The sequence below is a fragment of the Roseivivax sp. CAU 1753 genome (genome assembly GCF_054482575.1).
The window spans coordinates 1-54,618 of sequence record NZ_JBTLRF010000006.1 but is presented as its reverse complement, the minus strand read 5'-3'; the positions used below and the strand labels follow the sequence as shown (position 1 = coordinate 54,618).

Genomic DNA, 54,618 nt, shown 5'->3' with positions numbered 1-54,618 from the left:
CTGGGCCACTTCCTCGTGGATGCAGGATTTCATCAGCAGGCTCGGATGCTCGGCCCGGATGACGGCGATCGCCTGGCCGTAGGCATAGCCGCCCTGATCGTCCGCGAAGGCGATGACCAGACAGTGAATGGCGCGCGGCAGCTGTTTGAAGACCGTCAGCGACGCGGCATCGATCTCGGGCACGATCGCCTTGATCCGCGGGGCAAGGTCCGCGCTGTCATCTTCGGACATGAAAAGCACGTGGAAGTTGGGATTGTTGTTGCTCATCGAGATCGGATGCCCGGTGATCCGGGCAAGGCGGGTCACGTAGCGGCGCAACTCGGCGCGTTCGCGATTGCGTTGGTCTTCGCTGACAGACGCGCCGAATTCGGCCTGCACACGCACCGGCTGGGTCCACTTCTTGACCGGCCCGAGATCGCCGGCCGACGCCTGCAGCCCGGCCCCCCGGCGGTATTCCTCGGTCAGCGCGATGCGCTCGAAGTTGCGGGCAAGCTGGGTGTCGGTGAGCGGCGTGTCGGCGCCGCCACCATCCGTGCGCAACAGCCCCTGTCCGACGAGGTCGCGTTCGACGCGGGCATAGTAGGCGGCCAGTTCCAGGCTGCGCGCGGACGGGCCGACGGGTTCAGGGGGCGGCGGCGGCGGCTCGGGCCGGTCCGGGCGTGCCTGTGGCGGCACACCCGGCGGGCCGGGATCGGGCTGCGTGACCGTGCAGCTCGCCAGGACCAGCGCCAGAAGCGCTGCGCCCAGCCGGGATGTCCACCCCGATGGCACTCAGGCCGCCGGAACCGCAGTACCGGCATTGTCGCCGGTCCCGTCGCGACGGGCCTTGGCCGAGGCCAGCGTATCGCGCAGTTCCGCCTCCATCTTCTTCATCTCTTCCTCGGCGGCCTTGCGGCGGGCCTTGCCCTCGTCGGCGATCTGCAGGCTTTCCTGGATCGTGCCGATCAGGTCCGCATTGGCCTTCTTGACCGCTTCGATGTCGAACACGCCGCGCTCCATTTCCTCGCGCACGATCGTGTTCGAGGCGCGCAGGTTCTCGGCGTTGGATGTGAGCAATTCGTTGGTCAGGTCATTGGCTTCGCGCACCGCCGCGGCAGCTTCGGTCGAGCGCTGGATCGTCACCGCCTGCGCCAGCTGCGTCTCCCAGAGCGGCACGGTGTTCACCAGGGTCGAGTTGATCTTGGTCACCAGCGACTTGTCGTTCTCCTGCACCAGCCGGATCGAGGGCAGCGACTGCATCGTCACCTGGCGGGTCAGCTTCAGGTCGTGTACCCGGCGTTCCAGGTCGTCGCGGGCGGCGCGCAGGTCGCGCAATTCCTGCGCCTTCATCACCTGATCGGCCTCGGGCGCGGCGCTGACCTCGGCTTCCTTGGCCGGGATGTGCTTGCCATCGAGTTCCGCCAGCTTGGCCTCGCCCGCCGCGATGTAAAGCGCCAGTTCGTCGTAAAACTGCAGCGTCTTGTCATACAGCATGTCGAGCGACTTGATGTCCTTCATCAGCACATGCTCGTGCTTGAGAAGCTCGTCGGTGATGCGGTCGATCTGGCCCTGCACCTCCTCGAAGCGGGCGGTGAATTTGGCGAAGGGCGCCGCCCGGCCCAAGAGCTTTTCCCACCACGCCCGTTCGCGGCGCACATCAAGCTCGGAGACGGAAAACCCGCGGATGGTGGTGACGATCCCGCGCAGGGAATCGCCCGCCGGTCCGACGTCCTTGTTCCGCACGCCCTGCAGCATCGCCTGGCTGATTTCCTGCAATTCCGCCTGCGCGCCCGAGCCGAACGTGACGATGGAGTTGGTGTCCTCCATGTCGATCTCGTCCATCCGGGTGCGAATCTCCTCGGCCACCGGGGCATCCGCCGCCTCAAGCGCGACCAGGTCCTCGGCGGGTTTTGGCATCGGCAGCGTGTTCTCGTTGAGTTCCTGCACGTTCGCGGTGTCTTCTGCGGCCTTGGTGCGCACCTGTTCCGACATTGAATTTTTTCCTTGTTTCAAACTAGTCCGATGACCGGCTGAGGGTTACGCCCTCGCGTTTCAGCCGGTCGCGCAATACGTCGATCTCGATCTTGAGATCGCTGTTGGTGTCGAGCATGAGTGTTTCGGTCTTCTGTCCGAACGAGGTCTCCAGATCGTCCAGAAGTGCCACGAAATCGGCCTTGGCCCGGGCGTCGCGATTGCGTCCGTAGATGTCCGCGAAGATGCGCGCGGCGTCGCGTGCGCCCATCAGGTAGACGCCAAGGTACTTGCGCGCGGCGGTCAGGTCGCGGGGGTCTTCCTCGACCGTCCGGATCAGATTGCGCGCGGTGATCTGGAACCGCTCGACCCGGGCTTCGACGCCCCGGTCGCCGGCGCGGCGGGCCGCCTCGCCCATGTCGGACAGATAGTCCTCGGCCTCGTCGACGACGCGGGCGACGCGGTCCTGCTGGAAGGCGTCCACATGCTCGAGCCCCTTGGCGTTGAGCGGATCGATCCCGAAGGCCGCCACGTGCAGCCCGCCACCCGCAACCGCGAACAGCGCGGCCTCGAACACGCCGCCGCCATGGGTCACGGTCGCCAGCCCGGTGCCGACGCCCGCAAGAAGGGCCGCCGCGATCTTGCGCGGAAGGGCAGGGCGGCGCGCGATCTTGCGTTCATTGTAAGCCGCCTCGGCCTTCAGGCCCTCGCGCAGCATGACCGCGCCCAGCACCCAGGCACCGGCACCGACCAGTCCGGTCAACAGACCGGTTGCACCGGCTCCGAGCGCGAACACCGCCAGCACCAGCGGCGGCAGGAACATCACGTTGGCGCGTGCGCCTACCGGATTGACCCGCGCGCCGTGATACGCGGGCGGCGCATCGCGCGTGTCGACACCGGGTTCTGTTGGATCTTCGCTGCCATTCGGGCTGAAGCGCCCGCCGAATCGCTGTGCCATCGGCCTACAGCCCCCCGAGCACGCCAGCGGCGACGCCGAGTTGCAGGACGATAAGCAGCGTGAAGGCAATCTTTTGCAGACCGGTTCCGGCCATGTGCGCCCCTTTTCCCAAGAACAGACGTAAAACTTAGGAAAAAGTGGGGTCAGTTACCAGATGCAAAGCAAGAAAGTCGCCCGATCGCCGGTCAGCTTGCCCTGTTCTCGCGCATCCGGTCGAGCAGCAGGTCGGCCTCGAGTGCGAAGGCGTCACAATCGGTCTTGGTGCGCCGTTTGCGGGCGCGTGTTTCGAATCCGTCGGACAGCGCCGCGATCCGGCGGGCGAACCGCCGCGCCGCGTGATGGCTGTCCGTTTGCCACTGGGTCTCAAGCTCTGCGACTTCCCGCTCGGCCAGCGAAATGAAGGTCGCGAGGGGGCGTTCGAAGGCAGCGAAATCGGGCGGATGCGACACATGTGCGCGCACCAGCCGCAGGATCGCCGAGCGGACGGCCTCGGCGCGCAATGTCAGATCCGGCTCTTGCAATTCGGCGACGCGGCAGACCAGTCGGTCCATTGCGGCCTCGGTTTTCGTCAATGTGCGCTGCGCCGCATGCTCCGCAAGGACCTGCGGATCGTCAAAGCCCTTGTCCCGCATGGGATCGGTGCCGAAGGCCGCAACCGCAAGCCCGAAGGCCAGCGCACCGCACAGAAGCGGCATGTTCCAGGTGGTAAAATGGTTGGCCGCCAGAAGCAGTGCCGAAAGGCCCAGAACCCCGGCTCCCAGCAACTTGCGCGGCAGCTTGGGGCGGCGTGCGGCGCGGGCGGCGTGATAGCGGATCTCGACCCCGCGCCCGGCGCCAATCAGCGCCAGCCCGAGCGCGATCAGCGCAAAGTGCAGCAGCGCCGCGATGGCCGCGCTGACCGACCCCAGAAAGAGCCAGAACATCAACGGGAAGGCCGCCAGCAACAACAGCGGCAGACCGTCCCGCGCGGTCGCCCGAGCAAGCTTGGAGGACGGGGAATCCGGTGCATAGGTCATGACTGCCTCACGCGAAACACAAGCCGAAGAACAAAAGCCACAAAAGCCCGAACGCCGCGTTCGACAGCGCCCGCCCGTTGGCGAAGACCTGCCCGAGGCTGGTGCGCAACGACGTCATCGTATCCGCCGCGATCATGCGGAAATTCTTGGTGATCACGACGACCGACACGCCGATCACGGCGATTGTGAGCAAGGAAAACAACATGCGCCCAAACTCACCGCGAATCCGGGCGAAATCGGGGCACAAGGCAGGAATAAGTTGGAACTTTTCCCGCTTGGTTAACGCGGATTAGCGCCTCGGGGCGGATCGCCGTGCACGCCGGACCAGCGGCTTTTTCGGTTGCGGGTCCTTGGGTTTGTCCGCGTCCAGGCCCAACTGGTCGCGCAACACGCGCGGGCGGATCTCTTCGACCGCGCCGGGCTTGAGCTGCCCCAGCTGGAAGGGCCCGTAGGAGATTCGGATCAACCGGTTCACCTTGAGCCCGATATCCTCCATCGCGCGGCGCACCTCGCGATTCTTGCCCTCGCGCAGTCCGATGGTCACCCAGGCATTGGCACCCTGCTGCCGATCGAGCGTCACGATCATCGGCTGAAAGCGCTGACCGTCGATGGTCAAGCCCTTGCGCAGGGGGTCGAATGTGGCGTCCGTCGGCCTGCCGTTGACGCGCACACGGTAGCGCCGCAGCCAGCCGGTCGAGGGCAGTTCAAGCTTGCGCTTGACCCCGCCATCGTTGGTCAGCAGCAGCAACCCTTCGGAGTTCAGGTCAAGTCGCCCCACCGACATCACCCGGGGCAGATCCTCGGGCAGGTCGTCGAAGATCGTCGCGCGCCCCTGTTCGTCCCTGGCGGTGGTCACCAGTCCGGTCGGCTTGTGATAAAGCCAGAGTCGCGCGGGCTCGGGCGCATCCAGTGGCTTGCCGTCGACGGTGATCCTGTCCTTGTCGGTGACGTTCAGCGCCGCGCGGTCGATCACCACTCCGTTCACCGCGATGCGACCTTCGATGATCATGCGCTCGGCCACGCGCCTTGAGGCGACGCCTGCACGCGCAAGCACCTTGGCGATGCGGTCTCCGGGGGGTGTGCTGTCGGTCATGGGATCGCTCTAACCCGGCCCGCGCGCCCTGTCCATCGCCGCCGCATCGCGCTAGAAACGCGGCATGCCATTCCGCAGCCACATGGAAACCGCGCTCGAGGAAGCCCGCGCCGCCGCGGCCCGTGGCGAAGTGCCCGTGGGCGCGGTCGTGGTGGACGCGGGCGGCACAGTGCTGGCACGGGCAGGCAACCGCACACGCGAGCTTCGCGATGCCACGGCACACGCGGAGATGCTGGCCCTGCGCGCGGCCTCTGCCGCGCTGGGGCAAGAGCGGCTGACGGGCTGCGATCTCTACGTCACGCTGGAGCCCTGCGCGATGTGCGCCGGAGCCATCGGACACGCCCGGATCGCGCGGCTGTACTACGCTGCCGCCGATCCGAAATCCGGTGGCACGGCACACGGCGCCCGGGTTTTCGCGCATCCGCAATGCCATCACGTGCCCGAGATTTATGACGGAATCGGCGGTGCCGAGGCAGAAGGGCTTCTCCGCGCTTTCTTCGCCGCGAAGCGCTCGGCTCGATGACCCCGCATCCCCGCGCACCCCGTCGCCCGCGCCCCGCGCGTCGTCGCCTGATCCTGTTCAACAAGCCCTTCGGGTGCCTGTCGCAATTCACCGACAAGGGCACCCGGGGATCGGACCGCGCGACCTTGTCGGACTTCATCGAGGTGCAGGACGTCTATCCCGCGGGTCGCCTCGATCGCGACAGCGAGGGACTGTTGGTTCTGACAAACGACGGCAAGTTGCAGGCGCAGATCGCGCACCCGGATTTCAAGCGGCCGAAAACCTATCTGGCGCAGGTCGAAGGGACCCCCTTGCCAGAGCAGATCTCGGCGCTGTGCCACGGTGTCGTCTTGAAGGATGGCCCCACACGGCCCGCCAAAGCCCGTATCATCGCGCCGCCCGATCTGTGGGCGCGCGACCCGCCGGTGCGGTTCCGCAAGTCCGTGCCCGATGCCTGGCTCGAGATCACCCTGACCGAGGGACGCAATCGGCAGGTGCGGCGCATGTGCGCGGCGGTGAATCTGCCCTGTCTGCGGCTGGTGCGGTGGCAGGTCGGGGACTGGTCGCTTGCGGGTCTCGCGCCCGGTGCCTGGCGAGAGATCTGAGTGGCCATCGCCGCGTTGCGTATTTCGAAAATGGAAAGCCAGCGAACGGCGCGCAGTCCTGATGCCTTTCCATTTTGACAAATACGCACTCCGGACCGTGCCAACTGGCGAAGGTCCGATCCGTCAAACCCACTTCGCCATGGGCGGCAGCGACATCAGCACGGCATTGGCATCATGTCCGGTCTCGAGGCCGAACTTCGTGCCGCGGTCATAGACAAGGTTGTATTCCGCATAGAGCCCGCGATGGACAAGCTGTGCGTCTTTCTCGGCCGCGTCGAAAGGCTGTGTCCGGCGGGCTTCGACCAGCGGCACATAGGCGGGCACGAAGGCGCGGCCGATGTCCTGCGTCAGGCGGAAATCGTCGGACCAGTTTCCGGTGCAGTGATCGTCCATGAAAATGCCGCCGACGCCGCGGCCGCGTTTGCGGTGGGGGATATAGAAGTACGTGTCCGCCCATTTCTTCAGGCGCGGATATAGGTCATCGCCATGTGGATCGAGATGGGCTTTCTGCTGGGCATGGAAATGCGCGGTGTCCTCTGGGTACTCGATGCACGGGTTGAGGTCAGAGCCGCCGCCGAACCACCAGGCGTGGGGCGTCCAGAACATCCGCGTGTTCATGTGGACCGCAGGCACATGGGGGTTTTGCATATGCGCCACCAGGCTGATCCCGGATGCCCAGAAGCGCGGGTCGTCCTGCATGCCCGGGATGCCCTTGCGCGCGGCCATCGCGGCCTGGGCGCGGTCGCCCAGGGTGCCGAACACCTCGGAGATGTTCACACCGACCTTCTCGAAGACCCGACCGCCGCGCATCACGCTCATCAGCCCGCCGCCCGCGTCCGAGCCGTCATCCGAGGCGCGCCTGGTTTCGGTGACCTCAAAGCTGCCCGGTGCGGCATCCGCGAAAGGCCCGTCGGAATGCGACCGTTCCAGCGCCTCGAAGGCCGCCACGATCTGATCGCGCAATTGGCGGAACCAGGCCGCCGCGCGGGCGCGTTCTTCCGTCAGCTCGTCGGTCATGGCAGCTCTCCTTCCGGGGTCTCTATTGCCAAGCGGCGGAACGCGCCGCAAGCCCCGCGGTCCGCGTCAATGCGCCGGTGCGGTCACCGGGTCGAGCAGGGTGCGCCCACCGTCGATGGTCATGATCTGACCGGTCAGGAACTTTGCGGAGTCCGAACACAGGAACTGCACCGCCTCTGACAATTCCTCGGGGGCGGCGATCCGGCCCAGCGGCGTGTGGTCCTCGATGTTGCCGCGATATTCGCTGTGTTCCTTGAGCGAGTCCTTCAGGCTTGAGGACATCACCGATCCGAAGGCCACCGCGTTCACCCGGATGCGATCGGGGGCGAGGGCCACCGCCATCGAGCGGGTCATCTGGTCCAGTGCCGCGCAGGACACCGAATAGCCCATCAGTTGCGGGTGGGTGCGCCGCGCGGCGATGGAGGACAGATTGACGATCGCGCCGATCTGCCCGGTTTCCTGTTTCTTGCCCTGCTTGATCATGCGGCGGGCCACCAGTTGCGACAGCCGCATCGCCGTCATCAGGTTCTGGTTCAGCAGGATCTCAACCGATTCGTCGTCCATGGACAGGGGATCGGTTTCGATCATCTGGCGCGAACCGTTGATCAGGATGTCCACCCGGTCGAAGGCGTCAAGCGTCGCCGACAGCAGGTTCGCCAGCGTCAGCTTCTCGCGCAGGTCGCCTGCGAAGTAGCGCATGGTGTCGCTTTGTTCGGTGTCGCCCACTTCCTTGCTCAGCCGCGTCTCGTCGATATCGGCGAACATCACGTTGGCTCCGCGCGCCGCGAAATGCCGGGCGATGGCCAGCCCGACGCCGTTTGCCGCGCCGGTGACGATGGCGGTCTTGCCCTCGATGGAAAAACTCATGCCCGTGCCTCCTCGGGTGTCGGTTCGGCGACCCTAGACCAGCTTAGCGGCGGGTTCGAGACGGACGTTGCGCCAAGAGCACCTTGAAGCGCCCGTCACCGGCAAATTCCGAGACCTTGCCGAAATGGGTGGTCAGCGTCTCTTCATAGGGCAATTGCCGGTTGGCGACGACGAAAAGCCGCCCCGACGGCGCCAGAATGCGCGCGGCATTCGCCAGAAAGGCGCGGCCGAGCCCGGGGTCGGCGGTGCGCCCGGTGTGAAAGGGCGGGTTGGTCACGATGAAATCGAGCGCCGTGTCCGGTTTCCAGTCGCGCGCATCGTCCCAGTGGAAGGCCGCGCGCGGATCGGTGACATTGGCGCGCGCGCACCTCAGCGCGTCGTGATCCGCCTCGACCAGATGCAGCGCGGTGATGTCGTCCCGAGACAGAAGGCGGGCCGCGAGGTACCCCCACCCGGCCCCGAGATCGGCACCCCGTCCCGACAGGTCCGCAGGCAGCGCATCCGCCAGAAGCCGCGAGGCCGGGTCGATGCCATCGGCGGAAAACACACCGGGCAGGGTCAGATATCCGTCGGAATTGCGGGTGGGTCCGGTCACGCGCCAGTCGGCAAAGGCACCCTCGGCCATGAAGGCCAGGCATTTGCCATGCGCTTTTGCGACATTGGCGGTCAGCGTGACCCGTCGGCGCAGCGACTTCAGCATCGTCTCGATGCCGTCTGTCTTGGCGCCGTCGACGATCACCGTCCCGGTGCCGACCACCGCCTCGGCTTCGGCCACCAGCCCTTCGGCCTCGGCCCGGGCGCGGGGCAAGAAGACGACGGCGGCGGCGTAATCGCCCTCGGCGGCGGTGCTGGCGGCGATGCCGCGCGCGACCAGTGCTTCATGGTCCGGATAGTGCCGCTGGATGGCGTGGCAACGCGAAAGCGGCAGGGCCGAGAGGTCGACATCGGCGGAGGGGTTGAACAGCGCGATGCGTCCGGTCCCGGGCAGGGTGACGTCGCCATTGGAGATGGCGTGGGTCAGGCGTGCGGTGCTCATGTGGGGGTCCCGGAAAGGCGGGGCGCGCTGCGCCTCACTCTTTCTCCATCGTGCATTGCAGGGGGTGCTGATGGCGGCGGGCAAAGTCCATGACCTGACCGACCTTGGTCTCGGCGATCTCGTGGCTGAAGACGCCCACGACGGCGAGGCCCTTCTTGTGCACCGTCAGCATGATCTCGAAGGCCTGCGCGTGGTTCAGGCCGAAGAACCGTTCCAGAACATGCACCACGAATTCCATCGGCGTGTAGTCGTCGTTCAGCAGCATGACCTTGTAAAGCGGCGGACGTTTCGTGCGGGTCTTGGTCTCGACCACCACGCCGGTGTCGTCGTCGCCCTGTCCGGGCGGGCGAACGGCCTGGGCCATCGGCTGCGCGCTGTTCGATAATGTCATCATAAGGGGCGGGTTGCCGTGTTCGATTGCTCGGTTGCGTCGGTGAAGTATATAACCCGAGCTTCGGTTAAAAAAAGGCCCCTCTGGGCGGGGAATGTAAGAGACATGCGGAATCTCCGGACAATTGCCTTCGATGCGGACGATACGCTTTGGCACAACGAGCGGTTCTTCAAGCTCACCCAGGCGCATTTCGCAACGCTTCTGCGGGACTATGCCGATCCGCACGACCTTGACCGACGTCTGCTGGCAGCGGAACGGCGCAACCTTGGCCATTATGGATTCGGCGTCAAGGGCTTCACCCTGTCGATGATCGAAACCGCCCTCGAGGTGACCGACCACAAGGCACCGGGCCACGTCATCCGCGAGATCATGGAAGCCGGTCGCGAGATGCTGGCCCATCCGGTCGAACTGCTGCCGCATGTGGAGGCGACCTTGTCCGCGCTGGCGCAGTCGCATTTCGTCATGATCGTGACCAAGGGCGACCTGCTGCACCAGGAACGCAAGGTGGCGCAGTCGGGGCTGGGCGAGATGTTCGACGCGGTCGAGGTCGTCTCGGACAAGACGCCCGAGGTCTACGCGCGGCTGTTCGCGCAGGTGCCCGGCGGGGCGGCCGGCACGATGATGGTCGGCAATTCGATGAAATCCGATGTGCGTCCCGCCATCGAGGCGGGCAGCTGGGGGGTCTACGTGCCGCACGACCACGCCTGGGACCTCGAGGCGGCGGAGGCCCCCGATCATCCCCGCTTCGCCGAAGTGGCGGACCTGTCGTTCCTGCCGGGACTCATCGCCGGAATCGGCTGAAAGCGCTGCCTTTCGGGCGCCTTATCCCCGCCACATTCCCGCCACAATCCCAGCCAGTTGTGGGTGCGGTGTCCCGGGCATCTAGATATTGCGTCACGCCGCGTGCAAAAAGCAAATAACAGAGCGTTATGAAGCCTTTGCGACACGGCATTCATGTGCTAGCCTGATTTCATAACAAGGCGTTAAGCCAAAAAATGGCTCACCCGAAAAATCGGGGGGCAACGAGGCAGAGAAGGCATAAAACCGTGAAGGTACCGCACAGGCAGGCGGGCCATTCAGGCCTGTATTTTTTCACCGCGTTCTGGTTTCTGGTGCTTCTTCCATTAAGCGCCGTCGCCGCGCCCTATGCGGGCATGGTGATGGATGCGCGCACCGGAAAGGTCTACTATTCCGAGAACGCAGACACCCGATTGCATCCCGCGTCGCTGACCAAGATGATGACGCTCTATATCGCTTTCGAGGCGGTCGAGAACGGCGAATTGTCGATGGATACGCTGGTGAGCATCTCGCGCAATTCCGCAGCCGAGCCGCCGTCGAAACTGGGGCTCCGGGCGGGCCAGAAGATCGCGTTGCGCTACCTGGTGCGGGCCGCGGCGGTCAAATCCGCAAACGATGCGGCCACCGCCATCGGCGAAGCGATCGAAGGCTCCGAGGCGGCATTCGCGCGGCGCATGAACCGCACCGCCAAGGCGCTGGGCATGACGCGCACCAACTTCAAGAACGCGCACGGGTTGACCGAAAGCGGGCATCTTTCCACCGCGCGCGACATGACGATCCTCGGGCGGCACGTGCTGTATGATTACCCCGAATACTACAACCTGTTCAGCCGTATTTCGGCCGATGCAGGCGTGCGCACCGTGTCCCACACCAATCGCCGCCTGCTGAATAGCTATGCCGGTGCCGACGGGATCAAGACCGGATACACCCGCGCGGCAGGCTTCAACCTGGTGGCATCGGCCGAACGCGGCGGCGAACGTGTGATCGCCACGGTGTTTGGCGGGCGGTCGACCGCGACACGCAACGCGCAGGTCGAGAAGCTGCTCGATCTCGGGTTCGGCAAGGCCCCGACACGGGTCGCCTTCAATCCGCCCGGCAGGCCGCCTTACATGGGCAAGGTCGGCGGCGGTGTCATGGTGGCCGAGACCGCCGATCCAAGCCCCGGCCATCGCGGCAAGTCCATTCGCGTGGCCGCGGCATCGGTGACACGCAGCCTGCGGCCCCAGACCCGGCCCGTGGAAGAGCCCGCGCCGCTGCTCGTGGCCGAGGTCGGCGACGACATCCAGAGCCTCGTGGACGAGGCCGTCGCGCTGGCGATGGTCGCACAGGAAGACCCGGCGCCCGCGCCTGCGCCTGTTGCGCCTGTCGCAGCTGTCGCGACCGAGGTCGAGGTCGCCGCGATGACCGAGATCCCGGAGCTTGAGCCGGATGCGGTTGCCGCCGCCGTGCTGGCCGCGAGCGCCGTGGCCCCCACGGTGTCGCTGGCACCGAAGCCGCGCCCGGCAGCGGTGGTGCTGGCTTCGCTGGATACCTCGGATGCCGCGACGCCGTCCCCGACCCCCGCCGTCGTTGCCGCGCCACGTGAAGTGGTCAGCCGCATCTCGACATCGGGCGGGCGGCACTGGGGCATCAATGTCGGCACCTATCCAAGCCGCTATTCGGCGGAACGGGTGCTTCTCAAGACCGCATTGCAGGAGATGGCCACGCTGGATGGCAGCCTGCGCAAGGTCATCAACCGCGGCAACGGCTTTGACGCCAATTTCATGGGGCTGACCCAGGAAACCGCCGCGCTTGCCTGTCAGCGCCTGGCCGCGCGACAGGTCGACTGCACCCCGATCGGACCCAGCTGAGCCCGCGCAACAAACCTCGTGCGACCTCTGCAGACGCGCCGAAGGATCATTCCTTCGGCGCGTTCGATTTCGCCTCTCGATGAATCCAGCGCAGGAAGGCCTTGAGCGGCGGGCGATGCGTGCCCGGCAGGGTCACGACGTGATAGCCCGCGTTCGGTCTTTCCTCGTAGATCAGGCGCAGGCGGCCGGCGCGCAGGTCCTCCTCGACGGCGATGCGGGTCGATACCGCGATGCCCTGACCGTTGCGCGCCCCGTCCAGCATCAGGTTGCCGGGGGCGACGATGCCCTTGATCCGCGCACCCTCGACGCCGCGGTGGACCAGCGCCGCCGTGGCCTCGGTGTTGCCCAGTTCCTGTATCCAGGGAAACCGCGTGAGTTCGGACAGCGCGGGCAGATCACCGGTCCCGACAAGCTTCGGTGCGGCAACCACGGTGATCGGCGACCGGATGAGTTCGCGCGATTCCAGGCCGGGCCATGGCCCCTCGCCATAGCGGATCGCCACATCGACACCACCCGGCTGCAGCGGCATCAGCGCGGGCGTCGGCGCGATCATCACATCGACATCCGGGTGCGCTTCGCTGAAGTTGGCCAGTCGCGGCATCAGCCAGTTCGCGGCAAAGGTCGGCGAGGTGGTGACGTGCAGCGGACGGTCCGCGTCGGCCCCGGTCAGCGCATCGACGGTCCGCGCGATGGTGCCGAAGCCTTCGGCCAATGCCTGCGCCAGTTCATGCCCTTCATAGGTCAGCGACAGGGATCGCCCGACCCGGTCGAGCAGGCGCAGACCCAGATGCGCCTCGAGCGACCTGAGCTGCTGGCTGATCGCGGCATGGCTTACGTTCAGCATGCGCCCGGCTGCGGTCACCGAACCGGTCTCGGCATAAGCAGAAAAGGCCCGCAAGGCAGTCAAAGGCGGCAGATTGGACCAGTCCATATGTAACCCAAACTTACATCAGCTCATTTTTACTGGCTCGCATATGGCCACCATAAAGGCAATATGGATGGCAGGCACAGAATTGAAGGAGGATCGGCCATGTTGACCATACTTGCACAGAGCTTCGGCGTCGCGACCCGGCGCTCCGGATCGGAAATTTCGAAAGAAAACTCCGGTAAGCCCGGCACACCCGAGAAGATCAGGTTCCGGGCCCCGAAAGACTGAGATCGGTTGGCAATCCGGGCCGCGCGATCATCGCGACGGCACTTCCCCGGTGTCGGCAGGACCGGATGCGCTGACCAGGACGCCCCGAACCTGACCTGTCAGGCCCGCAGCATCTCAACGCCGGATCGCGCCGCTCGGTCCGGCGTTTTGCCGTCCGATGGGCTGCCAGGACTGACCGGGGCAGGCTGATCGCCCGTCCGCGACCCTAGCCCAATGGCGCAAAGGCCGCCGCCATCAGGGTGCGGGTGTACTCCGTTTCGGGCGCGTCGAAGATCGCATCGGTGCTGCCGTATTCGATCACGTCGCCCTGTTTCATCACGATGACCTTGTGGCTCATTGCGCGGATCACCTTGAGATCGTGCGAAATGAACAGGTAGGCCAGATCGTACTTGCGTTGCAGATCGCGCAGCAGGTTCACGATCTGCACCTGTACCGTCATGTCGAGCGCCGAAGTCGGCTCGTCCAGCACCAGAAGCCGGGGTCGCAGCACCATGGCGCGCGCGATCGCGATACGCTGGCGCTGGCCGCCGGAAAACTCGTGCGGATAGCGGTGCATCGTCGCCGGATCGAGCCCGACCTCCTGCATCACCTCGGTGACCAGTTCGCGGTGGCTGCGCCCGTCCGGTGCGCCATGCACGCCCAGTCCCTCGGCGATGATCTGTTCGCAGGTCATGCGCGGGCTGAGTGAGCCGTAGGGGTCCTGAAACACGATCTGCATCTCCGAGCGCAGGCGGCGCAATTCCTTGGTGGACCAGCGGCGCACGTCCTCGCCGCGATAGGTGATGCCGCCTTCGGACTGGATCAGCCGCATGATCGCCAGCGCCAGCGTGGTCTTGCCCGACCCCGATTCGCCGACGATGCCGACGGTTTCGCCCGCCCGCACCGAAATCGAGGCGGCGTTCACGGCCTTCACGTAGCCCGTCGTGCGTTTCATCAGGCCCTTGTGGATCGGAAACCAGATCCTGAGGTTGTCGGTCCGCGCGATTTCCTCGGCGTCGGCGCGCACCGGATCCGGCGTGCCCGTGGATTCCGCCGACAGCAGCATCTGCGTATAGGGGTGCTGCGGGTTGGCGAAAATCTCGGCCGTAGGGCCGGTTTCGACGATTTCGCCGTGCTGCATCACGCAAACCCGGTCGGCGATGCGGCGCACGATGCCGAGGTCATGGGTGATAAACAGCATGCTCAGGCCTTCGGCGCGCTTGAGCACGGCCAGCAATTCGAGGATCTGCGCCTGGATCGTCACGTCGAGCGCGGTCGTCGGTTCGTCCGCGATCAGCAGTTCGGGGCCGTTGGCCAGCGCCATGGCGATCATCACACGCTGCCGCTGCCCGCCGGAAAGCTGGTGCGGATAGGCCCCGAGCCGACTTTCAGGATCGCGAATGCCGACGCGGTTCAGCAAATCGAGGATGCGCGCGCGGGCGGCTTCGCCCACCAGACCCTGATGCAGCGCGATGCTTTCCGACAGCTGTTTCTCAAGCGTGTGCAGCGGGTTGAGCGACGTCATCGGTTCCTGGAAAATGAACGAGATGTCATTGCCGCGCACCTTGCGCAACAGTGTTTCGCAGGCACCAATCATCTCCTGGTTGTCATAGCGGACCGAGCCGCTGACAATCGCCGCCGACCCCAGCAGTTGCACGGTCGACAGCGCGGTCACCGACTTGCCCGACCCGGATTCGCCCACCAGCGCCACGGTTTCCCCGCGCGCGATGTCGAAGGACACGCCTCGCACCGCCTGCGTCTCGGCCCCGTCCTGGCGAAAGGACACGGACAGGTTGCGGACTTCAAGGATGTTGCTCATGAAAAGGTCTTTCGCGGGTCGAACGCGTCGCGCACGCCCTCGAATATGAACACCAGCAGCGACAGCATCACGGCAAAGACGGTGAAGGCCGAAAATCCCAGCCATGGCGCTTGCAAGTTCTGCTTGGCCTGAAGCGTCAGCTCGCCCAGGGACGGTGCCGATGACGGCAGGCCAAAGCCCAGAAAGTCGAGGCTGGCAAGTGTCGAGATGGTGCCGGTGACGATGAAGGGCAGCATGGTCACGGTCGCGACCATGGCGTTGGGCAACATGTGGCGGAACATGATCTTGCCGTTGGATACGCCGAGCGCCTTGGCCGCGCGCACGTATTCAAGGTTGCGCGCGCGCAGGAATTCGGCGCGCACCACGCCCACCAGCGCCACCCAGCCGAACAGCACCGTGAGGCCCACCAGCAGCCAGAAACTGCGCCCCAGGATCGCGAAGAGGATGATGATGATGTAAAGTGACGGCGTCGCTGCCCAGATCTCGATGATGCGCTGGAACACCAGATCGACCCAGCCGCCGAAATAGCCCTGCACCGCCCCCGCGATGATGCCGATGATCGACGAGACCACCGTCACGATCAGGGTGAACAGGATCGACAGGCGGAAGCCGTAGATCACCCGCGCCGCGACATCGCGCTTGGTGTCGTCAGTGCCCAGCCAGTTTTCGCCATTGGGGGGCAGGGGGGCGGCGCCGGGACGGTCCACGGGGGTGTCGTAGCTATAGGGAATGGGCGGCCAGATCATCCAGCCCTTGTGAAACTCCGGGTCCTCGATGGTGCCTGCGCGGGCCGCCGCGATCAGGTCGTCCGGGTCGTCGAAGCAATCGATCAACCCGCCGGTTTCGACCAGGCAGCGCACTTCGGGGTCGCGATAGGCCGCCTCGGTGCGGAAATCGCCGCCGAAGTCGGTTTCGGCATAGAAGGTGAAGATCGGCATGCGCAATTCGCCGCGATAGCTGATCAGGATCGGTTTGTCGTTGGCCAGAAACTCGGCGAACAGCGACAGGCCGAACAGCACCGCGAAGATCCACAGCGACCACAGCGCGCGGCGGTTCTTCTTGAAGTTGCGCCAGCGCCGCTGGTTCAGGGGCGACAGGCCAAAGCGGCCGCGCGGCGGCTCCGGTGCGACGGGCATGCCGGGCATGGGTTCGGAGACGACGGTGTTGGGGGGCAGGTCCTTGGTCATCTCAGCCCTCGCGCTTTTCGAAGTCGATGCGCGGATCGACGAGCACATACATCAGGTCCGACAGGATGCCGACGACAAGGCCGATCAGCCCGAAGATGAACAGCGTGCCGAAGATCACCGGGTAATCGCGCGCCACCGCCGCCTCGAAGCCGAGCCGCCCCAGCCCGTCGAGCGAGAAGATCGTCTCGATGATCAGGCTGCCCGAAAAGAAGACCCCGATGAAGACCGCCGGGAAACCCGCGATCACGATCAGCATCGCATTGCGGAAGACATGGCCATACAGAACCTGACGTTCGCCCAGACCCTTGGCGCGCGCGGTGATGACGTATTGTTTCTTGATCTCGTCGAGAAAGGAATTCTTGGTCAGCAAGGTCAGCGTCGCGAAGGCCGCGATGGTCGAGGCCAGCACCGGCAGGGCGATATGCCAGAAGTAGTCCGCCACCTTGCCCAGCAGCGACAGGTCGTCGAAATTGTCCGAGGTCAGGCCGCGCAGCGGAAAGATCTGGTAATAGGACCCGCCCGCGAACAGCACCAGCAGCAGGATCGCGAACAAAAAGCCCGGGATCGCATAGGCCACGATGATCGCGGCAGAGGTCCATGTATCGAAACTGGTGCCGTCCTGCACCGCCTTGCGGATGCCCAGCGGGATCGACACCACATAGGCGATCACCGTCGACCACAGCCCGAGAGAGATCGACACCGGCATCTTTTCGAGGATCAGGTCAAGCACCGAGATCGAGCGGAAGTAGCTCTCTCCGAAGTCGAAGCGCATGTAGTCCCAAAGCATCCCGAGAAAGCGTTGCAGCGGTGGCTTGTCGAAGCCGAATTCGCGCTCAAGCTCGGCGATGAATTCGGGGGGCAGGCCGCGCGCTCCGGCGTATTCCTCGGATCCAGCGCCCGCGCCGCCGGTCTCGTTGCCGCCGCCGGCAAAGCCCTGGAACACGTCGCCTTCGCCCTGTGCCCGCGCGATGATCTGTTCGATCGGACCGCCCGGCACGAACTGGACCAGCGCGAAGTTGATGATCATGATGCCCAGAAGCGTGGGTATGATCAGCAACAGCCGCCGAAGGATATAAGCGCCCATGAATGCCCCGTTTATTGTTGTTATCGCCTAGAGCCTGCCTGCCTGGCGCAGCTTTTCGGCCTTTTCTTCGGAGTACCACCACAGGCCCAGTTCGCCAATGCCATAGCGCGGCGGGGTATCGCCGTAGGGGCGTTCGAACACGTCGAAATAGGCCAGGTTGTGCGACGGGTTGTACCATTGCGGCACCCAGACATGCAGCGCCCGAAGCACCCGGTCGAGGGCACGCACCGCGATTTCAAGCTCGGCGCGGCTTTCGGCCTTGGCGATGATGTCGATCAGGGCGTCCACCGCTTCGTTCTGAAGGCCCGGCACGTTGTTCGAGCCTTCGACATTCGCCGTCTCGGAGCCGAAGATCCCCCGCAACTCGTCGCCCGGTGTCGACGACATCGCAAAGCGCTGGGTCACCATGTCGTAGTCGAAGGTCTTCTCGCGCTCTTGCGCTTCGGCGCTGTCGACGCGGGTGGCGGTGGCCGCGATGCCCAGCCGTTTGAGGTTGTCGATCATCGGGTTGATGATCCGGTCGAAGCTGGGGCTGTCATTGAGCACAGACAGGGTGAATTTCTGGCCATTGCGATAGCGCATGCCGTCGTCGCCCACCTCCCATCCCGCCTCGCTGAGCAGGTTGCCCGCGCGCCTGAGCGCCCGGCGGTCCGCGAGGTCAGACGCCGACGAGACCGCGGGCGTGAAGGCCGGTTCGGTAAAGACCGCTTCGGGCAGCACGTCGCGGAACGGCTCGAGCAACTCCAGTTCGGAACCGTCGAGCATGCCGTCGGCCTGAAGGGTCGCCGAGTTTTCCCAGAAGCTGTCGGTGCGCTTGTAGAGCCCGTAGAACAGCGACTCGTTGGACCATTCGAAGTTGAACGCCATGCCGATTGCTTCGCGCACACGCGGATCCCGGAACTTGTCGCGGCGCAGGTTGAAGAAGAACCCCTGCGTACCCGAGGGTCGGCCATCGGGCAGTTGCTCGACCACGACGGTGCCGTTCTGCACGTTCGGAAAGTCATAGGACGTCGCCCAGAGCTTGGACTGGTATTCCTCGCGGAACAGGTAGGCGCCGCCCTTGAAGGCCTCGAACGCGGTGGTGTAATCGGCGAAATACTCGATCTGGATCTCGTCGAAATTGTTCTGGCCCACATTGACCGGCAGATCGGCGCCCCAGTAATCCGGCCGGCGCACATAAGTGACCGAGCGGCCCGCATCGACGTTCTTCAGGGTGTATTGCCCCGACCCCATCGGCGGCTCCAGGCTGGAATCCCCGAAGTCACGGTCCTTGTAATAGGCCGCCGACAGGATCGGCAGACCGGCGGCGGACATCAGCAATTCGCGCGTGGGGCCGTCGGGATTGAAGGTGAACTTGACCCGGTGCGTATCCAGCGCCTCGACGGTTTCGAAGTCCTTCAAGGCGATGCGGTAGGACGGGCGGCCCTCGGTCACCAGGATATTGTACGAAAACACCACGTCCTCTGCGGTCACCGGTGTGCCATCGCGAAAGGTCGCCTCGGGTCGCATGGTGAAGATCGCCCATTCGCGGCTTTGCGGATACTCGACGCTTTCCGCGACAAGCCCGTACATCGCGTCCGGCTCATCGAGATTGCCGGTCATCAGCGAGTCGTAGAAAATCGACGACAGCGATGCCGCATTGCCCTTGAGCGTGTAGGGCGTGAGGCTGTCGAAGGTGCCGAAGGCCCAGGTCGAGAAGGTGCCACCCTTGGGCGCGTCGGGGTTGACGTAGTCCCAGTGCGCGAAATCGGGCCCGTATTTCAGTTCTCCGAAGGACGAAATGCCATGCGCCTTGATGATCGTCTCGTGGCTTTCGGCCCGCGCGAAGGTCGCGTTCACCGCAAAGGTCAGGGCAATCAGGCACGCAAGGGCCCGCGCGGTCCCGGTCCGGTCGCGGCGCGCGGCGGTTTCTCGGGCATCGCGGTGCGGAGTTCGCGGGCGAAAGGGCAATGTCATCGGCTTCTCCAAAGTCATATCGACCTGATGTCAGGCTAAGAGGCGCGGGGTGCCACATTCAAGTTGCTATTGCGTGATCCGGCTGTAATCGCGTTGCAAGATAGCGCGAATTGACCGGATGTACCGGGGCGCGTGGCGGGGCTTTCGCGCCCGTTCCCGCGCACCCGAACGGAAAAAGGGCGCGGGTTGCCCCACGCCCTTGTCTGTCATCCGTCCCGAAGGTCCCCGGGTGCCTGCGATCAACCGTCGGTCTGGTCGAGGAAGGCGATCAGGTTGACGCGATCCTCGGGCTTGGGAAGGCCGCCGAAGGACATCGTCGTACCCGGTGCCCAGGCGGCAGGCTTTTCAAGAAAGTTGTAGAGGTTCTCGGGCGTCCAGACCTCGGCCTGCTGCGACAGGGCGCCGGAATAGGCCCCGAACCCGTCCGCGGCCCCGATATCGCGGCCCACGACGCCGTAAAGGTAGGGGCCGACCGCGTTGGCGCCGTCCTCGAGCTTGTGGCAGGCGCGGCACTTGGACCAGACGCGCTCACCGGCACCGGCATCGGCGCTGTCCATCAGCGTGGCGAAGTCGACGACCTCTTCTTCTTCCGCTTCGCCGCCGTCTTCCACTTCAATGACGAAGCCGGTCGCCATTTCCTCGCCGTCACCGTGTCCACCACCACCGACGTGATACAGGCCTTCCGCAGCCCAACCGCCGAGCAGGAAGACGAGCAGGGCGCCACAGAATGCGCCCACAATCTTGGTCAATGTCATCGTGTCGAACATGGGTTGCCCATCCATCGCCTTTTCAGAGTTGAGCCGGTTTCTATTGGTTCCCAATCCGAGAGGCAAGGTATACTGACCGCGACGAAACAACCAATCTTGCACCAGTCGGATCGGACCCGCGCATGGCCCATCAAAAAACGATCGCTTTTCAGGGTGAGCCCGGTGCCTATTCGCATCAGGCCTGTATCGAGGCGCGCCCGGATCATGCGGTGATGGCCTGTCGCACCTTCGAGGATGCCATCGAGGCGGTGCGCGGCGGTGCTGCCGATCTGGCCATGCTGCCGGTCGAGAACTCGACCTACGGGCGCGTCGCCGACATCCATTCGCTGCTGCCGCAATCGGACCTGCATATCATCGACGAGGCCTTCGTGCGGGTCCATATCAACCTGCTGGCACTGCCCGGTACAAAACTGGACGCCATCCGCGAGGCGCAAAGCCACACTGTCCTGCTGGGCCAGTGCCGGAAGTTCCTGCAGGCGCACGGGATCCATCGCGTGACCGGGGCCGATACCGCCGGGTCGGCGCGGGCCGTGGCCGAATCGGGCAATCCGGCGCGCGGCGCGCTGGCGGCGGAACTCGCCGGCGAGATCTACGGGCTCGAGGTGCTGGCACGGCATATCGAGGACGAGGGCAACAACACCACGCGCTTTCTGGTCATGGCGCGCGATGCGGACATGACACGCAGGGGCACGCACGGGATGCTGACCACCATCGTGTTTCAGGTCCGCAACATCCCCGCCGCGCTGTACAAGGCGATGGGCGGGTTCGCGACCAACGGTGTGAATATCACCAAGCTCGAAAGCTACATGGTCGGCGGATCGTTCGAGGCGTCGCAGTTCTATCTCGACTTCGAAGGCCATCCCGACGACCCGGAGGTGGCCCGGGCGCTGGAGGAGCTGGACTATTTCACCGAGCACCTAGTCATCCTCGGGACCTATCCGCGCGACAAGCGTCGCGGCTGACACGCCCCGGCGACCGGTCCGCAAAAATGGATGGTGCTTGGCCCGGGCAAGGGCCTTGTCCGTCTGAAAATTTGCCTTAACTCAAACGCGATTGCATGTATCATTGCATGTCATTGACACCTTCGAGGGAGGAAGGTTCATGCGACTGAAGGGCGTGCGGCGCAGCCGCAATGTCGAAGACCGCCGTGGCCGGTCCGGGCGCGCCGTGGGCGGCATCGGCAGCGTCGGCGTGCTTTTCGTGCTTGCCATCGGCTATTTCGCGGGCATCGACGTGACGCCGCTTCTCGAGGGTATGTCGCAGGCGCAACCGCAGTCCACGACCCGGTCGCGGCCATTCACACCCGAAGAGGAACAGGCCGGCGATTTTGCCGCACGGGTGCTTGGATCGACCGAGGTCGTCTGGGACACGGTGCTGCCGACGCAGTCGGGCATGGAATATGTTCCGCCGACCTTGGTGCTGTTTTCGGAAGTGACAAGCTCGCCCTGCGGCGGCGCGTCCGGTGCCACCGGCCCGTTCTACTGCCCGGCGGATGAGAAGGCCTATCTCGACACCTCGTTCTTTGCGACCATGGCGCGGCAACTCGGTGCCAGGGGGGATTTCGCGCAGGCCTACGTGATCGCGCATGAGGTGGCCCATCACGTCCAGAACGAGATCGGCATCCTGGGTGCTGTCAACGCGGAACGCCAGCGTTCGTCAGAGCGGCAGGCCAACGCCCTGACCGTGCGGCTGGAATTGATGGCGGACTGTTTTTCGGGGATCTGGGCCAGCAATGTCGACGGGTTGCTGGAACCCGGTGATCTGGAAGAGGCGCTGAACGCCGCCCGCGCCATCGGCGACGACACGCTGCAACGGCGCGCCGGACGGGTGCCGCAACCGCACACCTTCACGCACGGCACCTCGGCCCAGCGGCAAAGCTGGTTCACCCGCGGATACGAGACCGGACAGATGTCCGAATGCGACACCTTCGCGGCAGATCGGCTGTGATCTCCGAGGCGCAGATGCAGACGATCCATGCGCTGCCGGTCGGCGGCGGGATCCTTGCGATTGCGCCGATGCCCGGTGCCAGCGGTCGGTACGCCGCCGACATCGAACATATCCGCAACTGGGCCCCCGCGCTGGTGCTGTCGCTGGTGACCCATGCCGAGCTGGTGCTTGCCGGTGCGGCGGGCTTCGGCGGTGACATGCAGGATCGCGGCACCCGCTGGGATCATCTGGAGATTGCCGATCTCGCGGCCCCGGGCCCCGGGCTCGATGCGCGCTGGGTCGCGGTTTCGGGGTTCGCACGGCGCGCGCTGCTGGGCGGCGGACGCGTGCTGTTGCACAGCCAGTCGGGCTATGGTCGCTCGGGCATGGCGGCGCTGCGGCTGATGATCGAGACCGGCGACGCCCCGGACGAGGCGCTGGCGCGGCTGCGCGCGGTGCAGCCCCGTGCGGTCAGGAATGCGGCGCAGATGCGCTGGGCGATGGCGGCAGAACGCGCGCCTGCCCTGTTTGTGCGCCACAGCTGACCCGGACCGTCCGGCGCGGACCGCATGTGCCGACCATGTGGCGGGTGTCATGCCGCGTATTTGGAAAATGGAAAGGCAGGGCCGAGGCGTCCGGGGCACGCAGGTGCCGCGTGCGGTCCGCGAGCGTGTCGGGTGATGTCCGGTAAAGCGCCCGCCGCGGGTCGGCTGCCATGGGTGCCGGGTCGGACCGGGCCGGATCGGGCGCATGGGTGAGAGGCTGAACACGACCCAAGCGGGGCTCGTTGCGGCTGCTTCCTTCCGGACCTGACCGGGTTGGCGAGGCGCCTGCCCGCGCCAACCTCTCACTGCCCGAGATAGGTCGCCTCGGATGGATTCGCAACCCCGGGCGCGTTTTGCGCCTTACAGCGTCAGCAACAGCCGCATCAGGCCGTCCGGTGTCGTCTCTGCCGCCTCGAGGCGGGTGTCGGCAAGGTAGGGCCGCGCGCAGGCGGATGTCGCGAAGGAGACGCGCGTGCCGGGGGGGCCGGCGAAGCGCCAGTCGGCACCGGCGCAGGGCGCGATCGGGCTGTGCCGGGCAACATGGGAGGCCACCACGTCCCGCGTCAGGGTGCGCGAGCGGAAGATCACATCGCAGACCGGGTAGCCGCCGCTGCCGGAGGCGCGGTAGTTGTTGGTTGCAAGGATCAGCGGCGCATCGGGTGCCAGCGGGCGGTCATCGGGCCAGCGCAGATCGCGGATGCGGTCCCCTGCCGGGCACGCGAGATCGATGGTGAAGCGGACACCGTGCACGAGGTCGAAATCGTAGCCGACCGCGCCCGGCGCAAAGAGCGGCGAGACCGCCTTGGCGCGGTGCAGGCCCGCAAAGAGCCGGGCCGCCTGTTCGAGCCACGACTTGATTCCGGCCCCGTCTGTCCGGATGGCGGCAACGGTGTTGGGGAAGGGGTAGAGATCGAAGACATTGTGGCGCAGGACCGGTCCGGCCTTGATGTGGGTGTAGTTGTTGGCGCCGTCCGGCCCGCCGGTTTTGAAGGCGGCGGCTGCGGAGAGAAGCGGCAGCGCGGCATGCGGGCTGTCGGCGATGGCCATGCGCACCGCTTCGGCCTGGGCCCGGGCGACCAGGGCGGTGGCCGCCGAGGGCAGCGCGCCCGCGAAGAAGCTGTGCAGCGGCGTGTCGGTCCGACCGATTGCCTCGGTCATCACCGCGCGTGTCCGGGCGTGGCTGGGGGCTGCGATCCGCTTGATTTCGGCGGCGTCGGGGCCGGGCTTCGTGGTCGCAGGTACGAGCGCCGCGTGGCTTGCCGTCACATGCCAGGGGGCGTCATAGCCGGATCGGCGCAGCACCAGGTCGATCTGACCCAGGTGCGACCCGTTGAACCCGGCCGAGACGATCGGGGCGGCCCCGTCGGTCGCCGCCTCGACGGCGATTTCGTGGCGGTGCCCGGCCAGCACCACATCGACCTGGGGCAGTCGCGCCACAAGCCGGGCGGCATCCTCGAGGCCAGACGCCGGGGTCAGTTGGCCGAGCCCGCCATGGCACAGGGCGACGACGATGTCGGCTCCGGCGCGCTTGAGGTCAGGCACCCAGTGCGCCGCGGCATCCAGCACGTCGCGCACTTCGGTCCGTCCCGACAGGTGGTCGTGATCCCAGAGCAGGGTCTGCGGCGGCACCAGCCCGATGACGCCGATCCGGACGTTGTGCCGCACGCCATCGTCGTCCGCGATGCTGCGCTCGAGCATCAGGGTGGTGGGCAGCAAGGGGCGGTCCTGATGCGGCTGCGCGCCCCGTCGCTCGACCAGATTGGTCAGCACGAAGGGAAAGCGCGCCTGCTGGACCCGGGCCAGAAGCGGTTCGATGCCGAAGTTGAAATCATGGTTTCCCGGCACGGCGGCATCGACGCCCAGCGCCCCCAGCGCTTCGGTGATCGGATTGTTTCCGGTGACCGCAGCGCCGATGCCCCGGCCTTGTTCATGCGCCAGCAGATCGGCGAGGGCGGTGCCCTGGTAGGTGTCGCCATTGTCGAACAGCAAGGCATTGGGTTCTTCTGCGCGGGCGGCGGCAATGCGATCCGCGAGGCAGACAAGGCCGGTCCCGGGGGCCGGGAGGTCGCGGTCGTAGTCGTAGTCGAGAAGCCGGGCGTGCAGGTCCGTGATCGCAAGAATGCGAAGCCGGGCCTGGCGCGCACGCGCGGCATCACGATTGGGCCTTGCAGAACCCACGCCCAAATCCTTTTGTTATCCCCGGGGAAAACCTAGGTTGGCGCGGCACATGGCGCAACCATAAGTTGCGACGGCGGTCAAGTTTCGCGTATATTGCGGTATTCGGCCCACAGATTACGAAGAGGGCCCGGCCATGCGCCATGCCGAAGAGGTGACGTTCGGCGGCTCGGCGCTGGATCGGGCGGCGGAGCTGCGCGCTGATCCAACCGCGGTGGCGGCCCGGCTTGCGCAACCGGACACCCGCTTCGTGGTGCTGTGGCGCGGCAAGCCGCTGATCGCGCAGACCAACCCGACGCATCTTTTGCGCCTGCCGCGGGATCATCCCGTTCTGGCGGACGTCGATTTCGCCGAGGTCCTGTTGCTGGGGCGCGAAGGAAAGGCCGCGGTCTTTGCCGCCGACATCTCGGGCTGGCAACCCGAAGGGATCGACGCGGCGGCGCTGGCGGGGTTCGCCGATGCGACCGAACAGGTTCACCCCGCCTGCCGCGAGGGCCGCTTTGCGGAATTGCGCCGGGTGATGACCTGGCTGTCGCCCCGCGACGCGGAACTGGCGGCCTGCGCCCGCGCGGTGCTGAACTGGCACGCGAGCCACGCCTTCTGTTCCACATGCGGCGCACCGTCCGAAATGGCGCAGGCCGGGTGGCAACGGATCTGTCCTGTCTGCCGGGCGGCGCATTTTCCGCGCATCGATCCGGTGGTCATCATGCTGATCACGCACGGTCCCCACACCTTGCTGGGCCGCTCGCCGGGGTGGCCCGAGGGGATGTATTCCTGCCTTGCGGGCTTTGTGGAGCCGGGCGAGACCATGGAGGCGGCGGTGCGCCGCGAGGTCATGGAAGAGACCGGCGTGCGGGTCGGGGCCGTGCGCTATCTTGCCAGTCAGCCCTGGGCCTTTCCGAACTCGCTGATGATCGGCTGTCACGGCACCGCGCTGAGCACCGAGCTTGTCATCGATCCCAACGAAATCGAAGACGCGCAATGGGTCACGCGCGAGCGGCTGGTGGCCACCATGGCCGGGCATGAAACCGGGTTGCTGCCCGCACGGAAGGGGGCGATCGCGCATTTCATGCTGCGCAACTGGCTTGCAGATCGGCTCGATTGAGGGGAAAGTCCGCCCAACAATCACGTTCCGGTCCAGCCGGGCAGAGACAAGGGCGGGTCATGGAATTTTCCCACAAAGAAGACATCGAAGCGCCGCTCGAGCAGGTGTTCGCGGAACTCAGCGATTTCGACCAGATCGAGCGCTCGATCCTGCGCCGGGGCATGCAGGTGGCGCGGACGGACCAGCTGTCAGAGGTGGGCGCGGGCATGGCCTGGGCCGCAACCTTCACCTTTCGCGGCAAGCCGCGCGATGCCGACATCACCCTGACGCGGTATGAGCCGCCGACGCTGATGGTGTTCGAAAGCACGTCCGGCGGGCTCGAGACCCGCAGCATCGTCGAATGCGTGGCGCTGTCACGCTCGCGCACGCGGGTCAGCTTTGACGCGACGCTGACCCCGAAGACGCTGTCGGCGCGGCTTGTCGTGCAGTCGATGAAGCTGGCCAAGGGCCGGATCGACCGCAAGTTCAAGGCGCGACTGGCCGAGGCGGCGACCGAACTTGAGCGACGCCTGAAGGCGGTCTGAGCCGGGGGCGGGGGGTCGCGGGCATCCGCCGGAGCGGCGCAGGTCCGCGCCCTGGCGGTTGCGCCACGTGACGCGGGCGTGATCTGCGGGCGATTGCAGTTGTGGCCGGGGGGGCTAGGTTAGTTCCGAACCGTCAGACCCCCGGTCGGTCAGCACCTCTGGTGGGCCGGGCGTTAACTCAGACACACACACTCTTTCAGACAGACACCCAGTCGGAGCTTGCCATGACGTCCAAAGTTTTTCGCGCCATCCTCGCCACGCTGCTTGCGAGCGGGATGAGCGCCCCTGCGCTGGCGCACGAGTTCTGGATTCAGCCGACGCAGTACCAGGTCGCCGCCGGGGGCGATGTGGTTGCAGACATCCGTGTCGGTCAGGATTTCAAGGGCGTCGCATATTCCTACATCCCGCCGAATTTCGCGCGTTTCGATCTGGTCATGGGCGACACGGTCCTGCCGGTCGAGGGGCGCGCGGGTGACCGTCCCGCCCTGCAGATGGCAGCGCCCGGCGATGGGCTGGTCATCGTCGTGCATCAGACCAAGGTCTACAAGTTGGTCTATACCGACTTCGACAAGTTCAGCGATTTCGTCACCCACAAGGATGCGGCCTGGGCGCTTGACCGGTTCGAGGAACGCGGTCTCGATCCCGGGAACGTGCGCGAGAACTATACCCGCTTCGGCAAAAGCCTGATCGCCGTGGGCGCGGGCGACGGGGTCGATCGCGAGGTCGGGTTGCTGACCGAGATCGTGGCCGAGGCCAACCCCTATACCGACGATCTGTCGGGCGGTCTTCCGGTGCGCGTGCTGTTTGAGGGCACACCGAGGGCCGCCGCGCAGGTCGAGCTTTTCGCCCGTCTGCCCGACGGCACGGTCGAGGTCACCACCCATGAGACCGATGCCGATGGCCGCGCCGTCCTGCCCGCGTCGCCCGGCGTCGAATACCTCGCCGATGCGGTGGTGATAAGGGAACTGGACGCCGAGCTGGCGACCGACCCGACCTGGGAATCGCTCTGGGCGTCGCTGACCTACAAAATTCCCGCGGAGTGACAGAAGCGGTTTCGCCTCGGGCCTTGCCCGAGGCGACCGGCGCGCATGGCGCGGCCCAGAGGGCCGCACCATGCGCGTTGGAGGCGCTGCCTCCAAACCTCCGGGCGACATCTTGAAAGATGAAGGGCACCACGCCCATCCGGTGACGGGATCGGGCAGGTCGGTCGGCATGGCGGTGGGCATGGCGGTGGGTGGCCAGGGTGCCGGTCAGGCGGGCGCGATCCAGTCAAAGAAATCCGGCCCGGCCCGCTCCAGAAGGTCGCGCGCCAGATCGCGGCCCATGGCGGGGCCGTCCTCGATCGGGCCGGTGCGCGTATCGGCATGGGCTTCCGAGCCGTCCGGGCGCAGCACCTCGCCCCGGAGGTGCAGTGTTCCGTTCCCGAGCGTGGCCAGCCCCGCAATCGGGGTTTCGCAGGACCCGTCGAGCGCCGCGAGGAAAGCGCGTTCGGCGGCGATGCGCTGACCGGTTTCGGTGTCGTGGATCGCCGACAGCATCTCGGCGGTGCGGGTGTCGTCGCGCCGCCGCTCGATGCCGATGGCACCCTGCGCCACGGCGGGCAGCATGTCGGTCACCTCGATGGGGTGTTGTGGCACGTCGTCCATGCGCAACCGGTTCAGTCCGGCCCGGGCCAGGAAGGTGGCGCGCGCCACGCCGTCCTCCAACTTTTTCAGCCGGGTCTGCAAATTGCCGCGAAACTCGACAACGTCAAGATCGGGCCTGCGCACCAGAAGCTGGGCGCGCCGACGCAGGCTCGAGGTGCCCACCGTCGCCCCCTCGGGCAGGTCCGCCAGCGCCGAGAACTCGGGCGAGATGAACGCATCGCGTGGATCCTCGCGCGGCAGGTAGGTATCGAGCAGCAGCCCTTCGGGTTGCAGGACCGGCATGTCCTTCATCGAATGCACCGCGATGTCGATGGCCCCTGACAGCATGTCGGCCTCGATCTCGCGGGTAAACAGCCCCTTGCCGCCGATCTCTTTCAGCGGGCGGTCGATGATCTTGTCGCCGGTGGTCTTGATCACAACGATGGTGAAGGCCTCGAATGGCAGATCGAAGGCGCGCGCCAGCCGCTCGCGGGTCTCGTTGGCCTGGGCCAGCGCGAGGAGCGAACCGCGCGTTCCTATGCGCAGCGGCGAGGCGGGAGAGGGCAGGTCGATATTCATGCGGCATGCTTATGCGGGCGGGATCGGGGTGACAAGCAGGCTTGACACCGCCTGGCCGACATCGGACCACGAGGCCGGAAACGACGGAAGGCAGCCAAGCCCATGACCAAGACAATTCTGCGCGCGCTTCGCGGCGAAACGCTGCCGACGCCGCCGATCTGGATGATGCGCCAGGCGGGGCGCTACCTGCCGGAATACAAGGCCACGCGCGCCGAGGCGGGGGATTTCCTGTCGCTCTGCTACAACCCCGAACTGGCGACAGAGGTGACGTTGCAGCCGATCCGGCGCTACGGCTTCGACGCGGCCATCCTGTTTGCCGACATCCTGCTGCTGCCGCAGGCGCTGGGCGCGGATCTGTGGTTCGTCACCGGCGAAGGCCCGCGGCTGTCGACGATCACCAGCCAGGCCGATTTCGACAAGCTCAAGCCGGTTGCGGATATCGACGACACGCTGTCGCCGATCTACGAGACGGTGCGCCGCCTGTCCAAGGCGCTGCCCGAAGAGACCACGCTGATCGGCTTTGCCGGCGCGCCCTGGACCGTGGCCACCTACATGATCGCGGGCAAGGGCACGCCCGACCAGGGTCCGGCACATGCGCTCAAGGCGGAAAACCGGGCGTTGTTCGAGGCGCTTCTCGAGCGGCTGACGGAAGGCACGATCGAGTATCTGTCGCGGCAGGTCGAGGCCGGGGCCGAAGTGGTCAAGATCTTCGACAGCTGGGCCGGATCGCTGAAGGGGGACGATTTCGTCAACTATGCGCAGGAACCGGCGCGCATCATCATATCAGAGCTGAAGGCGCGGTTCCCGGACCTGCCGGTCATCGCTTTCCCGCGTCAGGGCGGCGATTTCTACAAGGGGTTCCACGCCGCGACCGGGGCCGATTGCGTGGCGATCGACGACAGCGTGCCCCCGGAATGGATCGCCGAGCATGTCCAGCCCCATGGGTGCGTGCAGGGCAACCTCGCATCCCGGCACATGGTTACCGGCGGCGACGATCTGGTGCGCGAGACCCGGCATGTGGTCGAGGCGCTGAAACACGGACCGCACATCTTCAATCTCGGCCACGGGATCACGCCCGACGCGGACCCGGAAAACGTGCAGCTGATGATCGACACGGTGCGCGGCACAAGCCGCTGACGCCAGGGTCGGTGCCGGAAAGCGGCGCGGATCAACGGCGGAAGGGTCGTGTCCATCGCCCCGGCGAGGGCCGCGCCGTGGACTTCTCGCGGAAGAACACCACCAGGCCCGCAACGACGATCAGCCCGGACCCCGCCCAGGTCATCGCCGCGGGCCATTCGCCGAACACCAGCCAGCCCCAGAGGATCGCCAGCGGCAGTCCGAGATATTCGAAGGGCGCAATGACCGAGGCATTGGCCAGACGGTAGGCCGCCGACATGCAGTAGCCGACAAAACCGGACGTGACCCCAAGCCCCAGAAAGACCGGCCAATCGGCTGCGTACGGCCAGGTCCAGGCGCGCAGCAGGAAGACCAGGCTGCCGTTGGATTGCCCTTGCGCGAAGCGACCGTCACCCGCGACCAGGTAGAACAGCACCGACACGGTTACGAACATGCTCTGGATATAGACCGCCAGCGCCGAGGCCGGGGCCCGGGCCCCGAGCTTGCGGGTCAGAACCTGCATACTGGCATAGAGAAACGCCGCCAGTACCGGCAGGAAAAACACCAGCGGCGGCACGTTACCCGCACTTTCGGCACCCGGGGCCTGCATCAACAGCACGCCCGCGAACCCGCCAATAACCGCGATCAGCCGCACCGGGCCGACGGTTTCGCCCAGAAACGGGATCGACAGCAGCGTGATGAACAGCGGCGCCACGAAGAACAGCGCCGTGGCCTGCGCCAGCGGCAGCACCGCGACGGCCGCGTAGAAGGTCATGTTGGCGGCCACCACGAACAGCCCGCGCAGCACATGCAGGCCGGGCGTCGCGGTCCGGAGCCGGGCGAACCCGCCCTCGAACTGCAGCAGTGTCAGGGTCAGACACAGGGCTATCGACGATCGGACGAAGACGATCTGGTGCAACGGATAGTCGCCCGACAAACGCTTGATCAGCAGGTCGTTCACCGAAATCGCCGCCACGCCGAGGCAGACGAGCACAATACCGAGGGCAGGGCGATCCGGGGATGTCATGCGACTGGCCTAGCCTGACTGGACGCGGCAAGAAACAGGATTCATGCGCGACCCGAGAGGGCCCGCGCGCCGGACCTCTGCGTTTGCGCACGTTGCCGCGGGGACAAATTCGGCTACCGTTGCGATCCACACTGATCCGGAGGCGCGCGACATGACCGCAATGGTCGAAATCGACAGGGTCGAGAAGACCTACGAGGGCGGATTTCAGGCGCTGAAGGACATCAGCCTCGAGATTGCACAAGGCGAGATCCTGGCGCTGCTTGGCCCCAACGGCGCGGGCAAGACCACGCTGATCTCGGCGATCTGCGGCATCACCACCCCGACGGGCGGGACGATCCGCGTCGGCGGGCATGACGTGGTGCAGGATTTCCGCGCCGCGCGCGCGCTGATCGGTCTTGTGCCGCAGGAACTGTCGCTGGAACCCTTCGAGACGGTCTGGGCCGCGGTGCACTTTTCGCGCGGGCTGTTCGGGGCGGCGCGCGACGATGCCTATCTCGACGATCTGCTCAGACGGCTGTCGCTGCACGACAAGAAGCACACCCAGTTGCAGCATCTTTCGGGCGGCATGAAACGCCGGGTCCTCATCGCCAAGGCGCTCAGCCACGAGCCCAAGGTGCTGTTCCTCGACGAGCCGACTGCCGGCGTCGACGTGGAGTTGCGCCGCGACATGTGGGACATCGTGGCGAAGCTGCAGAAAACCGGCGTCACCATCATTCTGACCACCCACTATATCGAGGAAGCCGAGGCCATGGCCGACCGGATCGGCGTCATCTCGAAGGGGGAATTGCTGCTGGTCGAAAAGACCTCGGAACTGATGGCGCGCCTCGGGCAGAAGGAATTGCGCATCACGCTGAATGCGCCCCTGCAATCGATCCCAAAGCGGCTGTCGGACTACGATCTGGCGCTGTCGGAAGATGGCGAGACACTGTCCTACAGCTATGACACCCGGGCAGAGCGCACCGGCATCGCCCGGCTGATCGTCGCCTTGTCCGACGCGGGCATCATCATCGCCGATGTCGAGACGCGGCAAAGCTCGCTCGAAGAGATATTCGTGGGCCTCGTGAACACGGATCAAGGAGCGGCGGCATGAACTGGACAGCGGTCTGGGCGATCTATCGGTTCGAGATGGCGCGCTTCGTGCGCACCTTCCTGCAATCCATCATCTCTCCGGTGATCTCGACCTCGCTCTACTTCGTGGTCTTCGGCGCCGCCATCGGCAGCCGCATCGAAGAGGTCGACGGGGTCTCCTACGGCGCATTCATCGTGCCCGGGCTGATCATGCTGACGGTGATGACGCAGGCGATCTCGAACGCCTCCTTCGGGATCTACTTTCCGAAATTCATCGGCACCATCTATGAATTGCTGTCCGCCCCGATCAGCTTCGCCGAGGTGATCTTCGGCTATGTTGGCGCGGCGGCGACAAAGGCGCTGTTCATCGGCGTGATGATCCTGATCACGGCGGCGTTCTTCGTTGAATTGCGGATCCAGAACTGGCCCGCCATGATCGCCTTCCTGCTGCTGACCTGCATCAGCTTTTCGCTCTTGGGCTTCATCATCGGTATCTGGGCGTCGAACTTCGAGCAGCTGCAGCTGGTGCCGCTGTTGATCGTCACGCCGCTGGTGTTTCTGGGGGGGTCGTTCTACTCGATCTCGATGCTGCCCCCGGCATGGCAGACGGTCGCGATGTTCAACCCGGTGGTCTACCTGATCTCGGGGTTCCGCTGGGCGTTCTTCGGGCTGGCGGATGTGCCGGTCGGGATCAGCCTGCTGGCCATTGGCGGTTTCACCGCGCTCTGCGTCCTTGCGGTCTGGTGGATCTTCAAGACCGGCTGGCGGATCCGCAGCTGAGGTCTGTTTGCGACAGCCCGGCGGGTGGAACGGTCGCAAATGCGCAGTCTGATTCCGACCGGTCATGTCGCACCGGGTACAGCAGAAAGATCGGTGTCTGCCCATAAACGGCGCATGGTTCGGAAGGGGAGGGACGGCCTTGGCTTTTGCGGAAACGATGTCCGGCGGGTTCGCCGATACCTATCTCGATGGCCTGCCGGTCGTCGCCAATGCAGACCATGCGCCGCTTGAGGGCGGCGAGGATCCGGCCTTCGGCACCGTGCGCTGGAAGACGCTGTTTTCCGCCGATCGCACAAAGACCGCGGGCATGACCCTTGGCGTGGCCGAGTTCGGCGCGGGCGGTACGCTGCTGCCGCACCGGCACGGCCCGGCAGAGTTCTATTTCGGACTGGCGGGATCGGGGATCGTCACCATCGACGGGGTCGCGCACGAGATCATGCCGAACGTGGCGATCTTCATTCCCGCCGATGCCGAGCATGACACCGTTGCCGGTGCGGATGGCCTGCGGTTTCTCTATGGCTTTCCGAAAGACCGGTTCTCGGACGTGGAATACCGCTTTACCAAAAGCGCGGGCACGCTGACGCAGATCTAGCTGACGCAGATCTAGGCCGCGGCGGGCCGGATCTGGCCGGTCAGGGGTTGGGTTTCACTCCGGGGCTTCACGCCGGGGCGGCAGCGACGCCCCGGTTCAGCGCGATATGGGTCAACATCCCGCCAACCCACATCGCGGTCAGCGCCAGCCAGGCGGTGCCCGCAAAGATCGATCCGCCGGTCACGCCCGCACCGATGGCGCAGCCACCGGCCAGCATCCCGCCAAAGCCCATCAGCGCCGCGCCGATCATCGCGTGGCGCATGGGGGTGGGGCCCTCGAAGCCCTGAAATTTCAGCTCTCCCGTGACCGCGGCGGCCAGAAACGCGCCAAGAAACACGCCCGGCACCAGCCCGACATCGAAGCCAAGCACCGGGTTGCGTTCGAGGAAGAACATCAGCGTATGCGCCGAAGGTCCGGTAAAGGTGGCCGAAGTCACGCTCACCGGCTCGAATGCAACGGACGAGAGCGCGTAGGTCAGCCCGTAGCCCACCGCCACCGCAAAACCGACGCCCGAGGCAAAGATCAGCCGCGCGGCACCAATCCGCTGACGCCGCGACAATTCTAGCGCGAAAAGCGCGATCACGCAGCCCAGTACCAGCCCCGACCCTTGGGGCAGACCGAAAGCGGCCAGCAGATCGACATTGCGCCCACCTTCGGTGACCCAGATTCGCGCCAGCCCGTCGCGCACCGGGGCCAGCCAGCCCGACAGGCTCATTTGCGCGACCACCGCGAAGATCAGCCCCGAGACGACAGAGCGCAGGTTGCCCGTCGCCGCCAGCACCAGAAGCCGCCCCGAGCAGCCCTTGGCAAGGATCATGCCGACGCCGAACAAGAGCCCGCCGATCACCGCACCCGACCAACTGCCGGGCACGGCCATGATCCGCGCCTGCGCCGGATCGAACAGACCCAGCGCCCGCGCCCCCTGCACCCAGACCAACGCTGTCGAGAAGGTCAGCAGCCAGACCGCCAGCCGGTCGCCTAGCCGCCCGCCGGCAAACTCGGCCACCGCCGCGCGCAGGCAGAAGCGTGATCGCTGCGCCGCGACGCCGAATATCAGCCCCGTGGCGAGGCCGAACAGCGCCGCGGTGGGCGCTTCTCCGATGCGGTCGATCAGGGCAATGAGGTCCATGGCGAAGCGTTCCTTTCCCGCGCGGATATCGCATGGCCCGGTGGGTCGCACCTTGATCTGAATCACCATCGGTGGATTTTCGCAGTCCGGGCCTCGCGTTTTTGCCGTCTCGCCAAGTGGCGCAATTCGGAGTAACGCAAGGCCATGAACATCCTGCCCCTCGCCGAGGCCCAGGCGCTGCCGCTTCGCAAGCGTCCCGTGATGCTGCTGTTTCTCATGGCCATCGCGATGCCGCTGAGCTTTGCGACGTGGTCGGCGCTCTTGAACAACTTCGTCATCGAGGTCGCGGATTTCGACGGCTCCGACATCGGCTGGCTGCACACGGTGCGCGAGATCCCGGGATTTCTTGCCGTGGGCGTGATCGCGGTGATCATCTTCGTGCGCGAACAGGTGCTGGCGCTGGTATCGCTGATGCTGCTGGGGGTGGCGACGGCGATCACCGCCTTCTTTCCGTCGATGGCGGGCATCCTGACGATCACGATGCTGTCCTCGATCGGCTTTCACTACTACGAAACGGTCAACCAGTCGCTGCAGCTGCAATGGCTGCCCAAGAAGGACGCGCCGCGCATCCTGGGCCTGCTGGTTGCCGCCGCATCCGCCGCGACGCTGGTGGCCTATGTGGCCATCGTCATGACGTGGGAGGCCTTCGATCTTTCCTACGCCTTCGTCTACATGGCGTCGGGGGCGATGACGCTGATCATCGTGGCCTATTGCTGGTTCGCCTTTCCGCAATTCGAAGCCCCAAACCCGCAGATCAAGAAATTCATCCTGCGCCGCCGTTACTGGCTTTATTACGCGCTGCAGTTCATGTCCGGCGCGCGGCGGCAGATCTTCGTCGTCTTCGCGGGCTTCATGATGGTCGAGAAGTTCGGATTCGAGGTGCACGAGGTCACCGGCCTGTTCCTGATCAACCTGGTCGCCAACATGATCTTCGCGCCGCTGATGGGGCGTGCGGTCGGGCATTTCGGCGAACGCAACGCGCTGGTCTTCGAATATGTCGGGCTGACCGTCGTGTTCCTGGCCTATGGCGGGCTTTACTGGTTCGGCTGGGGCGTGGTGCTGGCGGCGATCCTCTATGTGATCGATCACATCTTCTTTGCGCTGGCGCTGGCGCTGAAGACCTATTTCCAGAAGATCGCCGATCCGGGCGACATCGCGCCCACCGCCGCCGTGGCCTTCACCATCAACCATATCGCCGCCGTGTTCCTGCCCGCGCTCTTGGGGTATCTCTGGCTGATCTCTCCGCAATCGGTGTTCACGCTGGCCGCCGGGATGGCGCTGACATCGCTGACGCTGGCGCTGATGATCCCGCGCCATCCCGAACCCGGCAACGAAACGATCTTCGCCCGTCTGGCCACCGCCCCGGCAGAATAGGCCCGCGCGGACCATCGCGCTTGCGGCACCGCGCGGTCCGTGAAAAAAACCGGCAATCGCGCGCCCGCCGCGCGCCGCCCGCGACACCTTTGCCGCGTCCATCAGAAAGACCTGTCCATGCCCACTTTCACCGCCACCACGACCCTGTTCGGCAAGGATCAGGCCGAAGCGCTGGGGGCCGCGCTGGACGACCTCGACCCGGCACCGACCGGCGTCGGCGTCTTCGAGGTCGAGGACGGATCGGGCCAGTGGGAGGTGGGCGGCTATTTCGACGCCCCGCCCCCTGAGACGGAACTGGCGCTGCTGGCGGCGGCCTATGATGCGGCATCTTTCACCGTCGAAGAGCTGCCCGAGATCGACTGGGTCGCCAAGGTGCGCCGCGAGCTGTCGCCGGTCGAGGCCGGGCGCTTCTTCGTCTATGGCAGCCACGATGCCGACCGCGTGCCCGATGGCGTCGAGCCGCTGCTGATCGAGGCGGCGATGGCGTTCGGCACCGGCCATCACGGCACCACCTTGGGCTGCCTGCGGGCGCTTGACCGGCTGATCGACGCAGGCGTGGTCAAGCACAACGTCATCGACGTGGGCTGCGGCACCGCGGTGCTGGCCATGGCCGCCGCGCGGATCTGGCCAGAAACGGCGCTGGCGTCGGATATCGACGCCGTCGCGGTCGAGGTCGCCGAAACCAACGTGCGGGCCAACGCGCTTGACGGTCGGGTCCGGTGCGTCGAGGCGACGGGGTTCGCGCATCCCGACATTGCCGCCGCCGCGCCCTTCGATCTGGTCTTCGCCAATATCCTGATGGGCCCGCTGATCGACCTGGCACCCGACATGGCCCGTCATTCCGCCCCGGGGGCGCATGCGATCCTCTCGGGCATCCTCAATGAGCAGGCCGACGAGGTGGTGACAGTGTATCTCGCGAACGGATACAATCTGTCCCATCGCGAAAAAATCAATGAGTGGACGACACTTACGCTGGAACGCCCGTAGCCCGCGTTAACCATGCCCCGCCGATCCATCGCAATAATCTAAAATTCGCCATAATTCCGCTATAACCCGGTTTCGGTCGCAAGTGGGGACTCGGGATCCGTTGATGAGGTTGTTATGGAAATTGCACAAAAAGATTTTTTGAAACGCCAGAAGTCCATCAAGAAGAAACATCGGCGTCTGGCTGACGGTTATGTCACCCGCGTCAACAAGGTCGGTGTCATCGAACATCGCCCGCGCCGCTCTGTCGGACGCACCACCCTCATGCCGATCGTGCTTCTCGGCGTGCTGTTCCTGGGCTTCAAGGTGATGCTGCTGACCTATCTCGGCGAAGAGCAGTACCTGAGCCATGTCGATGCGCTGACCAGCGGTGGTCTGGTCGAGCAGATCGGCGCGCGTGTCATGCAGATCGATCCGGCAACGGCGCGCATGACGGAACTTGTGGCGGGCGTGCTCTAGGCCGGTCCCGGCCCCGGACAAATCGCCAGGGTCCCGGACCTGAAATGCCTCGCCCCGCGTCGCCGGGGCGTCGCCGTGGTGACGACCCCGCAATGCGCCCCGTCAGGTCCGCTCAGCGAAACCTGCGCGCGGCATATTCGATATCGGCGCGGGTCAGACCGATATCGTCCAGCTCGTAATCGCTGAGCTGGTTCAGCGCGCGACGGGTGATGCGGCGGTCGTTCCATGCGACGGCGGTTGTGGTTGCCTGCATGAACAAAGCGCCGATCCGACCGGCCATGCCGATGGGGCCGACCTGCGGATTCCGGGTATCGAGAAGTGCCATCTGATGTCCTGACAACTGAAAGGTGCGAGCGGTGCTGCTCAAGCGCACCTAGAGACCCGCCAAACCCCGGACAAGCTGCCGGATACGCATAGCACATATGCGATTTCCGCAGATCGGGCGTGCCACCGCAAGTGCTTGATCCGGCGTCGCTTTCAGCCCGCAGATCCTGCTGGGGCCGCGCCTGGCATGCGCTGGATCCCGCGCATCGCGCGCGCGTCATCCCTGCCGTTCGGATCGCTCGACGGGCCACAGCTCGAGGATACCGGCCAGAAGCACCAGCCCGCCGCCCGCCAGCTCTGCCAGATTGAGATGCTCCTGCGCGAAGATCGCAGCCGACAGCGACCCGATCAGAACCTCTGCCATCAACAGAATACCGACCCGCGCGGGTTCCAGCCGCATGGTCGCCCACATCAGGCCGACCATCGATGCGGCCCACCAGACCGCGCCGGTCAGCAGCGCCGTGCCAAGGGCCGCGATCCACCGCACGTCTGCGACCTCGGCGGCGGTCGCCGCGCCCACTGGTCGCGGCGGCGGCAGCGCAGCCATCGCCAGCGCCGCCAATGCCGCCCCGAGGGCAAAGACAAAAGCCGACTGCGCCGGGGCCACGACCGACCGCGTGCGGATCCCGGTCGTGGCCACCGACCAGCCGATACCCGATGCCAGCGCCATCCATTCGCCCGGGTTGCGCGGTACGGGCCATTCGCCATGCGCGCTCAGCATCACCCCGAGGCCCAGCACCCCCAGGGCAATCGCGGCGATACGCAGGCGCGGCGTGTACCAGCCCAGAACGTAGCGGGCGATCAGCGTGCTCCAGACCGGGGTCAGAAAGAACAGCAGGATAATGATCGCGACCCGCCCGTAGACGAGGCCGATGGAATAAAGCGCGAATGCCGCGCCGCCCAGCACCAGAAAGGCCAGCGCCACCGGGTCGGCTGCCGAAAGCGCCCTGCGCCGCCGGATCGCACCCGGCAGCAGCACAAGCGCCGCGGCAAGCGCGATCGCGAACGTGCCCCAGGCCCCCGGCAGGCCCGCGCCCTCGAGCTGCCGCACCGGCACCCAGTAGATCCCCCAAAGCGAACCCGTCGCGATCACGACGGCGGTGGCAAGGGCTGTTTCGCGATCGTTCTGCATGGCCGTCCCGCTACCCGACGGCGGGCGCTTTGGCAAAGCCCGCATCGCGCAGCGCGCCCTTGCGGGGGCGTGAAATGCCACAGGCCGCACCAAAATCGCCGCCGTCCTGCGCGCGACACGCGATGGCGCTTGGCGGATGTTCCCTTTTCGTGCTAGTCCGGGAAAAACAACAAAAGGCGGGGCAGTCTTGGTCAGGGTATTGGGAATCGATCCGGGATTGCGCAATCTCGGCTGGGGCGTGATCGACGCCGACGGATCGCGCCTGCGCCACGTCGCGAACGGCACCTGCCGCTCCGTTCCGGGTGATCTGGCGCCGCGGCTTCTGGCGCTGCACCGGCAGTTGTGGGCGGTGCTCGAACGATATGCCCCCGAGGTCGCTGCCGTCGAACAGACCTTCGTCAACAAGGACGCGGTGGCCACGCTGAAGCTTGGCCAGGCCCGTGCCATTGCCCTTCTGGTGCCCGCGCAGTTCGGCCTCGAGGTGGGCGAATACGCGCCCAACAAGGTCAAGAAGACGGTTGTCGGGGTCGGCCACGCGCACAAGCAGCAGATCGACCACATGGTCCGCATGCAGCTGCCGGGGGTCGAGATCCATTCGCCCGATGCCGCCGACGCGCTGGCCATCGCGATCTGCCACGCGCATCACGCGCGGGTTCCGCAGATGCGCATCGTCGGAGGTGCCGCATGATCGGTCGCATCGCGGGCCGGGTCGCATACAAGGCCGAGGATCACGCCCTCGTCGATGTGCGCGGGGTCGGCTATATCGTCTACTGCTCGGACCGGACGCTGGCGCAGGTCCCCGGCCCGGGCGAGGCGGTGGCGCTCTATACCGATCTGCTGGTGCGCGAGGATATCCTGCAACTCTTCGGCTTTCTCAGCCTTGTGGAAAAGGAATGGCACCGCCTTTTGATGAGCGTGCAGGGCGTCGGCGCGAAGGCGTCGCTTGCCATCCTGGGCGCGCTGGGGCCGGACGGCGTCAGCCGCGCCATCGCCCTGGGCGACTGGAACGCGGTCAAGGCGGCGCGCGGCATCGGCCCCAAGACCGCGCAACGGGTCGTCAACGAGTTGAAGGACAAGGCCCCGACGGTGATGGCCATGGGCACATCGTCCCTGTCGGACCCCGCAATGGACGACGTCATCGACGCGGACGACACCGACAGGACCGCGGCGCCAAAACCCGCCCCGCAACCGACCCCGCGCCCCTCGGCCTCCGCCCAGTCCGAGGCGCTCTCGGCGCTCGGCAACCTCGGCTACGCGCCCGGTGAGGCCGCCGCCGCCGTGGCCCGCGCCGCCGCCGACGCACCCGAGGCCGACACCGCCGCGCTGATCCGGGCGGCTCTCAAACTGCTGGCACCGAAATCGTGACCGATCCGGACCCCATGCTGCGCCCGGAAACCCACCCCGAAGACCGCGACCGCGCGTTGCGTCCCCAGGTGCTCGACGATTTTGTCGGCCAGGCCGAGGCACGTGCCAACCTGCGCGTCTTTCTGCAATCGGCGCGCAGCCGTGGCGTTGCCATGGACCATACGCTGTTTCACGGCCCGCCCGGGCTCGGCAAGACGACGCTGGCACAGATCATGGCGCGCGAACTGGGGGTGAATTTCCGCATGACCTCGGGCCCGGTGCTGGCCAAGGCCGGTGACCTCGCCGCGATCCTGACCAACCTCGAGGCTCGCGACGTGCTTTTCATCGACGAGATCCACCGCCTGAACCCGGTGGTCGAAGAGGTGCTCTACCCCGCGCTCGAGGATTTCGAACTGGACCTGGTGATCGGCGAAGGCCCCGCCGCCCGCACCGTCCGGATCGAACTTCAGCCCTTCACGCTGGTCGGGGCCACCACGCGTCTCGGCCTGCTCACCACGCCGCTGCGCGACCGCTTCGGCATCCCCACACGGCTGCAATTCTATACCGTCGAAGAGTTGGAATTCATCGTCGCCCGCAACGCCGAGAAGCTGGGCGTGGCCGCCCATCCCGATGGCGCGCGCGAAATCGCCCGCCGCGCCCGGGGCACACCGCGTATCGCCGGCCGCCTGCTGCGCCGCGTCGTCGACTTCGCGGTGGTCGAAGGCGACGGCACCATTTCGCGGGCGCTTGCCGACAACGCGCTGACGCGCCTCGGCGTGGACGGGCTGGGCCTTGACGGGGCCGACCGCCGCTACCTGTCGCTGATCGCGGAAAACTACGCCGGTGGCCCTGTGGGCATCGAGACGATCGCCGCCGCCCTGTCCGAGCCGCGCGATGCCATCGAAGAGGTCATCGAGCCCTACCTGCTGCAACAGGGCCTGATCCAGCGCACGCCCCGGGGCCGCATGCTGGCCAGCAAGGGCTGGAGCCACCTGCGCCTTGCCGCACCCGAACCACCGGGGCAGTCCGGCCTGTTCCAATAGCCGCGCATCACCGATTCCTTCCGGCCTGCCCACGCGGCAAACCTTTACCCGACTTCTGCGCATCGCATTTACTTCCCGCCCGACATTCGGCGCAGCGCCCGGGCATCTGCCGACCGCCCCGCCTTTCCATTTTCCAAATACGCACTCCCGACCCCGCCGCCGCAGCGCCGCCGATCTCCTGCGCACCCGGTTCCGCGCGACCGAAGCGCACCCTCCCCTTGTCCTGCGTTGCCTTGAATGCCAAACACGCGGGACCATGACACCCGGCTCCCAACTTCCCGGCCTCACGCTGTCCGCCGACGATGTCGCGGCGCTGTTCACCCGCTCCGACGGGCACTACGTCTTTGCCCGTTGGGGACGGCCCATCGCGCCCGTCGTCTTTGGCGTCGAGGATCCGACCATCGCCACCATCAAGGGCGCTTTCGAGGCGGTCCTGGCGCTGACCGGGCGCAGTCTGGCCGAAACCGATCCCGAGCTTGGCGCCAACACCATGGTGTTCTTCGTGCGGGACTGGGGCGAATTGCGCGACGTGCCCAATCTCGCGCGGCTGATCGACGGCCTCGGCGCACTGGTCGGGCGGCTTGAACAGGCGGACGCCAATCAATACCGGGTCTTCCGGTTCGATCCCGCGGGGGCCATCCGCGCCTGTTTCATCTTTCTGCGGATGGACGACCAGTTGGCGCAACTGCCCGCCGAGACGCTGGCGCTGGGGCAGGTTGTGCAGTCGGTGCTGCTCTGGTCCGATCGGGCCTTCACCGATCGCTCGCCGCTGGGTCAGCTCGACGATGGTCGCGTCGTGTTGCGCCCGGATATCGCCGGACTGATCCGCGCCGCCTATGATCCGGTGCTGCCCGATATGGCACAGGACCCCGCCCATGCGCTGCGCCTTCATGCGCGCCTCGCCATCTTGCCCCCCGTTTCCTGAGCCCGCATTCCAAGGACGTCCGCCATGACCCACAGCTTCCCGGTCCGTGTCTATTACGAAGACACCGACATGGCCGGCATCGTCTATTACGCCAACTACCTGCGCTATATCGAACGCGCCCGTTCGGACTGGGTGCGCGGCCTCGGGATCGACCAGAATGCCATGCGCGAACGGGACGGCGTCGTCTTCGTCGTCCGCCGGGTCGAGGCCGACTATATCGCCCCCGCGAAGTTCGACGACGCGTTGACGGTCCGCACCGTCACCCGCGCGGTCACCGGCGTGCGCCTGATCATGGGGCAAGAGGTCTGGCGCGGCGAGACGCTGCTGTTCCAGGCCGAGGTCGTCGTGGTCTGCGTCACCGCACATGGCCAGCCCGCCAGATTACCGGCGAATATCCGCCAAAAGCTGCACTGACGGGGGGTCAGGCCGTCCATTCACCGCAATGTGTTGGCTTTGCGTGGCGACTTGACGTATTCGTGCCTTTAAAGCATGGCCCGCAAGAGGCCATCAGGCAGAAAAGAGCAGGCTAATGGAAACCGAAACCCTCGCCCTGGCGCAGGAGATTGATTTCTCCATGTGGGCGCTGTTCGCCCGCGCGACCCTTACCGTGAAACTGGTGATGCTGGCGCTGATCGTGGCCAGCTTCTGGTCGTGGTCGATCATCGTGCAGAAATTCATCGCCTACCGCGCCGCCCGCACCGAGGCCGACCGCTTCGACCGGGCCTTCTGGTCCGGTGAGCCGCTGGACGAGCTGTTCGACCAGATCGGCATGGAGCCGAAGGGCCGGTCCGAACGGATCTTCGCGGCGGGCATGATGGAATGGCGCCGCTCGCACCGCGACGACGGCAACCTGATCGCCGGCGCACAGGCGCGCATCGACCGCTCGATGGATGTGGCGATCCAGAAAGAGGCCGAAGACCTGCAAGGCGGTCTGGCCGTGCTGGCCACCACCGGCTCGGTGACGCCTTTTGTCGGTCTGTTCGGCACGGTCTGGGGTATCATGAACGCCTTCATCGAGATCGCGCAGCAGCAGAACACCAGCCTTGCGGTCGTGGCCCCCGGCATCGCCGAGGCGCTGCTGGCGACCGGCCTCGGCCTGCTGGCGGCGATCCCGGCAGTGATTTTCTACAACAAGTTCTCGGCGGATGCGGAGCGGCTCATCGGCGGCTACGAGGCCTTCGCCGACGAGTTCTCGACCATCCTGTCGCGCCAGTTGGACGGCTGAGCCATGGGCGCGGGTGTCACCAAATCGGGCGGCGGCGGTGGATCACGCAGACGGCGCCGGCGCTCGGGCCGGGTCCAGCCGATGTCCGAGATCAACATCACGCCCTTCGTCGACGTGATGCTGGTGCTTTTGATCATCTTCATGGTGGCGGCACCGCTCTTGACCGTGGGGGTTCCGATCGAGCTGCCCAAGACCGCTGCCACCGCGTTGCCCTCGGACAACGAGGAACCGCTGACCGTCACCATCGACGCGGCGGGCGGCGTGACGATCCAGACCACCGAAGTGGCCCGTGACGAACTGGTCGCGCGACTGCGCGCCATCGCCGAGGAACGCAGCGACGACCGGGTGTATCTGCGCGCCGATGGCGCGGTGCCCTATGAAACGGTGGCGCAGATCATGGGGGCGCTGAATGCGGGCGGGTTTTCCTCGATCGGCCTTGTGACCGATATCGGTGGCCCGGCGCTCAACGCGCAGGGCAATTGAGGGGGCATTCCCCATGACGTCCCCCAGACCATCCCTGAATACGGGCCAGATCGTCTCGGGCATCGGCCACGCGATGCTGATCTTCTATGTGCTGTTCGGCGGCATCTTCCGTTCGAACCCCGATCCGGTCCAGGTGCAGGAGGTGCAGATCCTGTCCGAGGCGGATTTCGCCGCGCTGACCGCCCCTTCCGCACCGCCCGAAGCAACCTCCGAGATTGCGGCCCCGCCAGCCCCCGATGCGTCCGACGCGGTTCCCGAGGCGCCGGATGTTCCTCCGGCGCCGCAAACCCCGCCGCGGCCCAGACCGACGCCCGAGCCGCGTACGGAAACGCCGCCAGAGCCGGTGGCCCCGACGCCGCCCGCAACCATCGCCGACACGCCGCCGGTTCTGCGCCCGCCCACGCCCGAGGCCACCGCGCCCGACATCGCCGCGACGCCAACCCCCGACAGCGCCCCGCGCGTCGCGCCCGACCCGGTGCGCCCGCCGGAACCCGATACCTCGGTGGCCGACGAGATCCAGGACAGCGTCTCGCCGGATGCGCAGACCGACCAGCGCGCCGATGTCGACGCCCAGGAGGCCACCGCCCCCGAAGAGGCCACGACCGAAATCGTCACCGAGGCCGAGGACCCCGCCCGCGCGCCCGCGACCTCTGTGCGTCCGCGGCCCCGGCCCGATCGCGCCGCCGCCACACCGACCCCGGTGCCCGACACGCCGCGCCCCGAGACCGCCGAAACACCGCCCCCCGCCGCGCCCACGGGCGTCGAGGCCGCGCTGGCCGAGGCGCTGGGCGGCGGCGCGCCCGACCCGCAGCCGGACTTGCCCGTCGGGCCACCGATGACCGGCGGCGAACGCGATGCCCTGCGCGTGGCGGTGCAACGCTGCTGGGTGGTCGATGTCGGCAGCCAGGCGGCGAATGTCACCGTCGTTGTGGGCATGCAGATGGACCGGTCGGGCCGCGTCGTGTCAAACTCGCTGCGCATGATCGAGTCCAGCGGCGGCGACCCGTCCGCCGCGCAGACCGCGTTCCAGGCCGCGCGCCGCGCCATCCTGCGCTGTCAGGGCGATGGCTTTCCGCTGCCGCCCGAGAAATACGCCCAGTGGCAGGATATCGAGATGGTCTTCGATCCCTCGGGCATGAGGTTGCGCTGATGGCATGCCTCGCTCTGTTCACGTCTGTTTGTGTTGCCCGCCGTGGTTTGTATGGTGGATTGCGACAAGGCCTCCCGTTGAAAGGTTTGCCGATGAGACCGTTTCTCTCCTGCCTGCTGGCACTGACCCTTGCGCTGCTGGCGCTGCCCGCCCAGGCGCAGGGTCCGCTCAGGATCGAGATCACCGAGGGCGTGATCGAGCCGTTGCCCTTCGCGGCCCCCACCTTCGTGGCCGACAGCGCCGAGACCCAGGCCTATGCGCAGGAAATCAGCGCGGTGGTCCGCTCGGACCTGCTGAACACCGGGCTGTTTCGCGAGATCGCGCGCGACGCCTATATCAGCCAGATCACCAGTTTCGAATCCCCGGTGCAGTTTGCCGACTGGCGCGCGATCAACGCCCAGGCGCTGATCACCGGTGCGGTAAGCCGCGACGGATCGGGCCGGGTGATCGTCAAGTTCCGGGTCTACGACGTCTTCGCGGGCACCGAGCTGGGGCAGGGCATGCAGTTTACCGGCACGCCGGACGGGTTGCGCCGCATGGGCCACAAGGTCGCCGACCAGGTCTATTCGCGGATCACCGGCGAGGGCGGGTATTTCGACAGCCGCGTGGTCTATGTCTCTGAACAGGGGCCCAAGAACGCCCGGCAGAAGCGGCTCGCGATCATGGATTACGACGGGGCCAACCTGCAATACCTGACCGACAGCGCCTCGATCGTGCTGGCGCCGCGCTTTTCGCCCTCGGGCGACCGGGTGATCTATACCAGCTACGCCACCGGAGAGCCGCGCGTGCACGTGCTTGACGTCGGATCGGTGCAAAGCCGCATCCTGCCGACCCAGACCGGGTTGATGAGCTTTGCGCCCCGTTTTGCGCCCGGGGGCCAGAGCCTGCTCTATTCTGCGACCACCGGGTCCAACACCGATATCTATTCCATGGAGATCGCCACCGGGCAGACCATGCAGCTGACCTCCGCGCCCTCGATCGAGACCGCGCCCAGCTTTTCGCCGGACGGGTCCCGCATCGTCTTCGAGAGTGACCGCTCGGGCGGCCAGCAGCTCTATATCATGTCCGCCAATGGCGGAGAGCCGACGCGCATTTCGTTCGGCGAGGGGCGCTATGGCACGCCGGTCTGGTCGCCGCGCGGCGATCTGATCGCGTTCACCAAGCAGAATGCGGGCCGCTTCCATATCGGTGTCATGCGCGTCGATGGCTCCGAGGAGCGGCTGCTGACCGCGTCCTTCCTCGATGAAAGCCCGACCTGGGCCCCGAACGGTCGCGTGCTGATGTTCAGCCGCGAGACGCAGGGGGCGACCGGCTCGTCGTCGCTCTATTCGGTGGATATCTCGGGCCGCAATCTCAAGCGCGTCGAGACGCCGTCAGGCGGGTCGGACCCAAGCTGGGGGCCGTTGCAATAGACCGCGCACCGGTCGGGTCCGGGCGCGACGGATACAGGAGTGGCGGCTGTCCGGGGCGCATCTGCCGGATGGTTTCCAGTGATTCACTTGCCGCGCGCAATATGTTAGCGTGCGCCAAAACAAGAGCAGGATTTGAGTGATGGGCACCTTTACGAAAGCGATGATGGTCCTTGCCGCGGTCGCGCTGGCAGGATGCACGAACCCCGACCGCTTCGGCGCGGGCGATGGCGACATGGGCGCGGGCAGCGGCATGAACACCGGCACCGGCATCGTGCCCGGCAGCGCCAATGACCCCAACTCGCCCGCCTATTTCGCCCAGACGATCGGCGACCGGGTGCTGTTTGCCGTCGATCAGTCGACGCTGTCGCCCGAGGCACAGGCGACGCTGGCGCAGCAGGCGCGATGGCTGCTGACGAATGTCAGCTATCAGGCCAAGATCGAGGGCCACGCGGATGAGCAGGGCACGCGCGAGTACAACCTGGCGCTCGGTGCGCGGCGGGCCAATTCGGTGATGGAATACCTTGTGGCGCAGGGCGTGGCACAGAACCGCCTGACCTTCGTCACCTACGGCAAGGAACGCCCGCTCGAAATCTGCTCGACCGAGGCGTGCTACATGAAGAACCGCCGCGCGGTCACCGTGATCGCCGCAAGCGGGGTAAGCTAAGCCATGATGCGCGCTGCCCTTTTCGCCCTGACGCTGGCGGCGACGCCGCTTGCGGCACAGACGGCCGACACCTTGGCCGACATCCAGCAGGACCTGTCCGTGCTGAGTTTCGAGATGCAGAAACTCAAGCGCGAACTGTCGACGACCAGCGGTTCGGACGTGCAGGTCGGCGGCGGCACCATCGACCGGGTGAATGCCATCGAGGCCGCCTTGCAGCGCCTGACCGCCCAGACCGAGCAGATGCAGTTCCGCATCGATCAGATCGTGCAGGACGGCACCAACCGGATCGGCGATCTGCAATTCCGTCTGTGCGAACTGGAGCCGGGCTGCGATGTCGGCGCGCTTGGCGACACGCCGCCCCTGGGCGGCACGCCCCCGACCACCGCCGCCACACCCCCGCCGCCGACTGCCGCGGGCGTGGCGGAAGAGCCCGGATCGGGCGATGACGCGCTGCCCGCGATGGGCGGCGCGCAGCTGGCCGCCGCCGAGGAGGCCGACTTCCGGGCGGCGCAGGCGGCGCTGACCTCGGGCCAGTATCAGGCCGCCGCCGATCGCTTCGCGGCGTTCCGGCAGGCCTATCCGGGCAGTCCGCTCGATGCCGCAGCCCTCTTGGGCCGGGGCCGTGCGCTTGACGAATTGGGCGATACCCGCGAAGCCTCGCGCGCCTATCTCGAAGCCTGGAACACCTATCCCGACGCGCCGACCGCCCCCGAGGCGCTGTTTCTTCTCGGGCGTGGCCTGGGCAGGCTCGGCTCGAACCAGGAAGCCTGCGTGACCCTGGCCGAGGTGGCGACGCGCTATCCCGGCACCGACGCCGTGGCCCGTGCGCAATCCGAACGCTCGGCGCTTGGATGCCAGTGACCGCGCGGTGACAGCCCGGTGACGGACGCCTCCTCGCTCGACGACCGGTTTGCCACCGCGATGGGCCAGAGCCTCGGCCCGGATTTTCCATCCGAGATCGGCCTTGCCGTCTCGGGTGGGGGCGATTCCATGGCGATGCTGGCGCTGGCGCATAACTGGACCCGGCGCTGGGGTGTGGCGTTGCGCGTGGTGACGGTGGATCACGGCCTGCGCCCCGGCTCCGCCGATGAGGCGAACCTCGTGGCCGAGGAATGCCGCAACCTTGGCTGGCCGCACGACACGCTGAAATGGCAGGGCTGGGACGGGCGCGGCAACCTGCAGGACGCCGCCCGCCGCGCCCGGCTGTCGCTGATCGACGGCTGGCGGCAGGGCATGCGCGATGTGCTTTTCGCGCATACCGCCGACGACCAGGCCGAAACGGTATTGATGCGTCTCAAGCGCGGCTCGGGAGTCGAGGGGCTGTCGGGCATGTCCGCCATCCGCAAGGTCGGGGCCATGCGCATCGTCCGCCCGCTTCTGAACGAGCGCCGCGAGGCTCTGCGCTTCTATCTCAGGGTGATGCGCATACCCTTCGCCGACGACCCCTCGAACGAGGATGACACCTTCGAGAGGGTGCGCATGCGCAAGCTTCTGGCGACGCTGGAAGACGCGGGTCTGTCCGCCGCCGCCCTGACCGAGACCGCCCGCCGCATGGCCCGCGCCCGAGAGGCCCTTGCCGCCCGCGCCGCCGATATCGCCACGCGGATCACACGCGCCGAATGGGGTCAGATCGTGATCGACCGCGACGGCTTTGCCGAGACCGAGCGTGACACCCAGATGCGACTGCTGGCCGCCGCGCTGCAATTCGTCGCGGGTAGTGTCTACCGGCCCCGGGCCGAGGCGCTGGAGGCGATGCTCGATGCGGCGCGGTCGGGGCAGGGTGGCACCCTTGCCGGTGCGGCGCTGCATGTGGACAAGGGCGAATTGCGCATCATCCGGGAACTGAAGGCGGTCGAAGAGATGCGGACGCAGGCGGGACCGGGCCAGCTCTGGGATGGCAGATGGCGGGTCGAGGGTCCGTCTGTCGATGGTCTGACCGTGCGTGTTCTGGGCACGCGCGGATGGTCGCAGATCCCGGACAAGCCGCAGGTACCCCCCCGCTTCCGCGAGGCATTGTCCCTGCCTGCGGTGTTCAGCGGCGACAGGCTCGTCGCTTGCGCGCCACTTGGGTTCGGGCCGGCCCATACCTGCCGCTTCGACGCCGCGGCCCCCAGCCTCGCGCGCTTCTTGCTGTCGCATTGAACGTCCCGGACTTATGCCTATGTTATGACGAAATCGGTCATGCTATGGGCCGGTCAAAGTTTTCACAGGAGAATGTCTTTGGGCAACGCGCGCAACATCGCATTCTGGGTCGTGCTCTTTCTGCTCGTCCTGGCGCTCTTCAACCTGTTCTCAGGCGGCAACAACACGCTGCAAAGCCGCGAAGCTCCCTATTCGGACTTCGTCGCAGCGGTCGAGGACCAGGCCGTCACGTCGGCCACCATCGACGGTGAGCAGGTGCGCTACCGCACTCAGGACGGCACCGACTATGTCACCATCAAGCCGGAAGATGCCGAGGTTACCAACCTTCTCGTCACCAACAACGTGCCGGTGCGCGCCGAGGCGCAGGAACAGTCGGGGGTGCAGTCCTTCCTGATCTCGCTCTTGCCGTTCCTGCTGCTGATCGGGGTCTGGATCTACTTCATGAACCGGATGCAGGGCGGCGGTCGCGGCGGTGCGATGGGATTCGGCAAGTCCAAGGCGAAGCTGTTGACCGAAAAGCACGGTCGCGTGACCTTCGATGACGTCGCGGGCATCGACGAGGCCAAGGAAGAGCTTGAAGAGATCGTCGAGTTCTTGCGCAACCCGCAGAAATTCTCGCGGCTCGGCGGCAAGATCCCCAAGGGTGCGTTGCTGGTCGGTCCTCCGGGCACCGGCAAGACGCTGCTCGCGCGTGCCATCGCGGGCGAGGCCGGCGTGCCGTTCTTCACCATCTCGGGGTCGGACTTCGTCGAGATGTTCGTCGGTGTCGGTGCCTCGCGGGTGCGCGACATGTTCGAGCAGGCCAAGAAGAACGCCCCCTGCATCGTCTTCATCGACGAGATTGACGCCGTCGGTCGCAACCGCGGGTCCGGCTATGGCGGCGGCAATGACGAACGCGAACAGACCCTGAACCAGTTGCTGGTCGAGATGGACGGCTTCGAGGCAAATGAAGGCGTCATCATCGTCGCGGCCACCAACCGCCGCGACGTTCTCGACCCGGCATTGCTGCGTCCCGGCCGCTTCGACCGTCAGGTCACCGTGCCCAACCCCGACGTCAAGGGCCGCGAGAAGATCCTCGGTGTTCATGCCCGCAAGACGCCGCTTGGCCCCGATGTCGACCTGCGCATCATCGCGCGCGGCACGCCCGGCTTTTCGGGTGCGGATCTGGCGAACCTCGTCAACGAGGCCGCGCTGATGGCGGCCCGGATCGGACGGCGCTTTGTCACCATGGTCGATTTCGAAGAGGCCAAGGACAAGGTCATGATGGGTGCCGAACGGCGGTCCATGGTGCTGACCGCCGAGCAGAAGGAAAAGACCGCCTTTCACGAGGCCGGTCACGCCATCGTTGGCATGGAGTTGCCGCAATGCGATCCGGTCTACAAGGCCACGATCATTCCGCGCGGCGGTGCGCTGGGTATGGTGGTGTCGCTGCCCGAGATCGACCGCCTGAACTGGCACAAGTCCGAATGCGAAGAGAAGCTCGCGATGACCATGGCCGGCAAGGCCGCCGAAGTCATCAAATACGGCGAAGACAACGTCTCGAACGGACCGGCGGGCGACATCCAGCAGGCCTCTGCACTGGCCCGCGCCATGGTGCTGCGCTGGGGCATGTCGGAAAAGATCGGCAATATCGACTATTCCGAGGCGCATGAAGGCTATTCCGGCCAGACCGCGGGCCTGTCGGTGTCGGCGCATACCAAGGAACTGATCGAGGCCGAGGTTAAGCGCTTCATCCAGGACGGCTATGAGCGCGCCTACGCGATCCTCATGGAAAAGAAGGAAGAGTGGACGCGTCTGGCCGAAGGTCTGCTGGAATACGAGACACTGACCGGCGAAGAGATCGCTCGCGTCGTGAAAGGCGAACCGCCGCAGTCGGATAACAACGACAAGGGCAGTGCCTCGGGCGACGACGATGACAAGCCCTCGGTGGTGGCGATCCCCAAGACCAAGCCCAAGGCAAAGCCCGCGGGCGATCTCGAGCCTGAACCCTCCGCATGAGCGCAGCCGTCGATAACGACTGGAACCCCGGGATCTACCACAGATTCCGGGGTTTGCGTCTGCGTCCCGCTTTGGATCTGTTGCGCTCGATCGGGCCGCTGCCCGAAGGCGACGTGATCGATCTTGGCTGCGGAACCGGGGCTGTCAGCCCGGCGTTGGGGCAGTTGCGCCGCCGCCTCGTGGGGGTCGATACCAGCCCCGCCATGCTCGACCATGCCGAACGCACCGGCTCATACGCCACCACCGAAGAGATGAACCTCGCCGATTGGCGGGCCGAGACGCCGCCCGCGATGATCTTCGCCAACGCATCGCTGCACTGGGTTCATGGCCACGAGACGCTGATGCCGCGACTGGCCGGGATGCTGACCAAGGGCGGCGTTCTGGCGGTGCAGATGCCGAACCAGAACCGCGCGCCGTCGCACCGGCTCTGGCTGCAGATCGCGGACGAGCTGTTTCCGCACAGGGTCGATCGCGAGTTGCTGCCCCGCGTCCTGCTGTCAGCGGAATATCACCGGCTGCTGTCGCCGCTTGGGCAGGTCACCTTGTGGGAAACGGAGTATTACCAGGAACTGGCCCCCGACGCCGAAGGCCATCCGGTGCGCCGCTTCACCGAGGCGACCTTTGCCCGTCCGATCCTGGCCGCCCTGTCCAAGGACGAACGGACGCGGCTGATCACCGAGTATGAACGCGTGATCGACAAGGCCTACCCCGAAGGCCCGAGCGGTACGGTGCTGTTTCCCTTCCGCCGCCTGTTCTTCACGCTGACGGTCTGACCCGATGCCCGCGCTGAAGCCGACGACGTTCAGCGCCAGTATCGTCTGGCTGGGGCGTGTCACCTCCGAAACACAGGCAATCCGGTCCGCGCCCGTGACCGACATCGCGCTCGACTGGGCCGGGGTCCCGGGCGACACCCATGCCGGTCTGACCCGCCCGTCCTGCTCGCGGCTCGTCTCGCAATATCCGCGTGGCACCGAGATCCGCAATGTGCGCCAGCTGTCGATCCTGTCGTCCGAGGAACTGGCCGAAATCGCGGTGCAGATGGGCGTGGCCGCGCTTGACCCGGAATGGCTCGGGGCGACCATGGTGGTCAGTGGTCTGCCGGACTTCTCGACCCTGCCGCCGTCATCGCGGCTGCAACTGGACGATGGCGGAATGCTGGTCGTCGATATGCAGAACCGTCCCTGCCAGCTGCCCGCGCGCGAGATTGCCGCGACCCATCCGGAGGCCGCAAAGCGCTTCAGGACAGCCGCCGCCAACCGGCGCGGGGTGACCGCATGGGTGGAACGGCCGGGCCGGCTGACGCTTGGCGGTACGCTCAGGCTGCATGTGCCGGATCAGCCGATCTGGGCACATTCCGAGGCGCTGCGCGGCGGCTGAGCTTCCGGCCTGGCCCATCCCGCGAGGCCCCGGGTCGGGGCCGGGACTGCGCGCCTGAGAAGGCCGCCGGGTGCCAAACCCGTGCGTACGGTCGTGGCGTCCGTGCCGTCAGCGCCGCATCTGCCCCGGACCCCGATCCGGGGCCTCATGCCGCGCCGCGCCTCAACGCGTCGGAACCGCCACGTCACCGCGGTAATCGTAGAACCCCCGGTCGGTTTTCCGGCCCAGCCATCCCGCCTCGACATATTTCGACAAGAGCGGGCAGGGCCGGTATTTGGTATCGCCCAGCCCGTCATGCAGCACGTTCATGATCGCAAGGCAGGTATCCAGCCCGATGAAATCGGCCAGCTCGAACGGCCCCATCGGATGGTTCGCGCCCAGCTTCATCGCCTGATCGATGGAGTTCACGTTGCCGACCCCCTCGAGCAGGGTATAGGCCGCCTCGTTGATCATCGGCATCAGGATGCGGTTGACGATGAAGCCGGGGAAATCCTCGGCGCTGGCAGCGGTCTTGCCCAGCCGTTCGACCACGCCGAGGCAGGTCTCGTAGGTCGCCTGATCGGTCTGGATGCCGCGGATCAGCTCGACCAGCGACATCACCGGAACCGGGTTCATGAAATGGAACCCCATGAAGCGTTCGGGCCGGTCGGTGCGGCTTGCCAGCCGGGTAATCGAGATCGACGAGGTGTTCGTGGTCAGGATCGTGTCGGCGTTCAGGTGCGGGGCAAGGGTCTCGAAGATCTGGGTCTTGATGTCTTCGCGTTCGGTCGCGGCCTCGATGACCAGATCGGTCGCGCCCAGCTCGGTCAGCACCTGCGTCGTCGTGATCCGTGCCAGCCCCGCGTCCCGATCCCCGGCGGTGATCTTGTCGCGGCTGACCTGCCGGTCGAGGTTCGCGCCGATCTGGGCGACCGCCGCCTCGAGCGCATCGGCGCTGATGTCGTTCAGGATGACGTCATAGCCTGCCATGGCCATCACATGCGCGATTCCGTTGCCCATCTGCCCGGCGCCAACGACGCCTACGGTCCTGATCTCCATGTCCTGCCTTCTTCGATTGCCAAATTTTCCCGGTGACCCCGTGTCGTTCGGATCGCCGTCCTTGTCCAGAATGCGTCGGGAAAAGTTGCGGCCTTAACAAAGGCTCAAACCGAATCGGTCAGAGATGAGGCTTACAGGAACGCCGGTGTGCCAAACATGTATAGCAACGACATCCGCGGCGGGCTCAATTACGCGCCCTGTCGCTATGGCAAAAGCCGCTTGCGGTTTCGTGGCCCCATGCCCGATCTTTCGGCGGGATATGTTGCCTGTCTTGGCGGGACAGAGACGTTCGGTCGCTTCCTGCCGGATCCCTGGCCGCAACTTCTGGGGCATCGACTGGGGCGCGCGGTGGCGAATTTCGGTCAGGTGAACGCCGGGCTCGATCTGTTCCTGCACGATCCCGAGGTTCTGGGCCTCGCCGCCGAGGCCGAGCTGTGCGTGATGCAGGTCATGGGCGCGCAGAACATGTCGAACCGGTTCTATTCGGTGCACCCGCGCCGGAATGACCGCTTTGTCAGGGCGTCGGACGCGCTGTGCACCTTGTATCCGGAAGTGGACTTCAGCCAGATCACCTTTACCGGTGCGCTGATGACCGCCTTGTTCGAAGCGTCGGCAGACCGGTTCGAGCTGGTCGTGCGCGAGGTGCAGGTGGCGTGGATCTCGCGGATGAAACTGATCCTTGGGCATCTGCCGCGCCCGGTGCACCTCGTCTGGATGGCGGAACGACCGCCGCCAGCCACCACTCGCGCGACCATGATCCCGCCGCTGCCGGACCCCAGCTTCGTGACCCGCGGGATGCTGGATGCGCTCGGATCGCACAACAACGGTGTCGTCGAGGTGGTCGAACCACGGGAAGACCACACCACCAAGGGCATGGTATTTTCAGAGTTCGACGCCTTGCTCGCGGACGGCATGTTGAGCCCGCTGGCCCATGATCGCGCGGCGTTGGAACTGGCCGACCGGATCCGCACGCCGCGGCCGCTGGAGGATCCGACATGAGGCCGCCCGGGCGCAACCGGAAGGCAGCAGCGCCGTGATCGGGGCCTTTGTGGAAAACCTGAGACAGATGCTCTGGCTGATCTGTTGCGCGCCAAGGTCCGGCAAGGCGCCCGCCCGGCGCCGCCGCGCAGGAAAAAGGCCTGCCCCAACCGGGACAGGCCTGCTCGGTCGTGCAACCGGGCCGATCGCCCGGCTGACGGGTTCAAAGTTTCTCGGTCAGTTCCGGGACCAGGTCGAAGAGGTCTCCGACGAGGCCGTAATCCGCGACCTGGAAGATCGGCGCTTCCTCGTCCTTGTTGATGGCGACGATGACCTTGGAGTCC

At 66.1% G+C, this 54,618-nt stretch carries 57 protein-coding genes, 1 other RNA gene and 1 pseudogene (1 of these 59 only partly in view); 34 read left to right on the top strand and 25 right to left on the bottom strand.

Annotation, left to right across the window (positions count from 1 at the left end):
• From ACXYMN_RS13510 to ACXYMN_RS13485, 6 genes are all read right to left on the bottom strand, one after another.
• On the bottom strand, window positions 1-771 hold the 5' portion of the coding sequence (locus tag ACXYMN_RS13510; protein ID WP_459014239.1) for a DUF2927 domain-containing protein. 219 nt of this gene lie to the left of the window's left edge; 771 of the gene's 990 nt are visible here — the first part of the coding sequence; its start codon is at window positions 769-771; its stop codon lies off the left edge, out of view.
• Window positions 772-1,971, bottom strand: coding sequence for a toxic anion resistance protein (locus ACXYMN_RS13505; protein ID WP_459014238.1), 1,200 nt, complete (start codon window positions 1,969-1,971; stop codon window positions 772-774).
• Window positions 1,972-1,993: 22 nt separating this feature from the next.
• Complete coding sequence (locus ACXYMN_RS13500) at window positions 1,994-2,908, bottom strand: 5-bromo-4-chloroindolyl phosphate hydrolysis family protein (protein ID WP_459014237.1); 915 nt, start codon at window positions 2,906-2,908, stop codon at window positions 1,994-1,996.
• Between the two features lie 185 nt (window positions 2,909-3,093).
• Window positions 3,094-3,924 (bottom strand): hypothetical protein, encoded by an 831-nt coding sequence (locus tag ACXYMN_RS13495; RefSeq protein ID WP_459014236.1) that lies wholly within the window; start codon window positions 3,922-3,924, stop codon window positions 3,094-3,096.
• A 7-nt stretch (window positions 3,925-3,931) separates the two neighbouring features.
• Window positions 3,932-4,129 carry a hypothetical protein gene (locus ACXYMN_RS13490; RefSeq protein ID WP_459014235.1) on the bottom strand — a complete coding sequence of 66 codons (198 nt, stop codon included), beginning with the start codon at window positions 4,127-4,129 and terminating at the stop codon, window positions 3,932-3,934.
• Between the two features lie 84 nt (window positions 4,130-4,213).
• Window positions 4,214-5,017 carry a pseudouridine synthase gene (locus tag ACXYMN_RS13485; RefSeq protein WP_459014234.1) on the bottom strand — a complete coding sequence of 268 codons (804 nt, stop codon included), beginning with the start codon at window positions 5,015-5,017 and terminating at the stop codon, window positions 4,214-4,216.
• 64 nt (window positions 5,018-5,081) lie between these two features.
• On the opposite strand from ACXYMN_RS13485, the gene ACXYMN_RS13480 reads away from it, so the two are divergent.
• Together ACXYMN_RS13480 and ACXYMN_RS13475 are read left to right on the top strand one after the other, a co-directional pair.
• On the top strand, window positions 5,082-5,540 hold the full coding sequence (locus ACXYMN_RS13480) for a nucleoside deaminase (protein ID WP_459014233.1): 459 nt from the start codon (window positions 5,082-5,084) through the stop codon (window positions 5,538-5,540).
• The gene (locus ACXYMN_RS13475) at window positions 5,537-6,124 is read left to right on the top strand and encodes a pseudouridine synthase (RefSeq protein WP_459014232.1); all 588 of its coding nucleotides are present in this window, start codon (window positions 5,537-5,539) and stop codon (window positions 6,122-6,124) included. The genes ACXYMN_RS13480 and ACXYMN_RS13475 overlap by 4 nt, the downstream gene beginning before the upstream one ends.
• A gap of 123 nt (window positions 6,125-6,247) precedes the next feature.
• Here the strand turns inward: ACXYMN_RS13475 and hemF are convergent, their stop codons facing one another.
• The 4 genes from hemF to clpS all read right to left on the bottom strand — a co-directional run bounded on the left by hemF (window position 6,248) and on the right by clpS (window position 9,408).
• Entirely contained in the window at window positions 6,248-7,141 is an 894-nt protein-coding gene (gene hemF / locus ACXYMN_RS13470) for an oxygen-dependent coproporphyrinogen oxidase (RefSeq protein ID WP_459014231.1), read from the bottom strand.
• Between the two features lie 66 nt (window positions 7,142-7,207).
• Complete coding sequence (locus ACXYMN_RS13465) at window positions 7,208-8,008, bottom strand: SDR family NAD(P)-dependent oxidoreductase (protein WP_459014230.1); 801 nt, start codon at window positions 8,006-8,008, stop codon at window positions 7,208-7,210.
• Window positions 8,009-8,051: 43 nt separating this feature from the next.
• Window positions 8,052-9,044, bottom strand: coding sequence for a methyltransferase (locus ACXYMN_RS13460; protein WP_459014229.1), 993 nt, complete (start codon window positions 9,042-9,044; stop codon window positions 8,052-8,054).
• A 34-nt stretch (window positions 9,045-9,078) separates the two neighbouring features.
• Window positions 9,079-9,408: an ATP-dependent Clp protease adapter ClpS gene (clpS, locus tag ACXYMN_RS13455; protein WP_459014228.1), complete on the bottom strand. Its 330-nt coding sequence runs from the start codon at window positions 9,406-9,408 to the stop codon at window positions 9,079-9,081.
• A 132-nt stretch (window positions 9,409-9,540) separates the two neighbouring features.
• Here clpS and ACXYMN_RS13450 point away from each other — a divergent pair, with 132 nt between their 5' ends.
• The gene (locus ACXYMN_RS13450) at window positions 9,541-10,236 is read left to right on the top strand and encodes an HAD family hydrolase (protein WP_459014227.1); all 696 of its coding nucleotides are present in this window, start codon (window positions 9,541-9,543) and stop codon (window positions 10,234-10,236) included.
• 245 nt (window positions 10,237-10,481) lie between these two features.
• Window positions 10,482-12,083, top strand: coding sequence for a D-alanyl-D-alanine carboxypeptidase family protein (locus ACXYMN_RS13445; protein WP_459014226.1), 1,602 nt, complete (start codon window positions 10,482-10,484; stop codon window positions 12,081-12,083).
• A 46-nt stretch (window positions 12,084-12,129) separates the two neighbouring features.
• On the opposite strand, the gene ACXYMN_RS13440 is transcribed toward ACXYMN_RS13445, so the two are convergent.
• Entirely contained in the window at window positions 12,130-13,014 is an 885-nt protein-coding gene (locus ACXYMN_RS13440; protein ID WP_459014225.1) for a LysR family transcriptional regulator, read from the bottom strand.
• Window positions 13,015-13,113: 99 nt separating this feature from the next.
• Between ACXYMN_RS13440 and ACXYMN_RS13435 the strand changes: the two genes are divergently transcribed.
• Window positions 13,114-13,239, top strand: a complete 126-nt coding sequence (locus ACXYMN_RS13435; RefSeq protein WP_459014224.1) for a hypothetical protein — start codon at window positions 13,114-13,116, stop codon at window positions 13,237-13,239.
• 205 nt (window positions 13,240-13,444) lie between these two features.
• Here the strand turns inward: ACXYMN_RS13435 and ACXYMN_RS13430 are convergent, their stop codons facing one another.
• The 5 genes from ACXYMN_RS13430 to ACXYMN_RS13410 all read right to left on the bottom strand — a co-directional run bounded on the left by ACXYMN_RS13430 (window position 13,445) and on the right by ACXYMN_RS13410 (window position 20,031).
• Window positions 13,445-15,037: an ABC transporter ATP-binding protein gene (locus ACXYMN_RS13430; protein ID WP_459014223.1), complete on the bottom strand. Its 1,593-nt coding sequence runs from the start codon at window positions 15,035-15,037 to the stop codon at window positions 13,445-13,447.
• Entirely contained in the window at window positions 15,034-16,173 is a 1,140-nt protein-coding gene (locus tag ACXYMN_RS13425) for an ABC transporter permease (protein WP_459014457.1), read from the bottom strand. The genes ACXYMN_RS13430 and ACXYMN_RS13425 overlap by 4 nt, the downstream gene beginning before the upstream one ends.
• A 52-nt stretch (window positions 16,174-16,225) precedes the next feature.
• Window positions 16,226-17,308 carry a microcin C ABC transporter permease YejB gene (locus tag ACXYMN_RS13420; RefSeq protein ID WP_459014222.1) on the bottom strand — a complete coding sequence of 361 codons (1,083 nt, stop codon included), beginning with the start codon at window positions 17,306-17,308 and terminating at the stop codon, window positions 16,226-16,228.
• A gap of 27 nt (window positions 17,309-17,335) precedes the next feature.
• Window positions 17,336-19,264, bottom strand: a complete 1,929-nt coding sequence (locus ACXYMN_RS13415; RefSeq protein WP_459014221.1) for an extracellular solute-binding protein — start codon at window positions 19,262-19,264, stop codon at window positions 17,336-17,338.
• A 239-nt stretch (window positions 19,265-19,503) separates the two neighbouring features.
• On the bottom strand, window positions 19,504-20,031 hold the full coding sequence (locus tag ACXYMN_RS13410; protein ID WP_459014220.1) for a c-type cytochrome: 528 nt from the start codon (window positions 20,029-20,031) through the stop codon (window positions 19,504-19,506).
• Window positions 20,032-20,153: 122 nt separating this feature from the next.
• Here ACXYMN_RS13410 and ACXYMN_RS13405 point away from each other — a divergent pair, with 122 nt between their 5' ends.
• The 3 genes from ACXYMN_RS13405 to ACXYMN_RS13395 all read left to right on the top strand — a co-directional run bounded on the left by ACXYMN_RS13405 (window position 20,154) and on the right by ACXYMN_RS13395 (window position 22,502).
• Entirely contained in the window at window positions 20,154-20,993 is an 840-nt protein-coding gene (locus ACXYMN_RS13405) for a prephenate dehydratase (RefSeq protein ID WP_459014219.1), read from the top strand.
• A gap of 139 nt (window positions 20,994-21,132) precedes the next feature.
• Window positions 21,133-21,978 (top strand): KPN_02809 family neutral zinc metallopeptidase, encoded by an 846-nt coding sequence (gene ypfJ, locus ACXYMN_RS13400; protein ID WP_459014218.1) that lies wholly within the window; start codon window positions 21,133-21,135, stop codon window positions 21,976-21,978.
• Window positions 21,948-22,502: a protein-tyrosine phosphatase family protein gene (locus tag ACXYMN_RS13395; protein WP_459014217.1), complete on the top strand. Its 555-nt coding sequence runs from the start codon at window positions 21,948-21,950 to the stop codon at window positions 22,500-22,502. The genes ypfJ and ACXYMN_RS13395 overlap by 31 nt, the downstream gene beginning before the upstream one ends.
• Before the next feature lie 207 nt (window positions 22,503-22,709).
• On the opposite strand, the gene ffs is transcribed toward ACXYMN_RS13395, so the two are convergent.
• Both ffs and ACXYMN_RS13385 read right to left on the bottom strand, forming a co-directional pair.
• Window positions 22,710-22,807, bottom strand: an RNA gene (gene ffs, locus ACXYMN_RS13390) — signal recognition particle sRNA small type.
• Window positions 22,808-22,862: 55 nt separating this feature from the next.
• On the bottom strand, window positions 22,863-24,680 hold the full coding sequence (locus ACXYMN_RS13385; protein ID WP_459014216.1) for a bifunctional metallophosphatase/5'-nucleotidase: 1,818 nt from the start codon (window positions 24,678-24,680) through the stop codon (window positions 22,863-22,865).
• 133 nt (window positions 24,681-24,813) lie between these two features.
• On the opposite strand from ACXYMN_RS13385, the gene nudC reads away from it, so the two are divergent.
• From nudC to ACXYMN_RS13370, 3 genes are all read left to right on the top strand, one after another.
• Complete coding sequence (nudC, locus tag ACXYMN_RS13380; RefSeq protein ID WP_459014215.1) at window positions 24,814-25,782, top strand: NAD(+) diphosphatase; 969 nt, start codon at window positions 24,814-24,816, stop codon at window positions 25,780-25,782.
• 59 nt (window positions 25,783-25,841) lie between these two features.
• A complete protein-coding gene (locus ACXYMN_RS13375; protein WP_459014214.1) occupies window positions 25,842-26,306 on the top strand; it encodes an SRPBCC family protein in 465 nt (154 codons plus the stop codon).
• Between the two features lie 224 nt (window positions 26,307-26,530).
• Window positions 26,531-27,349 carry a DUF4198 domain-containing protein gene (locus ACXYMN_RS13370; RefSeq protein WP_459014213.1) on the top strand — a complete coding sequence of 273 codons (819 nt, stop codon included), beginning with the start codon at window positions 26,531-26,533 and terminating at the stop codon, window positions 27,347-27,349.
• A gap of 207 nt (window positions 27,350-27,556) precedes the next feature.
• Here ACXYMN_RS13370 and hemC read toward each other — a convergent pair whose 3' ends face one another.
• Window positions 27,557-28,510 carry a hydroxymethylbilane synthase gene (hemC, locus tag ACXYMN_RS13365; protein ID WP_459014212.1) on the bottom strand — a complete coding sequence of 318 codons (954 nt, stop codon included), beginning with the start codon at window positions 28,508-28,510 and terminating at the stop codon, window positions 27,557-27,559.
• 102 nt (window positions 28,511-28,612) lie between these two features.
• Here hemC and hemE point away from each other — a divergent pair, with 102 nt between their 5' ends.
• Complete coding sequence (gene hemE, locus ACXYMN_RS13360; RefSeq protein WP_459014211.1) at window positions 28,613-29,647, top strand: uroporphyrinogen decarboxylase; 1,035 nt, start codon at window positions 28,613-28,615, stop codon at window positions 29,645-29,647.
• Between the two features lie 31 nt (window positions 29,648-29,678).
• Here hemE and ACXYMN_RS13355 read toward each other — a convergent pair whose 3' ends face one another.
• Window positions 29,679-30,653, bottom strand: coding sequence for a DMT family transporter (locus ACXYMN_RS13355; RefSeq protein WP_459014210.1), 975 nt, complete (start codon window positions 30,651-30,653; stop codon window positions 29,679-29,681).
• Window positions 30,654-30,804: 151 nt separating this feature from the next.
• On the opposite strand from ACXYMN_RS13355, the gene ACXYMN_RS13350 reads away from it, so the two are divergent.
• From ACXYMN_RS13350 to ACXYMN_RS13340, 3 genes are all read left to right on the top strand, one after another.
• Complete coding sequence (locus ACXYMN_RS13350; RefSeq protein WP_459014209.1) at window positions 30,805-31,743, top strand: ABC transporter ATP-binding protein; 939 nt, start codon at window positions 30,805-30,807, stop codon at window positions 31,741-31,743.
• Complete coding sequence (locus tag ACXYMN_RS13345) at window positions 31,740-32,501, top strand: ABC transporter permease (protein ID WP_459014208.1); 762 nt, start codon at window positions 31,740-31,742, stop codon at window positions 32,499-32,501. The genes ACXYMN_RS13350 and ACXYMN_RS13345 overlap by 4 nt, the downstream gene beginning before the upstream one ends.
• A gap of 139 nt (window positions 32,502-32,640) precedes the next feature.
• Window positions 32,641-33,093, top strand: a complete 453-nt coding sequence (locus ACXYMN_RS13340; protein ID WP_459014207.1) for a cupin domain-containing protein — start codon at window positions 32,641-32,643, stop codon at window positions 33,091-33,093.
• 67 nt (window positions 33,094-33,160) lie between these two features.
• Here the strand turns inward: ACXYMN_RS13340 and ACXYMN_RS13335 are convergent, their stop codons facing one another.
• On the bottom strand, window positions 33,161-34,222 hold the full coding sequence (locus ACXYMN_RS13335; RefSeq protein WP_459014206.1) for a YeeE/YedE family protein: 1,062 nt from the start codon (window positions 34,220-34,222) through the stop codon (window positions 33,161-33,163).
• 144 nt (window positions 34,223-34,366) lie between these two features.
• On the opposite strand from ACXYMN_RS13335, the gene ACXYMN_RS13330 reads away from it, so the two are divergent.
• The 3 genes from ACXYMN_RS13330 to ACXYMN_RS13320 all read left to right on the top strand — a co-directional run bounded on the left by ACXYMN_RS13330 (window position 34,367) and on the right by ACXYMN_RS13320 (window position 37,039).
• Window positions 34,367-35,596: an MFS transporter gene (locus ACXYMN_RS13330; protein WP_459014205.1), complete on the top strand. Its 1,230-nt coding sequence runs from the start codon at window positions 34,367-34,369 to the stop codon at window positions 35,594-35,596.
• A 117-nt stretch (window positions 35,597-35,713) separates the two neighbouring features.
• On the top strand, window positions 35,714-36,583 hold the full coding sequence (locus tag ACXYMN_RS13325; protein ID WP_459014204.1) for a 50S ribosomal protein L11 methyltransferase: 870 nt from the start codon (window positions 35,714-35,716) through the stop codon (window positions 36,581-36,583).
• A gap of 114 nt (window positions 36,584-36,697) precedes the next feature.
• A complete protein-coding gene (locus ACXYMN_RS13320) occupies window positions 36,698-37,039 on the top strand; it encodes a hypothetical protein (protein ID WP_459014203.1) in 342 nt (113 codons plus the stop codon).
• Window positions 37,040-37,151: 112 nt separating this feature from the next.
• On the opposite strand, the gene ACXYMN_RS13315 is transcribed toward ACXYMN_RS13320, so the two are convergent.
• Both ACXYMN_RS13315 and ACXYMN_RS13310 read right to left on the bottom strand, forming a co-directional pair.
• Window positions 37,152-37,364, bottom strand: a complete 213-nt coding sequence (locus ACXYMN_RS13315; protein WP_459014202.1) for a DUF1127 domain-containing protein — start codon at window positions 37,362-37,364, stop codon at window positions 37,152-37,154.
• A gap of 216 nt (window positions 37,365-37,580) precedes the next feature.
• Window positions 37,581-38,495: a DMT family transporter gene (locus ACXYMN_RS13310; RefSeq protein WP_459014201.1), complete on the bottom strand. Its 915-nt coding sequence runs from the start codon at window positions 38,493-38,495 to the stop codon at window positions 37,581-37,583.
• 136 nt (window positions 38,496-38,631) lie between these two features.
• Between ACXYMN_RS13310 and ruvC the strand changes: the two genes are divergently transcribed.
• The 15 genes from ruvC (at window position 38,632) to ACXYMN_RS13235 (ending at window position 52,258) form a co-directional block, all read left to right on the top strand.
• Entirely contained in the window at window positions 38,632-39,183 is a 552-nt protein-coding gene (ruvC, locus tag ACXYMN_RS13305; protein ID WP_459014199.1) for a crossover junction endodeoxyribonuclease RuvC, read from the top strand.
• Window positions 39,180-39,860 carry a Holliday junction branch migration protein RuvA gene (gene ruvA, locus ACXYMN_RS13300; protein ID WP_459014198.1) on the top strand — a complete coding sequence of 227 codons (681 nt, stop codon included), beginning with the start codon at window positions 39,180-39,182 and terminating at the stop codon, window positions 39,858-39,860. The genes ruvC and ruvA overlap by 4 nt, the downstream gene beginning before the upstream one ends.
• A complete protein-coding gene (ruvB, locus tag ACXYMN_RS13295) occupies window positions 39,857-40,882 on the top strand; it encodes a Holliday junction branch migration DNA helicase RuvB (protein WP_459014197.1) in 1,026 nt (341 codons plus the stop codon). The genes ruvA and ruvB overlap by 4 nt, the downstream gene beginning before the upstream one ends.
• Window positions 40,883-41,138: 256 nt before the next feature.
• Window positions 41,139-41,807 (top strand): hypothetical protein, encoded by a 669-nt coding sequence (locus ACXYMN_RS13290; protein ID WP_459014195.1) that lies wholly within the window; start codon window positions 41,139-41,141, stop codon window positions 41,805-41,807.
• A 24-nt stretch (window positions 41,808-41,831) separates the two neighbouring features.
• Window positions 41,832-42,221: a tol-pal system-associated acyl-CoA thioesterase gene (ybgC, locus tag ACXYMN_RS13285; protein WP_459014194.1), complete on the top strand. Its 390-nt coding sequence runs from the start codon at window positions 41,832-41,834 to the stop codon at window positions 42,219-42,221.
• Between the two features lie 115 nt (window positions 42,222-42,336).
• Window positions 42,337-43,032: a protein TolQ gene (tolQ, locus tag ACXYMN_RS13280; protein WP_459014193.1), complete on the top strand. Its 696-nt coding sequence runs from the start codon at window positions 42,337-42,339 to the stop codon at window positions 43,030-43,032.
• A gap of 3 nt (window positions 43,033-43,035) precedes the next feature.
• Window positions 43,036-43,515: a protein TolR gene (gene tolR / locus ACXYMN_RS13275; RefSeq protein ID WP_459014192.1), complete on the top strand. Its 480-nt coding sequence runs from the start codon at window positions 43,036-43,038 to the stop codon at window positions 43,513-43,515.
• 13 nt (window positions 43,516-43,528) lie between these two features.
• Window positions 43,529-44,665 (top strand): cell envelope integrity protein TolA, encoded by a 1,137-nt coding sequence (locus ACXYMN_RS13270; RefSeq protein WP_459014191.1) that lies wholly within the window; start codon window positions 43,529-43,531, stop codon window positions 44,663-44,665.
• Window positions 44,666-44,757: 92 nt separating this feature from the next.
• Window positions 44,758-46,077, top strand: coding sequence for a Tol-Pal system beta propeller repeat protein TolB (gene tolB / locus ACXYMN_RS13265; RefSeq protein ID WP_459014190.1), 1,320 nt, complete (start codon window positions 44,758-44,760; stop codon window positions 46,075-46,077).
• 139 nt (window positions 46,078-46,216) lie between these two features.
• The gene (pal, locus tag ACXYMN_RS13260; RefSeq protein ID WP_459014188.1) at window positions 46,217-46,741 is read left to right on the top strand and encodes a peptidoglycan-associated lipoprotein Pal; all 525 of its coding nucleotides are present in this window, start codon (window positions 46,217-46,219) and stop codon (window positions 46,739-46,741) included.
• Window positions 46,742-46,744: 3 nt separating this feature from the next.
• On the top strand, window positions 46,745-47,602 hold the full coding sequence (gene ybgF / locus ACXYMN_RS13255; RefSeq protein WP_459014187.1) for a tol-pal system protein YbgF: 858 nt from the start codon (window positions 46,745-46,747) through the stop codon (window positions 47,600-47,602).
• Window positions 47,603-47,620: 18 nt separating this feature from the next.
• Window positions 47,621-48,883, top strand: a complete 1,263-nt coding sequence (gene tilS, locus ACXYMN_RS13250) for a tRNA lysidine(34) synthetase TilS (RefSeq protein WP_459014186.1) — start codon at window positions 47,621-47,623, stop codon at window positions 48,881-48,883.
• A gap of 78 nt (window positions 48,884-48,961) precedes the next feature.
• Entirely contained in the window at window positions 48,962-50,881 is a 1,920-nt protein-coding gene (gene ftsH / locus ACXYMN_RS13245) for an ATP-dependent zinc metalloprotease FtsH (protein ID WP_459014456.1), read from the top strand.
• The gene (locus ACXYMN_RS13240) at window positions 50,878-51,654 is read left to right on the top strand and encodes a methyltransferase domain-containing protein (protein ID WP_459014185.1); all 777 of its coding nucleotides are present in this window, start codon (window positions 50,878-50,880) and stop codon (window positions 51,652-51,654) included. The genes ftsH and ACXYMN_RS13240 overlap by 4 nt, the downstream gene beginning before the upstream one ends.
• A gap of 4 nt (window positions 51,655-51,658) precedes the next feature.
• The gene (locus ACXYMN_RS13235) at window positions 51,659-52,258 is read left to right on the top strand and encodes an MOSC domain-containing protein (RefSeq protein WP_459014184.1); all 600 of its coding nucleotides are present in this window, start codon (window positions 51,659-51,661) and stop codon (window positions 52,256-52,258) included.
• A 162-nt stretch (window positions 52,259-52,420) separates the two neighbouring features.
• Here the strand turns inward: ACXYMN_RS13235 and ACXYMN_RS13230 are convergent, their stop codons facing one another.
• Window positions 52,421-53,296 (bottom strand): 3-hydroxybutyryl-CoA dehydrogenase, encoded by an 876-nt coding sequence (locus tag ACXYMN_RS13230; RefSeq protein WP_459014183.1) that lies wholly within the window; start codon window positions 53,294-53,296, stop codon window positions 52,421-52,423.
• Window positions 53,297-53,452: 156 nt separating this feature from the next.
• Between ACXYMN_RS13230 and ACXYMN_RS13225 the strand changes: the two genes are divergently transcribed.
• Window positions 53,453-54,295 (top strand): DUF6473 family protein, encoded by an 843-nt coding sequence (locus ACXYMN_RS13225; RefSeq protein WP_459014182.1) that lies wholly within the window; start codon window positions 53,453-53,455, stop codon window positions 54,293-54,295.
• 202 nt (window positions 54,296-54,497) lie between these two features.
• On the opposite strand, the pseudogene ACXYMN_RS13220 reads toward ACXYMN_RS13225, so the two are convergent.
• A pseudogene (locus ACXYMN_RS13220) lies at window positions 54,498-54,618 on the bottom strand (electron transfer flavoprotein subunit alpha/FixB family protein); the annotation flags it as partial.

Excerpts from the sequence above, each read along its gene's own strand:
- ACXYMN_RS13505 (WP_459014238.1), bottom strand. The coding sequence starts at position 1,971 with ATGTCGGAACAGGTGCGCACCAAGGCCGCAGAAGACACCGCGAACGTG.
- ACXYMN_RS13500 (WP_459014237.1), bottom strand. The coding sequence starts at position 2,908 with ATGGCACAGCGATTCGGCGGGCGCTTCAGCCCGAATGGCAGCGAAGAT.
- ACXYMN_RS13495 (WP_459014236.1), bottom strand. The coding sequence starts at position 3,924 with ATGACCTATGCACCGGATTCCCCGTCCTCCAAGCTTGCTCGGGCGACC.
- ACXYMN_RS13490 (WP_459014235.1), bottom strand. The coding sequence starts at position 4,129 with ATGTTGTTTTCCTTGCTCACAATCGCCGTGATCGGCGTGTCGGTCGTC.
- ACXYMN_RS13485 (WP_459014234.1), bottom strand. The coding sequence starts at position 5,017 with ATGACCGACAGCACACCCCCCGGAGACCGCATCGCCAAGGTGCTTGCG.
- ACXYMN_RS13480 (WP_459014233.1), top strand. The coding sequence starts at position 5,082 with ATGCCATTCCGCAGCCACATGGAAACCGCGCTCGAGGAAGCCCGCGCC.
- ACXYMN_RS13475 (WP_459014232.1), top strand. The coding sequence starts at position 5,537 with ATGACCCCGCATCCCCGCGCACCCCGTCGCCCGCGCCCCGCGCGTCGT.
- hemF (WP_459014231.1), bottom strand. The coding sequence starts at position 7,141 with ATGACCGACGAGCTGACGGAAGAACGCGCCCGCGCGGCGGCCTGGTTC.
- ACXYMN_RS13465 (WP_459014230.1), bottom strand. The coding sequence starts at position 8,008 with ATGAGTTTTTCCATCGAGGGCAAGACCGCCATCGTCACCGGCGCGGCA.
- ACXYMN_RS13460 (WP_459014229.1), bottom strand. The coding sequence starts at position 9,044 with ATGAGCACCGCACGCCTGACCCACGCCATCTCCAATGGCGACGTCACC.
- clpS (WP_459014228.1), bottom strand. The coding sequence starts at position 9,408 with ATGGCCCAGGCCGTTCGCCCGCCCGGACAGGGCGACGACGACACCGGC.
- ACXYMN_RS13450 (WP_459014227.1), top strand. The coding sequence starts at position 9,541 with ATGCGGAATCTCCGGACAATTGCCTTCGATGCGGACGATACGCTTTGG.
- ACXYMN_RS13440 (WP_459014225.1), bottom strand. The coding sequence starts at position 13,014 with ATGGACTGGTCCAATCTGCCGCCTTTGACTGCCTTGCGGGCCTTTTCT.
- ACXYMN_RS13435 (WP_459014224.1), top strand. The coding sequence starts at position 13,114 with ATGTTGACCATACTTGCACAGAGCTTCGGCGTCGCGACCCGGCGCTCC.
- ACXYMN_RS13430 (WP_459014223.1), bottom strand. The coding sequence starts at position 15,037 with ATGAGCAACATCCTTGAAGTCCGCAACCTGTCCGTGTCCTTTCGCCAG.
- ACXYMN_RS13425 (WP_459014457.1), bottom strand. The coding sequence starts at position 16,173 with ATGCCCGTCGCACCGGAGCCGCCGCGCGGCCGCTTTGGCCTGTCGCCC.
- ACXYMN_RS13420 (WP_459014222.1), bottom strand. The coding sequence starts at position 17,308 with ATGGGCGCTTATATCCTTCGGCGGCTGTTGCTGATCATACCCACGCTT.
- ACXYMN_RS13415 (WP_459014221.1), bottom strand. The coding sequence starts at position 19,264 with ATGACATTGCCCTTTCGCCCGCGAACTCCGCACCGCGATGCCCGAGAA.
- ACXYMN_RS13410 (WP_459014220.1), bottom strand. The coding sequence starts at position 20,031 with ATGTTCGACACGATGACATTGACCAAGATTGTGGGCGCATTCTGTGGC.
- ACXYMN_RS13405 (WP_459014219.1), top strand. The coding sequence starts at position 20,154 with ATGGCCCATCAAAAAACGATCGCTTTTCAGGGTGAGCCCGGTGCCTAT.
- ypfJ (WP_459014218.1), top strand. The coding sequence starts at position 21,133 with ATGCGACTGAAGGGCGTGCGGCGCAGCCGCAATGTCGAAGACCGCCGT.
- ACXYMN_RS13395 (WP_459014217.1), top strand. The coding sequence starts at position 21,948 with ATGCGACACCTTCGCGGCAGATCGGCTGTGATCTCCGAGGCGCAGATG.
- nudC (WP_459014215.1), top strand. The coding sequence starts at position 24,814 with ATGCGCCATGCCGAAGAGGTGACGTTCGGCGGCTCGGCGCTGGATCGG.
- ACXYMN_RS13375 (WP_459014214.1), top strand. The coding sequence starts at position 25,842 with ATGGAATTTTCCCACAAAGAAGACATCGAAGCGCCGCTCGAGCAGGTG.
- ACXYMN_RS13370 (WP_459014213.1), top strand. The coding sequence starts at position 26,531 with ATGACGTCCAAAGTTTTTCGCGCCATCCTCGCCACGCTGCTTGCGAGC.
- hemC (WP_459014212.1), bottom strand. The coding sequence starts at position 28,510 with ATGAATATCGACCTGCCCTCTCCCGCCTCGCCGCTGCGCATAGGAACG.
- hemE (WP_459014211.1), top strand. The coding sequence starts at position 28,613 with ATGACCAAGACAATTCTGCGCGCGCTTCGCGGCGAAACGCTGCCGACG.
- ACXYMN_RS13355 (WP_459014210.1), bottom strand. The coding sequence starts at position 30,653 with ATGACATCCCCGGATCGCCCTGCCCTCGGTATTGTGCTCGTCTGCCTC.
- ACXYMN_RS13350 (WP_459014209.1), top strand. The coding sequence starts at position 30,805 with ATGACCGCAATGGTCGAAATCGACAGGGTCGAGAAGACCTACGAGGGC.
- ACXYMN_RS13345 (WP_459014208.1), top strand. The coding sequence starts at position 31,740 with ATGAACTGGACAGCGGTCTGGGCGATCTATCGGTTCGAGATGGCGCGC.
- ACXYMN_RS13335 (WP_459014206.1), bottom strand. The coding sequence starts at position 34,222 with ATGGACCTCATTGCCCTGATCGACCGCATCGGAGAAGCGCCCACCGCG.
- ACXYMN_RS13330 (WP_459014205.1), top strand. The coding sequence starts at position 34,367 with ATGAACATCCTGCCCCTCGCCGAGGCCCAGGCGCTGCCGCTTCGCAAG.
- ACXYMN_RS13325 (WP_459014204.1), top strand. The coding sequence starts at position 35,714 with ATGCCCACTTTCACCGCCACCACGACCCTGTTCGGCAAGGATCAGGCC.
- ACXYMN_RS13320 (WP_459014203.1), top strand. The coding sequence starts at position 36,698 with ATGGAAATTGCACAAAAAGATTTTTTGAAACGCCAGAAGTCCATCAAG.
- ACXYMN_RS13315 (WP_459014202.1), bottom strand. The coding sequence starts at position 37,364 with ATGGCACTTCTCGATACCCGGAATCCGCAGGTCGGCCCCATCGGCATG.
- ACXYMN_RS13310 (WP_459014201.1), bottom strand. The coding sequence starts at position 38,495 with ATGCAGAACGATCGCGAAACAGCCCTTGCCACCGCCGTCGTGATCGCG.
- ruvC (WP_459014199.1), top strand. The coding sequence starts at position 38,632 with ATGTTCCCTTTTCGTGCTAGTCCGGGAAAAACAACAAAAGGCGGGGCA.
- ruvA (WP_459014198.1), top strand. The coding sequence starts at position 39,180 with ATGATCGGTCGCATCGCGGGCCGGGTCGCATACAAGGCCGAGGATCAC.
- ACXYMN_RS13290 (WP_459014195.1), top strand. The coding sequence starts at position 41,139 with ATGACACCCGGCTCCCAACTTCCCGGCCTCACGCTGTCCGCCGACGAT.
- ybgC (WP_459014194.1), top strand. The coding sequence starts at position 41,832 with ATGACCCACAGCTTCCCGGTCCGTGTCTATTACGAAGACACCGACATG.
- tolQ (WP_459014193.1), top strand. The coding sequence starts at position 42,337 with ATGGAAACCGAAACCCTCGCCCTGGCGCAGGAGATTGATTTCTCCATG.
- tolR (WP_459014192.1), top strand. The coding sequence starts at position 43,036 with ATGGGCGCGGGTGTCACCAAATCGGGCGGCGGCGGTGGATCACGCAGA.
- ACXYMN_RS13270 (WP_459014191.1), top strand. The coding sequence starts at position 43,529 with ATGACGTCCCCCAGACCATCCCTGAATACGGGCCAGATCGTCTCGGGC.
- tolB (WP_459014190.1), top strand. The coding sequence starts at position 44,758 with ATGAGACCGTTTCTCTCCTGCCTGCTGGCACTGACCCTTGCGCTGCTG.
- pal (WP_459014188.1), top strand. The coding sequence starts at position 46,217 with ATGGGCACCTTTACGAAAGCGATGATGGTCCTTGCCGCGGTCGCGCTG.
- ybgF (WP_459014187.1), top strand. The coding sequence starts at position 46,745 with ATGATGCGCGCTGCCCTTTTCGCCCTGACGCTGGCGGCGACGCCGCTT.
- ACXYMN_RS13240 (WP_459014185.1), top strand. The coding sequence starts at position 50,878 with ATGAGCGCAGCCGTCGATAACGACTGGAACCCCGGGATCTACCACAGA.
- ACXYMN_RS13235 (WP_459014184.1), top strand. The coding sequence starts at position 51,659 with ATGCCCGCGCTGAAGCCGACGACGTTCAGCGCCAGTATCGTCTGGCTG.
- ACXYMN_RS13230 (WP_459014183.1), bottom strand. The coding sequence starts at position 53,296 with ATGGAGATCAGGACCGTAGGCGTCGTTGGCGCCGGGCAGATGGGCAAC.
- ACXYMN_RS13225 (WP_459014182.1), top strand. The coding sequence starts at position 53,453 with ATGTATAGCAACGACATCCGCGGCGGGCTCAATTACGCGCCCTGTCGC.